Below are 50,181 nucleotides of genomic sequence, written 5' to 3'. Positions count from 1 at the left end.
ACCGCCGAAACCACGCAGACCCTCTCGAGCCAGGTCGCCGGCGTCTCCGAGCAGGCCTCCTCCAACATGCAGTCGGTCGCGACCGCGACCGAAGAGCTCTCGGCCTCGGTCGAGGAGATCGGCCGCCAGGTGCGCGATTCCAGCCGGATCGCGGAAGCTGCCGTGGTGCAGGCGAAGGAGACCGACGGCCGCATCGGCAAGCTGTCGCATGCCGCCCAGCAGATCGGCGAGGTGGTCAAGCTGATCACGGCGATCGCCGAGCAGACCAATCTTCTCGCGCTCAACGCCACCATCGAGGCCGCGCGTGCCGGCGACGCCGGCCGCGGCTTTGCGGTGGTTGCGAGCGAGGTGAAGTCGCTGGCGAGCCAGACCGCCAAGGCCACCGACGAGATCTCCTCGCACATCGCGGGCATGCAGGGCGCTACGGCCGAATCGGTCGCCGCGATCAAGGAGATCGGCGCCACCATCGGCCAGATCTCGTCGATCTCGACCTCGATCGCGAGCGCCGTCGAGCAGCAGGGCGCGGCCACGCAAGAGATCGCCCGCAGCGTCCAGACCGTCGCGCAGGGCACCCAGACCGCGGCCACCGACATCGGCCAGGTCAACCGCGGCGCCGCCGAGACCGGCTCGGCCTCTGAGGAGGTTCTGAACTCGGCCAAGTCGCTCTCATCCGAAAGCACTCGCCTGCGCGCCGAGCTCGACCGCTTCATGGGCAATATCCGCGCGGCGTAGAGACGGCAGAAGGAATTCGTAGGGTGGATTAGCGAAGCGTAATCCACCACCTTGATTTCACTGCCGCGAGTAAAGCGGTGGGTTACGGCTTCGCCTAACCCACCCTACAATCTCACTCCCTCCCGAACGCCCGCTTCAGCTCCACCTTCGCCTTTTCCAGCCGCGTGCGCTGGATCTTCGGCAGCGTCTTGCCGGCGCGGTTGATGTAGAAGGTCAGCATCGACAGCGCCGAGCGGTATGCGCCGGTCTTGCGGCGTGAGCTGTGCTCGGCCGATCGCTTCAGCGACGCCGCGATCTTCTTCGGGCTGGTCAGCTTGAACACGCCTTGCTTGAGATCGAGCGCGTCGCTCTCCCTCGTCACGCGCTGCGACCAGCGCTTCGGCGTCGCGCGCTTCGTGCCCCTGCGCGTGGTACGACGCCTCGCGCTGGCCTTTCGGCGCGCAGTCTTGTGCGTGCCGCTCTTTCGAGAATGTGTCGTCTTTCTGACATGAGCCATGCGTCAACTCCTTGCGGCTCCGTCGCAAACAGGCGGCAAGTGGGACTGTTCCTGTGGGAACCTGACATCGCCGCAAACGTTGTCGCAGCAGGCGGAATGCCGCACCCCCGATGATCGGATCGCCCCGTCCAGTCATGTGAACCGGGGCCGCTTCCTTTGTCAGATCCAACAACCCGATGGAATTGCAGCAAACCCCAACGCTGAACTACGGACCTGCCGTCCCTGCGGCGATCGCTTCCGATCGCATCGTCGAAACCAGCATTCCCTCGCGTCTCGACGCGCTGCCGTGGAGCGGCTTTCACACCCGCGTCGTGCTGGCGCTCGGCATCACCTGGATCCTGGATGGGCTTGAGGTCACGCTTGCCGGCGCGCTCTCCGGCGCGCTCAAGCAAAGTCCTACGCTGCAGTTCTCCAACCTCGATCTCGGCATCGCCAACTCCGCCTACCTCGCCGGCGCCGTGCTCGGAGCGCTCGGCTTCGGTTGGCTCACCGACCGCATCGGCCGCAAGAAGCTGTTCTTCATCACGCTCGCGCTCTATCTCTCGGCGACCGCCGCGACCGCGTTGTCCTGGGATATCGCGAGCTACGCGCTGTTTCGCTTCCTCACCGGCGCCGGCATCGGCGGCGAATACACTGCGATCAATTCCACCATCCAGGAACTGGTGCCGGCGCGCTATCGCGGCTGGACCGATCTCGTCATCAACGGCAGCTTCTGGATCGGCGCTGCGATGGGGGCTGTGGCGGCCATCGTCTTGCTCGATCCTGCATTGATGGGCCCTGATCTCGGTTGGCGCCTCGCCTATCTCATCGGCGCCGCTATCGGCCTCGTCGTGCTCTTGATGCGGATGTGGATTCCGGAGAGCCCGCGCTGGCTGATGATCCACGGCCGGCCGGACCAGGCCCACGCGATCGTCGACGACATCGAGCGCTCGGTGATCGGGCATGACCAGGATTCCGGACGCTTCACGAAGATCCGGCTGAAGATGCGCGATCACACGCCGATCCGCGAGGTCGTGCATACGCTGTTTTCCACCTATCGCCAGCGCGCGCTGGTCGGCCTCGTGCTGATGAGCGCGCAGGCGTTCTTCTACAACGCCATCTTCTTCACCTTCGCGCTGGTGCTGACCGATTTCTACGGCATCAGCGCCGATCATGTCGGCTGGTACCTGCTGCCCTTTGCCGCCGGTAATTTCCTCGGCCCGCTGCTGCTCGGCCGCCTGTTCGACACGCTCGGACGGCGCACCATGATCATGTTCACCTACGGCATCTCCGGGCTGCTGCTGGCGCTCTCGGGCTATCTGTTCACGATCGGCGCGCTCAGTGCGCAAGGACAGACCATCGCCTGGATGGTGATCTTCTTCTTTGCTTCGCCCGCCGCCAGCGCGGCCTATCTCACCGTCAGCGAGACCTTCCCGCTCGAGGTGCGCGCACTGGCGATCGCGGTGTTCTATGCGGTCGGCACCGGCATCGGCGGCGTGATCGGACCGGCATTGTTCGGCGTGCTGATCGATACGGGATCACGCACCAGCGTGTTCGCCGGCTATCTGCTGGGGGCCTTCCTGATGATCGCGGCCGCGATCGTGGCGTGGCGCTATGCCGTCTCCGCGGAACGAAAATCGCTCGAACAAATCGCGCGGCCGCTCGCCTTTATGGAGTAGACTGATGAAATCGGAACTTGCGGATATGGCATTGGACGAGAAGCGCACCATGCTCGACGACGACGCGCCCGATGTGGTGCCGGTGCCGCATGCGCTCGTCCCGCATCTCGACGAGACCGCGATCCTGCTCGACATCGACGGCACGCTGCTCGACCTGATGCCGACGCCGCGCGAGGTGTGGGTGCCGCCGGGCCTGTCGGAGACGCTCAACCGGCTGACAGAGCGCACCTCCGGAGCGCTGGCGCTGGTCAGCGGCCGCTCGCTCAACGACATCGACCTGATCTTCGCGCCCGACGTCTTCCGCGCGGTTGCAGGTCACGGCGCGGAGATGCGGCTGTCGGTGGACAGTGAAGCGGACGACGTGCACGCGCCACCGCTGGACAAGGAGCTGAAGCGGCGGCTTGCTGCGATCGCCAAGCTTTCGCCCGGCATTCTGCTCGAGGACAAGGGCTATTCGCTGGCGCTGCATTACCGCCTCGCGCCGCATGCGGAGAAGGCGATCTACGAATCCGTTTCGCTGATCCGCGCCGACCTGCCCAGCGCGCCCATCGAGGTGCTGCCGGGCAAGTTCGTCTGCGAGATCAAGCATTCGGGCTTCACCAAGGCGAGCGGCGTGCGCGAATTGATGAAACATGAACCTTTCAGGGGGCGCCGCCCGCTGTTCATCGGCGACGACGTCACGGATGAGACGGTGTTCGCGATCATGCCCGACATGGACGGGCTCGCCTTCTCGGTCGGCCGCCGCGCCATGGGCGTGAACGGACACTTTGATGCGCCCGCCGATGTGCGCATGTTCCTCGCGCGCTTGCTCGATCCAAGGTGAAACGAAGGCAGCGCCACGTCACAGACACAATGCTATCGGCAAGGCGTCATTGCGAGCCGCAATGCGTGCTGTGCGATGCGACCGCAAATGCTGTCTTTGCAGTGAAATTTCCGGGTTCCGCAGGCGAATCCAGTTCCAACGCGCATGCCCGATTTTGGTTTCAATCCGAAGAAATCATGACAGGAACCATATTGATGAACGGCAGTTAAACGGGGTGGAATGAACAGGAGGGGACGACCTGTGAACTTGGTTGTCGTTTCAAATCGCGTCGCCCGCGGCAAGCCCAACGAGCCCATGACGGGCGGCCTTGCTGCGGCATTGCTTCCCGTCGTCGAGCATTCTGGTGCCATCTGGGTGGGTTCCTCGGGCCGCGTGCGTGACGGCCACCAGAAGGAACCGTTTGCCGAGATCGAAGCACTGGGTTCGGGCGCGATCGCAACGCTGGATCTGCCGGCGGCGCATTACGGCGGCTATTACGAAGGTTTCGCCAATTCGGCGTTGTGGCCGGCCCTGCATTCGCGCAGCGATCTGATTCGCGTCTCGCGCGAGGATTATGTCAGCTATCGCGAGGTCAACGCCTTCATGGCGCGCGCCTTGATGCGCTTCCGCAAGGCCCGGACCGCGTTCTGGGTGCAGGACTACCATTTCCTGGCGCTCGGCGCGGAGCTGCGCGAACTCGGCGTCGACGATCCGATCGGCTTCTTCCTGCATACGCCCTGGCCGGTGGCCGCGGTGATGCAGGGCGTACCCAATCATCGTGAGCTGATCACGGCGATGCTGGCCTACGATCTGCTCGGCTTCCAGACCGAGGAGGACCGGCAGAATTTTCTCAGTTATGTCGGCGGCGAGCTTGGTCTCACCGTCGAAGACGGTGTCGTGATCTCGCAGCATGGTCGCACGCGCTGCGAAGTCTTCCCCATCGGTATCGATGCGGAAAAATTCGCAGCCTATGCGGCGAAGTCGGCATCGCATCCCGATGTGTCGCGACTGCGCCGCAGCCTCAATGGCGAGCGGCTCGCGATCGGCGTCGACCGGCTCGACTATTCCAAGGGTCTCGTCAACCGCATCAGCGCGTTCGACCGGCTCTGGACCGATCAGCCGCAGTTTTTGCGCAGCATCTCGCTGCTTCAGATCGCCAATCCCTCGCGCGGCGCGATCGAGGCCTATGGTAATCTCCAGAACGAGGTCGCGCGCCTCGTCACCGACGTCAACGGCCGCCACGGCGAGGTCGACTGGACGCCGATCCGCTATCTGAACAAGGGCTTCAGCCAGGCCGTGCTCGCGGGCCTCTACCGAACCGCGCAGGTCGGCGTGGTGACGCCGCTGCATGACGGCATGAATCTCGTCGCCAAGGAATATGTCGCCGCGCAAAACCCGTCCGATCCCGGCGTGCTGGTGCTGTCGAAATTCGCGGGTGCCGCCAACGAGCTCGACGCGGCGCTGCAGGTCAATCCGCACGACATCGACGGCATGGCGCGCGCGATCGCGATCGCGGCTGCGATGCCGCTCACCGAGCGCAAGTTGCGCTGGGACGCGATGATGAAGAAGCTGCGCGGCCACACCATCCAGCAATGGTCCACCGATTTCGTCGCTGAACTGGAAAAGTGCCGCACGCAGAAAGCCGCCGTCGCTCCGCTCGCCGCCCAGCCGCCGCAAGCGCTGCGCTGGCTGAAGTCGGCGATATCGGGTGTGCGGTTGATTTAGGATTCTCGAAACTTGCTCGATCCTACCCTCTCCCCTTGCGGGAGAGGGTGGCTCGCCGCGCTAGCGGCGAGACGGGTGAGGGGTCTTTCTCCACGCGTAACCCTCTAGCATTGAGTTTGCGGACAGAGACCCCTCATCCGGCGCCATAGCCGAAGCTTTCGCTTCGGCGTTCCTGAGAACGGCGGCCGAAGGCCGCCTATGCCACCTTCTCCCGCAAGGAGAGAAGGAAGAGCGCGCCTCAATAGCAATACGACACGCCGTCCAGGATCGCGCACTGCCGCTTGTTCGGCGCGTTGGGATCGTCCAGCGGCACCATGCCCTTGCCCTGGCCGACGAACACGCCGGGTCCGACATGGATCGAGCTCTTGTTGCCGATGATGACGCTCTGATGCGGCGTCGAGCTCGAGCGCGTCCCGTCCGGCCAGAGGATGGCATCGCCCGACAGCACCCCGCGCCGCCCGTCGTCGCAGCTGACATCGACGCCTTGCCGGGTGCAGACCTGGGCCAGCGCCGGCACGGCAAAGGTGGAGCCGAGGGCAGAAATCAGGCTCAGTGCGGCGATGGTGTTGCGGATGGTCATGGCGTCCCCGGTCGTGTTTGGTTGCCTCAGGTGAATCGTCGCGCCAAACCCGCCTCCGGTTCAGCCCACAAGGGGTTCCAAAGCCCCCGCAGACGCCTGATATTATTGTTTAAATACAACATCTTACGGAAAATTCACCCGATTTCCCCGCGATCCCTTGCAAAATCACCGGCGCCCCTTCAAGAGAGGGCGCTCCGGAGAGATGGCCGAGTGGCTTAAGGCGCACGCTTGGAAAGCGTGTGTGCGGGAAACCGTACCGTGGGTTCGAATCCCACTCTCTCCGCCACTTGCGCGATTTTGCACGCCAGACTGCGATTCAGGATACTTGAACCGCGCAGTTCCTCGCGCTCCCCGATGAGACCGGCAGTCGAAGGATCAGCTGCGCAACCCGATCTGATTGGTGGGTTCAATTCGCGGATGGGATTTGAACTTGTGACCTTCAGATAGAAAGTCTGAACGTCGCGCCTCATCCGCACCAGTTTGCACAGCAACAGCCCGACGACCGTTGCGAACGCGATCAAACCCGAACGAAAACGCAGCAAAAAAACAACGCGCGCGATCGATGTGCTGCCGTTCACCACGGTTTGGTTGCAGGTTCGGCTCCTGCCGGTGCGGCAGAGGCACTTAGTTGCTTTCCCTGCTGGGCAGCGGCTTCATATTTGTGCGGTCATGCCCTCAGGAGTTTATTCCGTGCCGCAAGCGATCTTATCCGCGCAGAGCCGACCTCTACGTTCGCCTGCCGAGTTGGCCTCCATCATCAGAACCGCCTATGAGCGCATCGCACGGGACCGGCACCGCAACTGCTGGATCTATGTGCGGCCCCTGGAAGAAGCGCTGGCCGAGGCCGATGCCCTTGTGCGGCGAGCGGAGCAGGGTGAAGTCCTGCCGCTCCTTGGCGTGCCATTCGGCGTCAAGGACAATATCGACGTCGAGGGCATGCCAACGACGGCAGCCTGTCTGTCATTCGAATATGTGGCTGCGCAATCGGCCAGATGCGTCGAGAGTTTGACGGCCGCAGGTGCGATCTGTCTTGGCAAGACCAACCTGGATCAGTTCGCAACCGGACTGTCCGGCACACGATCTCCCTATGGCGCCTGTTCCAGCGCAGCCAACGATCTGTATGTCTCCGGCGGTTCGAGTTCTGGTTCGGCTGCTGCCGTAGCATCCGGCCATGTTGCCTTCGCTCTCGGCACGGATACCGGCGGCTCGGGCCGGATTCCCGCAGGCTTCAATGGTATCATCGGGATCAAGCCAACCGTCGGCCTCGTCTCATCCCGGGGGCTTGTGCCGAACTGTCCGACGCTCGATTGTCCCTCGATTTTCTGCAATTCCATTGCCGAGGGTCGAATTCTGCTCGGGTTGATCGAAGGATTCGACGACAGCGATCCTTATAGCCGCCAACGGATTGCCTCGTCCTCCCCATCTCCTCGCAAATTCCGGTTCGGTCAGGTCTCCGTCGGTCATCTGAATTCATTCGGCATGCCGGAATGCAATGACCTTTACAGGCAGGCCTGCACGAGGCTTTCGGGACTGGGAGGCCAAGCCAGGCAAATTGACTTCACGCCCTTCGCCGAAGCCGGTGAAATGCTGTTCTCAGGGCCCTGGATTGCCGAACGTCATGCGGCGATCAGCAATCTCCTGGACATCGATCATGGAGACCTGCTTGACGTCATCCGCAACGTGCTGAGCGCAGCTGCCCGGTTTTCCGCAACAGATGCGTTCGCCGCGCAACATCGACTTTTGAAGCTGCGCCGCCAGATCCAATCGCTTTTCGAGGAGATCGATGTCCTGGTGGTCCCGACCGCGCCACGCCCCTTCACGATCTCGGAGATGATGGAAGATCCCATCACGCTCAACAACCGCCTCGGTTACTACTCCTATTTTGCCAACCTCGTGGACTTGTGCGCGGTGGCCGTTCCCAACGCAACGCTCGGCAACGGCATGCCGATGGGCATCACTTTGCTGGCGCCTGCGTGGCGTGATCATGCCCTTCTCGACCTTGCCGAGCGATGGCTGCCCGATGCGAAGGCCGGACTGTTCGATCTAAAAGTATATCCGAAGGCCGCGTCCTAGACGACTTCGAGATCGAGAGCGCGTAGATTGAGGATCACAATCAGACCCCGGTGATAACGGATGACGCCCCTTGCCTGCATGCGGGAAAGCTGCACCGTCACCCATTGGCGGGTTGAGCCGATCAGATTGGCGAGATCACCATGCGTGAAGGGGATCCCGATCACGATCTCGCGGCCCTGCTGCGAACCGTAGATCTTCGAGAGGAAGACCAACAGACGATGCAACCGCTCGGTCACCGAGCGGGTCCCCAGCATCTGCGCCATGGCCGAGTAGCACCGTGCCTTGAAGGCGAGCGCATCCAGCAGCGCGACCGCGATACTTGCCGATTGAAGCGCCAGCGCGCGCAGGGCCGGGCCGGGTAAGAACGTCACCTGGCTCCGCTCCACTGCAACCGAAGACCATACGTGGGCACCAGTACCGAACAGATCCGGGCCGCCGACGAAATTGCCGGCGAACCAGTAGGCCAGCGTCACCTCGCGTCCGGAAGGAGCCGCGTAGTAGCTGCGAATACGTCCCCCTTCGATCAGATAAATGCCGTTCTGCAGATCGCCCTGACGCCAGACATGCTTGCCTGCCTGCAGGACCTCCTCGCGGCCGATGGCGAGGACACGACGCCGGTCAGCCTCACACAACGGATCCAACAAGCTGGGCAGCGACCCGACCAGAGCATCCGATCCCGCCAGCATGATGCCGGCCGTATTCCCGAGACTTGCCGCCGACATCCGCTCGCTCCCTTGCCGCCGCAAGGGAAAATCATTCAAGAGCCATGCCAGACCTGTCGGCAGGCGCCTACGTCCTGACTTCCATTTGCTCGAAGGCCCTGCGGCCTTCCGAGCGGATCAGGTCAAGGCAATCCCGCTTGAGGGCGAGATAGGCAGCCTCCGCAACGATGGCGCTGGAGCGCGGTCGCGGCAGGCTCACCTGAAGATCCCTCAGGATGCGGCCTGGTCCCGCGCTCATGATCAGCACGCGGTCAGAGAGAAGGATCGCTTCATCGATGTCGTGTGTGACGAAGACGATCGTTGCGTTGATCCGCTCGCGGAGCTCGAGCAGATTGTCCTGCATGACCGCCCGGGTCTGCGCATCCAGCGCTCCGAATGGCTCGTCCATCAACAGCACGCGCGGCTGATTGGCGAGGGCACGGGCAATCGCAACCCGCTGCTGCATGCCTCCCGATAGCGTGTGCGGATATGCCGACGCAAACCTGGTCAGCCCGATCATCTCGATGAGGTCATCGGCAATCCGCAGCGCCTCCGCTTTCGGCTTGCCGAGGGCGCGCGGCCCGTGGGCGATGTTCCGGCGCACCGATTTCCACGGAAACAGATGGGGCTGCTGGAAGACCATCCCGATCTCGGGCCGTGGCGCGCGCATTGCTTCGCCGGCTATGAGCACCTGGCCTTCGAACGGCCGCTCGAGGCCGGCCATCGCATTCAGGAGCGTGGACTTGCCGCAGCCGGATGGACCGACGATCGAGACGAATTCTCCCTGGGCTACCGCCAGGGATACGCGATCGACCGCGACGACCTGTCCGCTCGGCGCATCGAAGACGATGCTCAAATCCTCAACCCGGATGATCGCCTGACGCGCCGGGGCGGACGGCGGGGACGTATCCACGAGCCTGAGCGGCTGGTCTGGACGAAGCAGGCTCGGGGTCATCGCCACCACACGGCACGTTCGGCAAGAATCGCGAAGGAACGGTCGGCGACGAAGGAAAGCAGCCCGAGAGCCGCCAACCCGCCCATGACCTGACCCGTTTGCATGTTCTGTTGCGCAATTTCGATACGGTAGACGATACCGGCGAACGCTCCCGCCAACTCGGCGGCGACCAGCGTGTAGAAGGAGATGCTCACCGCGGTCCGAAGACCGACCGTGATATAGGGCAGCGCGCCAAGAAGGACGATCTCCCACAGCATCTGCGGCTGCGGCGTGCCGAGCATCTGGGCGGCACGGATAAGTCCGCGGTCGACTTTCTGCACCCCGATGTGGGTCGCAAGCCATACCGTGAAGAACACGCCCCAAACGACCAGGAAAAGCTTGCCCGTCTCCGAGAGGCCAAACCAAAGGATGACGATCGGCACGAAGGCTATGGGAGGAATTGGACGAAGGATGTGAAACAAGGGTGAAAGCAAGCTGGACACCAGCCGGAACCGGCCAGTCAGGACGCCGAGCACGATGCCGCCCGCGGCCCCGATCGCAAATCCCGCGGCCACGCGCGAGAGGCTCGCCATCAGGTCGCCCAAAAACTGTCCGCTGCGGATCCATTCGAGAACGGCGACAGCGACGGTCGATGGCGGCGGAAACAGCACGGCGTTCACGATGCCGGAGCGCGCAACCAGTTCCCACACGCCTGTGAAGGCGGGCACGGAGAGGACGGCGACCAGTACGCTCAGCCGTGCGGTCGCGCTCGCACGGCTGCGTCCCCCGATGCTCACGGGCGCGCCTCCAGCGTGACGCGAGCCGGGTCGAGCGCCTTCAGCGGCGCCGTCACCAGGACTTTCGTGAAATCGGGCATGCTCGCTCCAGGGGGATGATTGCCGGTCTCGAGCCGCCAGGCGGCGTGGGTTTTCAGGGTCGTGAGAATCCTGTCGTCGAGACGCACATGGTAGACATAGTCCGGCCAGATCGAAGCCAATTCGTCGCGTTTCATACCGGTCGCTGCGGCGATGACGTCGATCGCATCATCCGGATTCGCCTTGAGCCAGCCCTCGGCTTCGATGAGGGACGCCAGGAACTTGCTGACGATCGCCGGGTTGGCCGCGAGATAAGACTGCGTCACGACAATATTGAAGGTCTCCGAGTAGAGACCTTTGGTATCAAGCGGGATCGCGCCTTCGCCAAGAGCCTTCTTCGCATTCGCGACGTGCGGCTCCCAGGTATCGAACGCGTCGATGCTGCCAGCCGCCATGGCGGGGAGCATCTCCTGAGGTCGCAGGTTGACGAGCGTCACGTCCTTCGAAGTCAGGCCCGCCGCTTTCAACAGAACCGAGGTGTAAACTTCGCTGCCGGTTCCGGCCGTAAAGGCGATCCGCTTTCCACGCAGATCGGCCTTCGTCTTGATCCCGGCAGAAGCTGCGGTCATGGTCTTGAGATCCGAATATTCCATCCCCGCCACGAAGGCGATCGGCTGTTGCGCCATCGCGGCCGCCGTGACCGGCGCCTCGGCGGTTGTAGCGATATCCGCCCCTCCCCCAAGCACCGTATCGAGGCACTGCTTCCCGCTGGTGAAATTGGAGACCGAGATGTCGAGCCCCTGCCTGGCGAAAATACCCTTCGCATTGGCGACAATCGCCAGTCCCGAGATCGGCCCGAGATTCTGGGCGAGCCGCGCCTTCAGCAATTCTCCGGCAGTCGCGCGCTGAGGCGTCGTAAACAGGATGGACGCAGTAAGCACGAACACGGCAGAGCGAAGAGCGGTTGTTGATCGCATGCCAAACCCCTGTGATGCCGGCGACCGGAGTGATCGACCGTGACACGAGGGTCGTCTCAAGACGGGAGATCGTGAAGCAATTAATCGACAAGGCCCGACGCTGTCCAATTTCTGCGCAAGCAGACCAGCTTCCGACTGTGACTGGGGCAATAAATTCATCAAGCTGCTCGCACCTTGGGCGCATCGTAGCCTACGGCAACGGCACTCTGCTGGCTTTCATCAAGCCCTGATCCCGATTCAATCAGAACCGATCGGGCTTTCGATGCCGTTGCGTGCGCGGCGAAACCAGGCCCACGTCTGCCGTGTCACTGCGATGTAGCCCGGGCCCCGGTAGACGATCTGATCGGCGACGATCTGGTTCAGTTTCGGCAGCGCATGGAACGGAATCGAAGGATAGGCATGGTGTTCGACATGATAGGGCATGTTCCATGCAAACCAGCGCACGAACATGGCGGTATAGGTGGTGCGGGTATTCTGGAAGGCGCTGCGCGTGCGATCGCAACCGGTGTGTTCGGCAAGGAGATACGGACGCAGAAACAATTGACCGACGATCACGGGGACGACCCAGACCCACAACAGGATCAAGGTGTGCAGCGCGATCGATGCCAGCAGCAGCGCGACGTAGCCTGCCAGATGGAGGCGCGCTTCCGTCACGACAATGTGGCGCTTGCTTTCCGGAATCCAGGGCGACGTGGCGTTTCCGGTCAACGCATGGCGAAGCATCAGCCGCACCCGGAAGGCAACCTGCCGCAAGCCGCTGTAGACGATCACCAGCTGCGCGTCCGAGGTCGGGATCGGGACCGACAGCAGTTCCGGATCCCTCATTGGATCCTGCGTATAGCGATGATGATCCCAGTGGAACAGGCAGTAATATTCGTAAGGCAAGCCGACCGCGAACGAAGAGAGTTGACCGAAGGTGAGATTAAGCGCGCGGCTGCGAAACGCCGTCTTGTGTGCGGTCTCGTGGACCACCATGAACAGGAATGCGACAAAGTAACCTTGGACGACAACCAGCGGCAACGCCCAGACGATCCCGTATCGCGACGAGACCAGCCAGATCAGCGCGCCCACAACGACGATGACGCCGTAGTGGCTGGCCGCGCGGACCAGGCCTTGCCAATCGGACCGCACCGACAACTCGCGCAGCATGGCCGGAGTCAGCGGCTTCTCTCCGGTGGCAGTGATGGCATTGCTCATGATCGTCGTCGCCTCGTTGCGGGATCACGCACTTGACCGTGCTCGTGCGGACGCTGGAATTCGTCAAGCACGGACCGATCTTAGGAGGCGACGCCGCAAATGCAGAAGCAATTAATTTCACGGGCGTCGGCGGCCGGCGTCCCGAGATTTGTGGCCTTCGCTTCACCGCATCGCCCCGGCGACGGATCGTTCGCTAGTGCCGTTATGGGCAGCGGTGCGCGAATACGAGTCGCGCGGCGTTTGGCCTAGGAAGACAAAAATGCTTCATCTGCCGGTGGGGATTGACTGACACTCTCCCTCCCGCCGTGGGCCTCATCCCACCAATTTCCACCCCCCATCCCCGGCCCGCTTCAGCGCGGGATCGCTCACCCTCACATGCTCCGCCAGAAAATCGATGAACGCGCGCACGCGGGCGGGTAGCGGCGCGGTGTGGCCGACATAGACGGCGTGGATGTCTTCGCGGTCGCCGGGATTGTAGCCCTGCAGCACCGGCACGAGGCGGCCGGCTTCGATGTCGGGGCCGATGTGGAAGAGGGCGAGGCGGGCGAGGCCGACGCCGCCGAGGCAGAGGCGCCGGGCGGCTTCGCCGTCGCTGGCGCGCGCCACCGGTGGCGGCACGGCTTCCTCGGTGCGGTCGCCGCGCCGGAATGGCCAGCCGCCGCGGATGCGCGGAAAGGTCCAGCCGATGCCGCGGTGATCGGCAAGATCCTCCGGCGTCTTCGGCGTGCCGAAGCGTGCCAGGTAGTTTGGGGTGCCGACGACCACCATGCGGCTGGTGCCGAGTTTGCGTGCGATCAGGCGCGAGGCCTTCAGAGGTCCGACACGGATGGCGACGTCGGCGCGTTCCTGCATCAGGTCGATCAGCGTATCGGTCAGCACGAGGTCGAGCGTGATTTCGGGATGCTGTTCGAGGAAGCGGGGGATCAGCGGCATCATGTGCAGCATGCCGAAGGGGATGTTGCTGTTCACGGTAAGGCGGCCGCGCGGCGCGGCGCCCGAGGCCGCTTCGCGCTCGGCTTCCTCCATCTCGCTGAGGATGCGCACAGCGCGGTCGTAAAAAGCCTGGCCTTCCTCCGTCAGCGTGAGCTTGCGTGTGGTGCGGTTGATCAGGCGCGAGCCGAGCCGTGCCTCCAGCCGCGAGATCAACTTGCTCACGCCCGACGGCGTCAGGCGCAGTTTTCGCGCAGCCTGGGTGAAGCCGCCGAGGTCGACGACGCGGACGAAGACCTCCATCTCGGCGGAGCGGTTGGTGTCGAAACGAGCCATGTTGAATTCACGTCATAAATGATTGGATTGCGGACATTCTAATGGTTTTGCCGCAGTGCAGCTATCTGCGTGGCTCGTCTCATCCATTGGAGCAACGCATGCCTCCCGCCGTCCTCGCGCTCACCGCCGGTGCCTTCGGCATCGGCACCACCGAATTCATCATCATGGGCCTCTTGCTCCAGGTCGCCGCCGACATGCACGTCTCTGTCCCGGTCGCGGGCCTGCTCATCTCGGGCTATGCGCTCGGCGTGTTCGTCGGTGCGCCGGTGCTGACCTTGGCCACGCGACGGCTGCCGCGCAAAACCGTGCTGCTGGCGCTGATGGCGATCTTCACGCTCGGCAATGCGGCCTGCGCGCTGGCGCCCACTTACGAATTGCTGATGGCGGCGCGCGTGCTGACATCGCTCGCCCACGGCACGTTCTTCGGCGTCGGCTCGGTCGTGGCCACCAGCCTCGTCGCCGAGGACAAGCGCGCCTCCGCCATCGCGACCATGTTCATCGGCCTCACGGTCGCAACGCTGCTGGGCGTGCCCTTCGGCGCCTGGTTCGGCCTGATGCTTGGCTGGCGCGCGGCGTTCTGGGCGGTGACTGTCATCGGCGTGATTGCCTTCGTGGTGGTTGCGGCGCTCGTCCCGGGCCACGTCGGCAATGGCGACAAGCCGATCTCGCTCGCCGAGGAGGTTGCGGTGCTCGGCCGTCCGCAGGTGCTGCTCGGCCTTGCCATGACCGTGTTCGGCTTCGCCGGCCTGTTCGTCGTCTTCACCTATATCCAGCCGATCCTGACGCGCTTCACCGGCTTTTCGGAGGCCACGGTGTCGCCGATCCTGCTGGTGTTCGGCGTCGGACTTGCGATCGGCAATGTCGCCGGCGGCAAGCTCGCCGACCGTGGCCTTGCGCGCGCCCTGATCGGCACGCTCGCCGCGCTCGCGCTCGTGCTGCTTGGGCTAGCCGCAGTGCTGTCGGTCAAGATCGCCAGCGTCGTACTGATCCTGCTGCTCGGCATCGCCGCCTTCGCGACCGTCGCGCCGCTCCAGCTTCGCGTGCTGGAAGCCGCGGGCCCCAGCGGCCGCACGCTCGCCTCCAGCCTCAACATCGCCGCGTTCAATCTCGGCAACGCGCTGGGCGCCTGGGCCGGCGGTGTCACCATCGATCGCGGGCTCGGCCTTTCCGCGTTGCCGCTGGTCGCCGCCGGTATCACCGCGCTCGGCTTCGTGCTCGCGCTGTGGAGCCTCCAGCTCGACCGCAGGCAGACCGTCGTCGCGGCGTGCCCGGCGGAATAGGAGAGCGATCATGGAATACCGCAATCTCGGCGCTTCCGGGCTCAAGGTCCCCGTTCTCAGCTTCGGCACCGGCACGTTCGGCGGCCAGGGTCCGCTGTTCTCGGCCTGGGGCCGCAGCGGCGCGGAGGAGGCCCGCAGGCTGATCGATATCTGTCTCGATGCCGGCGTCAATCTGTTCGACAGCGCCGATGTCTATTCGAACGGCGCCTCCGAGGAGATTCTCGGTGCCGCGATCAAGGGCCGCCGCGACAAGGTTCTGATCTCGACCAAGATGAGCCTGCCGATGGGAGAGGGCCCGCTCGATGCCGGCTCGTCGCGGCAGCGGCTGCTTGCCTCGATCGACGCGGCGCTGCGCCGGCTCGGCACTGATCATATCGACCTGCTTCAGCTCCACGCCTTCGATGCGTTCACGCCGATCGAGGAGGTGCTGTCCACGCTCGATATGCTCGTGCGCGCCGGCAAGCTGCGCTATGTCGGCGTCTCGAATTTCGCGGGCTGGCAGCTGATGAAGTCGCTCGCCGTTGCGGACCGGCATGGCTGGCCACGCTATGTCGCCCATCAGGTCTATTACTCGCTGCTCGGGCGCGACTATGAGTGGGAGCTGATGCCGCTCGCGCGCGATCAGGGCGTCGGCGCGCTGGTCTGGAGCCCGCTCGGCTGGGGCCGGCTCACCGGAAAGATCCGGCGCGACCAGCCGCTGCCGGAAGCGAGCCGCCTGCACGCCACCGCACAGTTCGGCCCGCCCGTGGACGATGCGCGCCTTTACGCCGTCGTGGACGTATTGGACGCGATCGCTGCGGAGACCGGCCATACCGTGCCGCAGGTCGCGATCGCCTGGTTGCTGTCGCGCCCCACGGTCTCCTCCGTGATCATCGGCGCCCGCGACGAGGCGCAGTTGCGCGACAATCTCGGCGCCGTCGGCTGGTCGCTGGGCGCGGATCAGATCAAGCGTCTCGACGAGGTCAGCGCGGTGATGCCGCCTTATCCCTATTACCCCTATCGCATCCAGGAGGGCTTTGCGCGGCTCAATCCACCACCGGTGTAGGGATGGGCCGGCGATCGCGGCTGACAGGGCGACATCATACGGCTGCAGCGTGCCGAGATTGCCGAGCGCGGTGCGCAAGCGGGTCGTCGCCTCCGCTGGCGTGATCTTCTCGATCCGCGGCGCCGGGCGTGACAGAGCGTCGCGACAACGCGCCATGCAGAAACGCACCTGTACACGGTCGCATGACCTCCATAACCTCCGCGGCGCAATTTTTTGGAGATGCGACGTGGCGAAGAAGGCGGCGACCAAGAAGAAAAGTACTGCAAAGAAAGTAACGAAGACCCCCAACAAGACGAGCACCGCCCGAAAGGGCACCGTCGCGAAAACCGCGAAGAAGACAGTCAGGAAGGCCGCACCGCGCAAATCGACCACCGCGCGCCGTCCCAAGGGATCGGTCTGGCAATGGTCTGCGGTCGAGACCGCGGCCGCGATCCGATCCGGCGCAATCTCCGCCGTCGAGACCGTCGAGGCGCATCTGGACCGGATGCGCGCCGTCAATCCCAGGCTGAATGCGGTCGTCGTCGATCTCGGCGCGGAGGCGCTGAAGGCGGCGCATGCGGCGGACAAGCAGCGCGCCAAGGGCGGCGAGCTCGGCCTCCTGCACGGCGTGCCCATCACCATCAAGGAGAACGTCGACTATGAGGGGCGGCCGAACTTCAACGGCGTGCCGGCGAACAAGGACCTCATCGCGCCGTCGGATTCGCCTGTCGTCCGCAACCTGAGGAAGGCGGGCGCCATCGTCATTGGTCTCACCAACACGCCGGAATTCTCCTTCCGCGGCTTCACCGACAATCCCTTGCACGGCCTGACGCTCAATCCCTGGGATCCCGATATCACCTGCGGCGGCTCGTCGGGTGGCGCGGGTTCGGCGGTTGCCGCCGGCATCGGCACCATCGCCCATGGCAACGATATCGGCGGCTCGCTGCGCTGGCCGGCGCATTGCAACGGCGTTGCCACCATCAAGCCGACGCAGGGCCGCATCCCCGCCTTCAACGGAAGCGCAACGGCCGAGCGGCCGATGCTGGCGCATCTGATGTCGGCGCAGGGGCCGCTCGCCCGCCATGTCGCCGATGTTCGCCTTGCGCTGGAGGCGATGAGCCAGCGTGACCCGCGCGATCCCTGGTGGGTGCCGGCGCCACTGGTGGGACCAAAGCCGAAGGGGCCGATCAAGGTCGCGCTGGCGAAGATCCCCGACGACATGGACGTCGATCCCCAGGTCGCTGCGGCGCTGCGGCAGGCCGCCGATCACCTGGAACGCGCGGGCTACCGCGTCACCGAGGTCGAGGTGCCCGACATCAACGGCGTCTGGCAGACCTGGTGCGACATCATCACCAACGAGACGGTGGTGATGCAGGAGGCCGGCATGCTGAAGGTCACGACCGAGGACTTCCACAAGGCCTGGGGCGGCATGAGGGCCAAGGCCAATGGGCTCGATCTCAAGGCCTGGATGCAGGCGACGGCCGCGCGCAACGGCCACATCCGTGCCTGGCAGTTGTTCTTCGAAGACTATCCGGTCGTGCTGGCACCGACCACGGTGCAGCCGACGCCGGGCCCACGCGAGGACACGGTCAGCGCCGAGCGCGTGCAGGAGATCTTCTGGGGCGAGATTCGCTTCATCTCCGCGATCAACGTGCTGGGCCTGCCCGGCGCGGTGGTGCCGGTCGCCGTCCACGCGGGCAAGCCGATCGGTGTGCAACTCATTGCCGGCCGCTATCGTGAGGACCTCGCGCTCGATGCCGCAGCCGCGATCGAGAAGCGTGCCGGTGTGATCGCCCATCGCCTTTGGGAGACGATGGCCTGATGCCATGCGCAAGGGCTCCGCGTCAGGCGCGGGGCCCGCAGAGGCCGGTCAGTTGGTCAGATGCGCGGAGGCGATCGCCTTCTGGAACAGTGCGTTGAGCGCATCGGTGATGCTCGAGTCGCTCGAGACCTCGTAGTAATAGCCCGACGTCGCGCAGACCTGCATCTTGGTCGCGATCGAGCTGCGCCATGGCGCGATGTAGGTGTTGTACCAGCTGTTGTTGGTGATCGCGAGATAGGTGGTGTAGAGCACGGCGATCTTGACGCCGCGCGCCTTGATGGTGTCGCAGATCGTCGTCGTCAGCGGCTCCTGGCATCGGCCCGACGAGGAGATCACGGTCTTGGTGCAGGTCGAGGGATAGTAATAGTCGGCCACACCGTCCGACACGAAGAACAGCCATTTCTGCGGCGAGGACGAGGAGCCGTCGCCGGGTGTCGGAATCGCGCCGTTCATCGACGACAGAATGCCGTCGAAATCCGTGCACATGTCGTTGTTGTAATTGGTGTAGGGAATCGTCATCAGGTCGACGGCGGAAACCGCCGTCTTCACCGAAGACAGACTCGATGTCAGCGCCGAGATCGTGGTCAGGCCGATCGAGGCGCAATCGCTGCCCATGGTGTAGACAGCCATCCGGTACTGGTTGCTGACGAGCTGGCTCGCAGTCGCCGTGTCCGTCAGCGATTGCGTCGCATCCCGCACCAGGTCGATCCGCATCTTGATCCCGAGGTTCTTCGCGATCGAATAATAGCTGTTGGTCTGCTTGGTCTTCTTCGAGCTCGACGTGTAGATGTCGTGGCAGGCGAAGGCGCAGCTGTCGGATGTCGCATTCTGTAACGCAGTCATGTCGGCCGTGGTGGCGCCGAGCCCCTGCGACGGCGAGTTGTCCAGCAGCACGTAGAAGTCGATATAGGACGGCAGCGAGGCCGCCGCGCTCGAACTTGCCGAGATCGCCATGGTCTTGTAACCGACGATTCCCATGAAATAGGTCGTCACGGACGATGACGCCGTTCCCGTGGCGGTGCGGGTGGTGACGCTGTCGGTCACGGTGATGGTCACCGAGCTCGTCGCCAGGCCGTACGCGGACATCTGTCCGGCGAAAGTGTTCAGGGCGTCGCTCTGTGCGGCCGACGCGCTCTTGGTGATCTCGCTCTTCGCGGTGGCGACCAGCACGGCGGTGTCGAGCGCAGCCATCAGTCTCGCGCGCGCCCGTGCGGCGAGGGAATAGTCGACGGCCGCGCCGACGAAGGACAGCAGCGGCACCAGCGCCAGCGCGAAGATGACGGCGATGTTGCCGCGCCGGTCGGAGACGAAGCGCGAGAGCAGGCCATGGGCATTCCCGGTGGCAGTGGGCAAGCAGCGCATCCTTGAATGAAAGCAATGCGCGGATGCTAGCATCGTGGAACTTACGCAACGGTTGACCGTGGTGTGAGCGTGCGTGTCTGCGGCGTTTCCGATCGTGTCGCCGGTGAGAGAAAATCCTCGAGAAAAATAGGCGATTTCGCGCACGGCGCGCGGCGCGCTTCCGTAGTAATCCGGGGTGCTTGACCTCTCGAAGGCTTGCCTTCAATTGCAAGGATGCCGCGCCAACCAAGAGTGCTTCAACCGGCAGTAAGCGAGGACGGCGTGGTAGACGATGCCGCGATCATCGTGCATCGCTTTCCGCGAGTCGTCATTGTTCGAAGAGATGCGCCTCATGGTCTGAAGCCGGTCGCATGGATGTCGACAAAGCATCGCCATCTGCAGTTGCGACGACATCGCGATGTCGATGGAGCGTGCGTGTTGGAGACGCTCACCCGATGCCATGGCCGATGCGACGCATCGGCGTTCTCACGAAGGGACGACCGGCGGCGACCTATGCCACCGTGTCCCGCAAGAACGAGAAGGAAGGTGTCGCGGTGGGCCATCGCCGGCTCGCCATTCGTTAATTCAATTTAACGCGAATTTTAGCCAATTCACCAACAACCGTTAGGGTTACTTCCTCTATCTCTACGCGAATTATTGTCCGCTTTACCACCCGCCTCTAACAGAGGGACGGCGGACAACGCACACGCCTCATATAGGCCAATAAGTGCGGCCCGCTCCACGCGGAGGTGGCACGATGCGCAACGAAACGATCGCTATTCACGCCGGCTACGAACCCGAAGCCACCACGCACGCGGTCGCCGTGCCGATCTACCAGACCGCGGCCTACTCTTTCGACAGCGCCGATCATGGCGCGGCCCTGTTCAATCTCGAAGCCGAGGGCTTCCGCTACAGCCGCATCGCCAATCCGACCAGCGCTGTGCTGGAGAAGCGCATCGCCGAGCTCGAGGGCGGTGTCGGCGCGCTCGCGGTCGCGACCGGCCAGGCCGCACTGCATTTTGCCTTCGTCAATGTCGCCGACCACGGTGGCAACATCGTTTCCGTGCCGCAGCTCTACGGCACCACGCACACGCTGCTCTCGCACATCCTGCCGCGCCAGGGCATCACCGGCCGCTTCGCCGAGAGCGACAAGCCCGATGCCATCGAGAAGCTGATCGACGAGAATACCCGCGCGGTGTTCGCCGAAACCATCGGTAATCCCGCCGGCAATGTCTGCGACATCGAGGCGCTGGCGAAAATCGCGCATGCGCATGGTGTGCCGCTCATCGTCGACAACACGGTCGCGACCCCGATCCTGCTCAAGCCGTTCGACTACGGCGCCGACATCGCCGTGCACTCGCTGACCAAGTTCCTGGGCGGTCACGGCACCACGCTCGGCGGTGCCATTGTCGATTCCGGAAATTTCCCGTGGGCGAAATACGCCGATCGCTTCCCCGCCTACAACAAGCCGGATGCCTCCTATCACGGCCTCGTCTATGCCGAGCGCTTCGGCCGCACCGCCTATATCGAGCGCGCGCGCAGCGTCTATCAGCGCACCATGGGCTCGGTGCTGTCGCCGTTCAACGCCTTCCTGCTGCTCCAGGGCATCGAGACCGTGGCGCTGCGCATGGAGCGCCATGTCGAGAACGCCCGCAAGGTCGCCGAATTCCTCCGCGATGATCCGCGCGTTGCCTGGGTGAACTACACAGGCTTCTCCGACAGCCCCTACTACCCGTTCGTCCAAAAGTATCTCGACGGCAACGCCTCGTCGCTGTTCACGTTCGGCATCAAGGGCGGCATGGAAGCCGGCAAGACCTTCTATGATGCGCTGAAGCTGATCACGCGCCTCGTCAATATCGGCGATGCCAAGTCGCTGGCCTGCCATCCGGCCTCGACCACGCACCGGCAGATGTCGGTGGAGCAGCAGCGCGCCGCCGGCGTGCTGCCGGAGACGATCCGCCTGTCGATCGGCATCGAGCATTCCTCTGATATCATCGAGGACATCGACCAGGCGCTGGAGAAAGCCTGTCCGTCGTCGCGCCTCCAGGCCGCGGAGTAGGCGGACGGTTCGATGACGATCTTGATCGACAGGGATCAAGGCATATCGAGCCCGGCACTGGTGCCGGCCGAGGGCGATCTGGCGCGCGATCATGCCGGCCCGGAGCTCACGATCGGACTGATCAACAACATGCCTGATCCGGCGCTGAAGGCGACCGAGCGGCAGTTCATGAAGCTGCTGCAGGCCGCCGCGGGCCCGCGCCGCATCCGCTTCCACTGCTTCTCGCTGCCGTCGGTCAAGCGGTCGCCGGAAGCGAAATGGCACGTCGAGAGCGAATATTCCGATCTCGCGGATCTCAAGCGCAGGCAATTCGACGGGCTGATCGTGACCGGCGCCGAGCCGGTCGCGCCCGAGCTGCATCAGGAACCATACTGGCGCGATCTCACCGATCTCATCGACTGGGCCAGGACCAACACGCGCTCGACGATCTGGTCATGCCTTGCCGCGCACGCGGCGGTGCTGCATCTCGACGGTATCGAACGGCGCCGCCTACCGGCCAAGTGTCACGGCATCTTCGACTGCGAAGCGGTGGCGGATGATTCCCTCACGCGCGCGGCGCCTGCCCCGCTCAAGGTCTCGCATTCGCGCCTGAACGAGATCGCCGAGAGCGACCTCGTGCAGGCCGGCTACCAAGTGCTGACCCGCTCGGCCGACGCCGGGGTCGACGTCTTCGTGCGCCAATATGCCAGCCGCTTCGTGTTCTTCCAGGGGCATCCGGAATATGACGCGCTGTCGCTTCAGCGCGAATATCTGCGCGACGTGGGCCGCTACCTCGCGCGCGAGCGCGAGAATTACCCGCACGTGCCCGTGAGCTATTTTGACGCAGTCACCGAAGAGAAGCTGGCTCGCTTCGAGAAGCGGGCGAGGCAGGAGCGTCATCCGGCGCTGACCAACGACCTGCCGGCGCTGAATTTACGCGCCGATATCGCCGCTGGCAGCGCGGCGGCGGCGCTATTCCGCAACTGGCTGCAATATCTCGGCGCGGAAGCCGACGCCTCGGTCCTGGCGCGCTAGTCCAAAGGGCGTTGGTTCCGCGTTAGGATTACCAAAGCGTTAGGCTTGCCTCAGCCGGCGCGCGAATGTTTCAGTAGAGAAATACGGAATCACAGGAAGCGCTGTCGTGTGGTCGGCACTCCAGGGACGCGTGAGTAATCGGCTGGCCCGGCATTTTCGTGCCGCGCCGCACCGGCTGCCTGCGCATGCGCCGATGGTGAGCTTCACCTTCGACGATGCGCCCGACAGCGCCGCCGGCGAGGGCGCCTCGCTGCTCGAGGCGCATGGCGGCCGCGGCACGTACTACATCGCCGGCAGCCTGATCGATCAGCCGTCGGATCACTGGCATGGGCTGTCGCGCGACGCGATCGTCCGGCTTCACCGTGCCGGCCACGAGATTGCCTGCCACACCTTCTCGCATCAGAGCTCGGCGAATCTCGACGAGGCCGCCATGGCCGGCGAGATCGAGCGGAACCGCAGCCATTTCCGCGGCATCGATTCGTCGATCACGCTGGAGAATTTCGCCTACCCCTATGGGATCGCCTCGGTCTGGCGCAAGCCGCAGCTGGCGAAGGCGTTCCGCTCCGCGCGCGGCATTCTTCCCGGTGTCAACCGCGACGTCATCGACCTCCAGTTCCTGCGCGCCTCGCCGCTGGTCGATTGCGAGATCGATCCGGCAGGCGTCGATCGCTATTTCGACGAGGCGGTCGCAAGCGGCGGCTGGCTCATCTTCTACAGTCACGACGTCGCCAGCGCGCCGAGCCCCTATGGCTGCACGCCGCATTTGATGCGCCACGCGCTGGAGGCGGCCGGAAAGCGCAACATGCCGATCGTGACCGTCGCAGAGGCGCTGCGACGAATCGGGGCGTAGCTGCTTTTCCTTCTCCGCGTGCGGGAGATGAGGGGTTCTATCCTTGACCACAGATATCGTAGGGTGGGCAAAGCGAAGCGTGCCCACGGCTTCTGTTGCAGTGTCGGATCGATGGTGGGCACGGCGCAAGTGCGCCTTTGCCCACCCTACGATTCCGTGCTCGCGGTGCCAGCCCCCGTCTTGCAAGGGGAGAGGGGCAAGATGGACTTGCCACGGCCGCTCCGCCATGCGACTGGCCTTGTGACGAATCCCGCGGCCTCGCTCCGATACACCCATGAACGCTCCATCCACCGCTCCGCTGCCCGCGCCGGCCAACGGCCGCGATGCGCTGTCGGTGCTGCATTCGGTGTTCGGTCTGCCGGGGTTTCGCGGGGCGCAGGGCGACATCATCCGGCACGTCACCGACGGCGGCAATTGCCTCGTGTTGATGCCGACCGGCGGCGGCAAGTCGCTGTGTTACCAGCTGCCGTCCTTGCTGCGCGAAGGCTGCGGCATCGTGGTCTCGCCGTTGATCGCGCTGATGCGCGACCAGGTCGCGGGCCTGCTGGAGGCCGGCGTCAACGCCGCCGCGCTCAACTCGTCGCTGTCGCCGCAGGAAGCCTCCGACGTTGAGCGCCGCCTGATCGCAGGCGATCTCGACCTGCTCTATGTCGCGCCGGAACGGCTGGTCACGCCGCGCTGCCTGTCGCTGCTGGCGCAGGCGAAAGTGGCGCTGTTCGCGATCGACGAGGCGCATTGCGTCTCGCAATGGGGCCACGACTTCCGCCCCGAATATGTCGGCCTCTCCATCATCGCCGAGCGCTTTCCCGACGTGCCGCGTATCGCGCTCACCGCGACCGCCGACGAGCTGACGCGCAAGGAGATCGTCGATCGGCTGCAGCTTGCCGGTTCCCCGCAATTCGTCTCCAGCTTCGATCGCCCCAACATCCGCTACGAGATCGTCGACAAGCGCAACGCGGTGTCGCAGCTCAAGGAATTCATCCGCGAGCGTCATGCGGGCGATGCCGGCGTGGTCTATTGCCTGTCGCGCAACCGGGTCGAGGAGGTCGCCGCCGCGCTCGACGAGGCCGGCATTGCCGCGCTGCCCTATCATGCGGGCCTCGACAGCAGCGTGCGCTCGCGCAACCAGGATCGCTTCCTCAACGAGGACGGCATCGTCATCGTCGCGACCATCGCCTTCGGCATGGGCATCGACAAGCCCGACGTGCGCTTCGTCGCCCATCTCGACCTGCCCAAGAGCATCGAGGCCTATTACCAGGAGACGGGACGCGCCGGGCGCGACGGCAAGCCGTCGGCGGCCTGGATGGCCTACGGCCTCTCCGACATCGTGCAGCAGCGCCGCATGATCGACGAGTCGGCCGGGTCCGAGGATTTCAAGCGGGTCTCGATCCGCAAACTCGATGCGCTGGTTGGCCTCGCCGAGACTGCGCATTGCCGACGCAAGCGGCTGCTCGGCTATTTCGGCGAGACCGTGCAGGGCGAGAGCTGCGGCAATTGCGACAATTGCCTGACGCCGCCAAAGATGCGCGACGGCAAGGTGCTGGCGCAAAAGCTGCTGTCCTGCGCCTATCGCACCGGGCAACGCTTCGGCGCGATGCACCTGATCGATGTGCTGATCGGGCGCCTGACCGAGAAGGTGACGCAGTTCGGCCATGACAAGCTGTCGGTGTTCGCTATCGGGCGCGAGCTCAACGAGAAGCAGTGGCGCACAGTGCTGCGGCAGCTGGTGGCGATGGGCCATTTGCAGAGCGACAGCGAGGCCTATGGCGCGCTGAAGCTGACGGAGTCCGCGCGCGGCGTGCTGCGCGGAGAAACGGAAGTCTGGCTGCGCGAGGAGGCACCCGGCAGCCGCATCCGGTCAAGCCGTGCGAAATCCCGGCGCGGCGATCTTGCGCCGGCCGCAAACGCGCCGCAGGGCGATGTCGATCCCGAATTGCGTGCGCGCTTGCGATCCTGGCGCTCGGACGTCGCACGCGAGCGCGGTGTACCGGCCTATGTAGTGCTGCACGATGCCACCATCGACGGCATCGTGCGGGCCTGGCCGACCACGCTGGACGAGCTGCGCAACGTGCCGGGCATCGGCGACAAGAAGCTCGAGCATTACGGCGACGAGCTGCTGCAGATCATCAGGACGCGGTAAGGGCGCCCCGATCTCTCCACATCGTCATCCCGGACAAGCGCGCCTAAAGCGCGCGCAGATCCGGGATCCATAGCCACAGGCCGTGGGAAAAGGCACGCTGGTTGGCCCAGTGAGTCGCAACAATTGGCAGTCGGGTAATGGGTCCTGGCTTTCGCCAGGACGACATTGGGGGGAGGCGAGACCCAGCTCAGCCGTTCCGGAAAGCGTAGCCGTAGCCATTCAGCGCCGGCGCGCCGCCGAGATGGGCGTAGAGAATCTTCGCGCCCTTCTCGAAATAGCCCTTCTTGGTCAGGTCGATCAGGCCCTGCATCGATTTGCCTTCATAGACGGGGTCGGTGATCATGGCTTCGAGACGCGCGGTGAGGCGGATCGCCTCCTTGGTCTCTTCGGACGGCACGCCATAGGCGGGATAGGCATAGTCCTCGATCAGCACGACGTCATCAGCGACGATGTCCTTGCCGAGCTCGACGAGTTTTGCGGTGTTCTGCGCGATCGAGAGCACCTGGGCCTTGGTCTGTGCCGGCGTGAACGAGCCATCGATGCCGATCACCTTGCGGGCACGGCCGTCGGCGGCGAAGCCCACCAGCATGCCGGCATGGGTGGAGCCCGTGACGGTGCAGACGATGATGTAGTCGAACTTGAAGCCGAGCTCGGCTTCCTGCTTGCGTACCTCCTCGGCAAAGCCGACATAGCCGAGCCCGCCATATTTATGCACGGAAGCGCCGGCGGGAATCGCGTAGGGCTTGCCGCCCGCCGCCTTCACTTCCTCGATCGCCTGCTCCCAGCTCTTGCGGATGCCGATGTCGAAACCGTCGTCGACGAGGCGCACGTCGGCGCCCATGATGCGCGAGAGCATGATGTTGCCGACGCGGTCATAGACGGCGTCCTCGTGCGGCACCCAGGCTTCCTGCACCAGGCGGCACTTCATGCCGATCTTGGCGGCGACGGCGGCGATCATGCGGGTGTGGTTGGACTGCACGCCGCCGATCGACACCAGCGTGTCCGCATTGGAGGCGATCGCATCCGGAATGATGTATTCGAGCTTGCGCAGCTTGTTGCCGCCATAGGCGAGGCCGGAATTGCAGTCCTCGCGCTTGGCATAGATCTCGACATTGCCGCCGAGATGCTTCGACAGCCGCTCCAGCTTCTCGATCGGTGTCGGTCCGAAGGTCAGCGGGTAGCGCGCGAATTTTTCCAGCATGGTCAGGTCATCCCGATTGGCGTTGATCTGGCATCTGGCTAGCATTGCCGTGGGAAAATGTGCTCTCAAATATTGCGTTGATATTGCGTGCCTTCTTGCATCAATGGCGCCAATAGATACTATTTCTTCCGAGATCATCTTTATTTTCGGAAGCTTCTTCCATGGCCGCCAGACTGGATCGAACCGACCTTAAGATCTTGAGATTGCTGCAAAATAACGGTCGGCTCAGCAATGCCGAGCTGGCCGAAACGGTCGCGATCAGCCCCGCCACCTGCCATCGCCGCACCCAGCGCCTGTTCGCGGACGGGTTCATCGCCACTGTGCGCGCCATGGTCGCCCCGAAGAAGGTGGCCAAGGGTACGCTGGTCATGGTCGGCGTCGTGCTCGACCGCTCGACGCCGGAGAGCTTCGCCATCTTCGAGCAGGCCATCGCCAGGCTGAAATTCGTGCTCGACTGCCACCTCGTCGCCGGCGACTTCGACTACTTCCTCAAGATCCGGGTCGGCGACATGGAGGACTTCAACCGCATCCATGGCGAGCAGCTCATCGCGCTGCCCGGCGTGCGCCAGACCCGCACCTTCTTCGTGATGAAGGAGGTCGTCGACAACGCGCCGCTGGAGTTTTGAGCGAGAAGCGTTTTCCAGCGAAGCGGAAACCGGTTCGCGCCAGAAAACGCGTCAAAACAAAATCCGGACCTATTGATGCGCGATCCGCGTCATGAGAGATTCACGCGATGCAGACATTCCCCTTCCGTCAGCACAATCCGGCCGGGCCATCTTATCGGCGCGGCTGGGTCGACGAGGCCGTCGCCGCGATCGAGGCCGACCAGTGCCGCACGGCCGACACGCATCTGATCCGGCTGATCGTGCCGGCATTATCCGGCATCGACATCTATCTGAAGGACGAATCCACGCATCCGACCGGCAGCCTGAAGCATCGCCTGGCGCGTTCGCTGTTCCTCTATGCGCTCTGCAACGGCCACATCCGCGAAGGCACGCCCGTCGTCGAGGCGTCATCAGGATCGACAGCGGTGTCCGAGGCCTATTTCGCGCAGATGATCGGCGTGCCCTTCTATGCCGTGATGCCGCGGACGACCTCGGCGGAGAAGATCGCCGCGATCGAGCATTATGGCGGCAATTGCCATCTGATCGACGACGGGCGCGCTCTCTATGCTGAGGCCGCGGCGCTCGCCGCCCGGCTGAACGGCCATTACATGGACCAGTTCACCTTCGCCGAGCGCGCCACCGACTGGCGCGGCAACAACAACATCGCTGAATCGATCTTCACTCAATTGGCGGGCGAGCCGCGGCCGATCCCGGACTGGATCGTGATGGGTGCCGGCACCGGCGGCACCTCGGCCACCATCGGACGCTATTTGCGCTATCGCCAGTATCCGACGCGGCTTTGCGTCGCCGATGTCGAGCATTCCGCCTTCTTCGACTGCTTCCGCTCGCAGGACCGTTCCCGCGTTTGCGACCGCCCGTCGCTGATCGAGGGTGTCGGCCGTCCCCGCTGCGAGCCGTCCTTCGTGCCGGGCGTCGTCGACCGCATGATGAAGATCCCGGATGCGGCGACGATCGCGGCGATGAACGTGCTGTCGCGCCGGCTGCGGCGCGTGGTCGGCGGCTCCACCGGCACCAATTTTTTGGCGCTGTGCCGGCTTGCATCGGAGATGCGCAAGACGAATGTGACGGGATCGCTGGTGACGCTGATCTGCGATTCCGGCGAGCGCTACCGGCAAACCTATTACGAGCCGGAATGGTTGAAGGCGCGCGGTCTCGATCCCGCGCCGTTCGAGGCGGCGCTGTCGTCGTTCCTTGAGACAGGTGAGCCCTTGAGGCTCGACGTCGACGACGTCGTCAATCCGCAGAGCGCATAGGCCAAAGGCCCCGTAGCTGCAATCTTCGTGCGATTTACGAAATGGCACGGCCCGTCACGGCAACTTCACTTGCCTTGCGCAGGCATGCAGGTGACGGTTGCCTCTTCTCAACGAGGAGATCCCGCCGTGCGCCTCCCCATTCTCGATCCCAAGGATCTGACCGCTGAACAGAAGCCGCTCTATGACGACATGCAGGCCGGCATCAAGGACCACTTCAAGGGCTTTGTGAACATGCGCGACGACGGCGCGCTGCTCGGGCCCTGGAATCCCTGGATCCGCGAGCCGCGCTTCGGCAAGCCGGTGTGGGAGCTGGTCAAGGCGATCGCGTCGAACCCGCTGCTGCCCGCTGCCGTACGCGAGGTCGCGATCCTCGTCACCGGCTCGCATTTCCGCTCCGGCTACGAGCTGTATGCCCATGTGCTGGTGGCCGAGCAGCGCGGCCTTTCCGACGAGAAGCTCGCGACCATCGTCGCCGGCCAGCGGCCAGTCGATCTCACCAAGCAGGAGGCGGTCGCTTATGACATGGCTTCGGCGCTGGTGAGCGGCGGCGTGCTGCCGGAGCTGACCTATCGCGCGGCGGTGAAGGAGTTCGGCGAGCACGGCGCGGCCGAGCTGTCCTATCTCGTCGGCGTCTACTGCATGGTCTCGGTCACGCTCAACACATTCGACGTGCCGGTGCCGGAATAGACGCAGCTTCCGTCGGTCACTCCGCCGCCTTGCCTGCAGGCGGCGGGGGCGCCCAGGCGATGCAGCGATTGCGGCCTTCGCTCTTGGCCTGGTAGAGCGCATGATCGGCCGCGCCCATCAGCGCGTCGATGCCGGACATGCTGGCGGTGGCCTCGGCGATGCCGATGCTCACGGTGAGGCCGAACTGGATCTTGTCGGCAAAAACCTGCGTGCTCATCACGCGCTTGCGGATGCGCTCGGCGACCGTCCTTGCCTTGGACAGGCTGGTCTCGGGCAGCAGCACGGCGAATTCCTCGCCGCCGAGACGGCCGACGATGTCCGACTTGCGCTTGCCGTCGAGGCAGGCGGCCGCGACCGCCTTGATCGCGGCGTCGCCCACGGCGTGGCCGTAACGATCGTTGACCGACTTGAAGTGGTCGATGTCGAGCATCAGCACCGAGACGGAGCGGTAGTAGCGCTGGAAGCGGCTCCATTCCGCATCGAGGCTCTCGAGGAAGTGGCGGCGGTTGTAGAGCCCGGTGAGCGGATCGGTGGTGGCGAGCGTCTCCAGCATCGCGGCCTTTTGCGTCAGATCGGTGATGTCGACATAGGTCAGCATGCGCCCGCCATTCGACATCGTGGTGCAATGGGCCCTGATGCGGCGGCCATCCGGCGTCTGCAGGTCGCGCACGTGATCGCCGGCCTTGACCTCCTCGACGCGCCGCGCCGGAAATTTCGCGAGCTCGCTGCCGGGAAGATTGGGCGCGCTGGCGCGATGCAGGCGCCGCACCAGCGACGAATAGGCCGGCCGGCTCGCCGCCTCGTCTTCGCTGACCTCCCAGAACCGCCGCATTCGCCGGTTCATGAAGGTCGCGTGCAGGTCGGCATCGAGAAGGAGCACGCCGTCCTGAACATTCTCCAGCGCATCCCGCAGCAGCTTCAACTCGTCGGAGGCGCGCACGATGTCGGTGACGGGCGTATAGGTCAGCATGCGGCCGCCGTCGGGCAGCGGCGTGACCTGGACGCGCACGACATCGCCATTGGTCCGGCGCAGGTCGATCGGGGTCGGATCGCCGGCCTCGATCACGCGAACGCGCTCCGCCACCAGGGCATCGAGCTCGGGGTCCGGCACCTCATAGGCGCCGGTGTCGCGTCCGTGGTGAAGCAGCGTGAGAATGGATGGATTGCTGTCGGCGACTTCGTCGGGCAGGCGCCACATCTGGCGAAACGACCGGTTGATCAGGCGCGCCCTGAGGTGAGAGTCGAGCAGCACGATGCCGGTCGGCACATGATCGAGCGCGGCGCGCAGCGCCAGCATCTGGCCGCGCATCAATGCGTCGGACGAGCGTTCCCGCTCCTCGCCCGCCGCCCGCTCGCTGCCCGGCTGCTCGAAGGCGACCCCGACCTGGCGGTCGGATCGCCAGACCACGCGGCAGGCCAGAATCTCGCGGCCCGGGAGCCTGAGCTGGAACCGCTCGGGCACGCCGAGGCCGCTCTCCATCTCGAGCGTCGCGGCCTCCTCGGTCAGCCGGCGTACGATGCAATCGATCGACGACTGGCCGAAATTGAAGAAGATCTTCCCAGCAAGGAACGTCCGTTCCGAAACCAAGCGGGACATTCGCAGTCTCCGACGCGTAACGACGTGAAAAGTCGGCGTAGTGTCGCGCAAGGTTCCTTGCGTCGGGGTAACGCAAGCGATGTTTTGGGATGAAGATTAACGATCGGTTGACGGGCAACACGGAAGGCTGTTCCGGCCGGTCGCTAGCGGCCGCCATGCTTTGTCGTAAATCCCGCTACGACCCCGGTCAGTTACGCACCGCATAAAGCGGCGTGCGCAGCGTTAGCTGGTAGGCCGGCTTCGGCGTCCACGCGATCTGCGCGGTGATGCCGAACAGGCGGTTGTCGTTGTCGTCCATGCGGTCGAGGTCGAGGCGCAGGGTCGGCTGGGTGAAGGACTCCGCTATCGTTCGGCCTGCGAACTGCGCGCCGCCGAACGACTGGATGCCGAGCCGCCCGGTGAACTTCCAGTTGTTCGGCCATTGATAGTAGCCGCCGGCATAAAGGATCGTGTTCGGCCGGATACTGGCGAGCGGGCTGGCAATGGTGGTGTAGGTATATTGCATGCCGGCCAGCCAGCCCCGCGTCTCGTCCTCGTCGAGCGCGTAGTCGAATTCCAGGATGTTGTTGAAGGAATTCGTCATGCCCTGCTCGTTCGGCACCGACTGCGTCAGCGTCGATTGCAGCGTGATGGTCGGGATCTTGCCGCCATTCTGCTGGTAGAGGTCGGCTTGCACGCCGATGTTCCAGCTGGTGATATCGAAGGACGACCAGCCGCTGCCGATGTTCACGGTCGAGCCCGACACGCCGCCATAGAGCGAGACGCGATCGGTGACGTCGACGGTCAGCGGCAGGTCGACGGCGATGGCTTTGGCCGCCGGCAAGCCGTTCAGCAGCGTCGTGCCGCGTCGTACCGCCAGGGCTTCGAAGGCCGCCGACAGCGAGGTGGTGCCGAAGCCGAGTCCGAGCGTGCCCGCCGGGATCGCCGCATACATGGTGCGCAGGTCGAGATAGATGTTCGGCACAGCCGGCTTTGCGGGCTTGTCCTCCTCATCGTCGGCCGCGAAGGCGGCGCCTGCCGGGATCGCCAGACAAAGCAGTCCCGTCGCGGCAGCGCGCAAAACCGGACGACGGGATTGGCTGCGATGGGGCACGTGACGATCCGACGCGTGGCGATTTGATGGCAAAACCGTTGCTAGATGGAACGTGATCGCTCGTGCGGTCAAGCGCTATCCGCAGACGATGGACGGCATGGATGTGCGGAGTTACCTTGCCGTGATCGCACTGACACACTCGCCCGCCACAGTGCAGGCGGACTATGGAGGACGACAGAAATGAACACGTCACGCCGCATCCTGCTCACTGGTCTGGCGGGGCTCGCTGTTGCTCCGGCCGCTGTTGCCGCCGCGGTGCCGTCGGCCGAACCCGGCGACGTGACGGTCGCCGAAGAGCGCTTCGCGCGCACCATCGCAGCCGCGCATTCGCCCGATATTACCTGCGCGCGACAGGCCGAACGCTACGCGGACGCGCACTGGCCGGAATATGTCGTGGCAGCCAGGGCGGTGCTCGGCGCGCGCGCTTGATTCACGCCTTTACTTCTCCACCGCCCGCCTGACCTGCTCGCCGATCTGCGACAGCACGAGCTGCGCCTGTGGCAGGATCGCACCCATGGCGTGGAAATTGTGAACCATGCCGTCGTGGCAGACATGCTCGACGGCGACACCCGCGGTGAGAAGCTTGCGCGCATAGGCATTGCCCTCGTCGCGCATCGGATCGAACTCGGCGGTGTGGATGATCGCGGTCGGAAGGCCCGCGAGCTTGCTCGCGCGCAGCGGCGAGATGCGCGGATCGGCGGCATCGAAGCCCTCGGGCAGATAGTCGGCGAGGTCGGCTTCGATCGTGATGCGGTCGATCAGGTGTCCTTCCGCGAATTCCTGGCGCGATGGCGAGGTCTCCTCGAAATCCAGCACCGGGCAGATCAGGCATTGCGCCACGATGGAGAGGCCGGCGTTCTGCAAAGCCTCCTGGCACACGATCGCCGCCAATGTGGCGCCGGCGGAATCGCCGCCGACCACCAGCCGCCCGGCATCGATGCCGAGCGAGGGCGCCTCGCGCGCGACCCATTCGGTCGCAGCGATCGCATCGTCCACGGCAGCGGGAAACTTGTGCTCGGGCGCGAGCCGGTAATCGACCGAGACCAGGCGGCATCCGGTCGCATGCGCCAGCGCTGCGGCGATGCGGTCATGCGTCGCGATGCTGCCGGCGACGAGGCCGCCGCCATGGAAGAACACGAAGCCCGGCGCGGATTCGCCGGCAGACGCGGGTGAATAGAGCCGGTAGGGAAGCTCGCCGCCGGGGCCCGGCAGCATGCCGTCGGCCGCGGTCACGTCAGGCGCATCAGTGCGTGCGAACTGCATCAGCTTTGCCAGCGATTGCCGCCGTGCCTCGACGCTGGGCCGGCTTCGGGCTTGCGGCCCGGCCGCAGCCATCATGGTCAACAAACGCTTTGCGAGCGGATCGAGCGGCATGCTGCTTCCTTCTCTCCCTTACGGGAAGGCGTGGCCTACCTCATGGGAAAGGGTAACCTACCTCTTCTGCGCAGGGAATCGTTTAGAAGTTCCGCCAATAGTGGCGCTATAGTGCGGCATCGTGCCAAGGGAGGCCGGTCATGGCCGAGATCAAGAAGCCCATCGAATATTCACCGAGCTGGACCTTCTTCGAGGGCAAATGGCATGACGGCAATGTGCCGATCATGGGGCCGCGCACACATGCGGCCTGGCTCGGCTCGGTCGTGTTCGACGGCGCCCGTGCGTTCGAGGGCGTCGCGCCCGATCTCGACCGTCATTGTGCGCGCACCAATCAATCCGCGATCAGCTTTGGCCTGAAGCCGGTGGTCGATGCCGGCACCTGGCTCGCGCTCGCAAACGAAGGCATCGCGCGTTTCGCGGCGAATGCCGAGCTCTATATCCGCCCGATGTACTGGGCGCAGAGCGGGCTCGGCGGCGGCGTGCTGTTCGATCCCGACTCCACCAACTGGTGTCTGAGCATCTACGAGGCGCCGATACCGAAACCGGTCGGCAACGCGATCACGCTGTCGCCGTTCCGCAGGCCCACCGCCGAATGCGCGCCGGTCGAAGCGAAGGCGGCCTGCCTCTACCCGAACAATTCGCGCGCACTCGCCGAAGCGGCCTCACGCGGTTTCCAGAACGCGCTGATGCTCGACATGCTCGGCAATGTCGCCGAGTTCGGTAATTCCAACGTGTTCATGGCCAAGGACGGCGTGGTGTTCACGCCGGTCCCCAACGGCACCTTCCTCAACGGTATCACGCGCCAGCGCGTCATCAGCCTGCTTCGCGGCGACGGCGTCACGGTGGTCGAGAAGACGCTGCGCTATGCCGACTTCCTGTCTGCCGACGAGATTTTCTCATCCGGAAATTTCGCCAAGGTCGCGCCGGTGATCCGCATCGACGATCGCGAGCTGAAGCCGGGCCCGTTTTACACCAAGGCGCGCAAGCTCTATTGGGACTTCGCGCATGCGGTGAAGCTGGCGGCGTAGGCACGCGCTGTTTCCGCAAGCTCCGTCATTGCGAGCGCTTTCGCGCCACTTGCTCCGCGGTCATCGCCCGGCTTGACCGGGCGATCCAGTATCCCAGAGACGGCTGTGATTCCACGATAAGCCGCGGTGTACTGGATGCCCCGGTCAAGCCGGGGCATGACAGCTACTTTTAGCCCCGCCTCCGAAACCGGCTGAACTGAAACGCCTGCGTCGATTGCCACGGCGTGTGGTGCGTCTCGCTCCGCGCCTCGACCAGTTCAAACTCCGGTCCGAGCTCAGCCGCGAGGCTGGCGCTGTCATGGCGCTGCACCGGCAGGCCGCTGCATTTCTCCGGACCGTCGGGCGCAAACGTCGCGATGATGACTTGCCCGCCGGCGCCGACCGCCGCCCGCAGGCGCTCGACGTAGGCCGCTCTGTCGTCGGGATCAGTCAGGAAGTGAAACGCCGCGCGATCGTGCCAGACATCGTAAGTCCTGGTCGGCCGCCATGTCGTGGCGTCGGCGACGATCCACTCGACCGTCGAAGCGGCCTGGCCGATGCGCTTCTTCGCAACGTCGAGCGCGTTGGCGGAGAGGTCGAGCACGGCAAGATGGCGATATCCGTCCTGCAGCAGCGCATCGACCAGCCGCGATGCGCCGCCGCCGATATCGATGATGGCCGCGTCATGATCGGAGTTGGCTGCGCGAATCATCGCGAGCGAGATCGCCGGGCTGTCCTGATACCAGCTGACCTCGGCCTCGCCCTTGGTGGCGTAGACGTTGTCCCAGTGCGTGGTGCGGTCGGACATGGTGTGCTCCGGCCTTGGCCGGGGGCGGCAGCGCGCAAGCGGCGCTGCCGGGATCAACTGGCAATTCGCGCGTCCGCCGCTTGCGGACGCGCCGGCACGAACGAAGGACCTACTCGTCCTTCTTCGACATCCGCTCGAGGCGCTCCTGCATTTCCTTCATCTGCTGGCGCAGATCGTCGATGTTGCTGTCCTTGGGCGCCTCGGCATTCGCATCGGGCTCCGGCTCGGGGCTCGACGCCGGGCGGGGCGCGGCGAACGGCTTGAACATCGAGAAGGTCTGTTGGAACAGCTCCATGTTGCGGCGGACCTGTTCCTCTAGCGGCGCAAACGGCGTGCCGGACAGCGTGTTGGCGATCTGCTTGCGGAACTTCTCCTGCTCCTGGGTCAGCGTCGCGATCGACTGCTCCAGATATTTCGGCACCACCATCTGCATGCTGTCGCCGTAGAAGCGGATCAGCTGGCGCAGGAAGGTGGTCGGGAGCAGGTTCTGGCCGGCCTTGTTCTCCTGCTCGAAGATGATCTGGGCCAGCACGGAGCGGGTGATGTCGTCGCCGGTCTTGGCGTCGTAGACCAGGAAATCTTCGCCGTCCTTGACCATGGCGGCGAGGTCTTCCAGCGTCACGTAGGTACTCGTTCCGGTGTTATAGAGCCGGCGGTTCGCGTATTTCTTGATGGTGGTGGGTTGGTCTGATTTCGCCATGGGCTCTCACTTGCAAAAACGCTGAGAACGGGAACCCGGCGGGCTATGCCGCAGGGCGGGAAGAGTACGCAACGCAACAAAATAAGCATTTTCAAAGGGGTCACGCTACCGTTTTGTGCGCCACGGTTAATCGGGCAGCAAAAACGTGCTTGCGAAAGCGCCAAGAACGCTATTTTGAATGCGCTGCGGCATGAATTCGGCCCCCCGCCGATTGACATGCCTCAACGACGTTAACAGGATGGCTGACGAGACTGGCGAGCGTTTTTCCAGCCCCGCCTGCCCCTTCACAAGAACCTCAAGCCCCAGGAGATGCCCCATGTCAGACGATGTCGTCATCGTCAGCGCCGCCCGCACCCCGGTCGGAAGCTTCAACGGAGCGTTCGCGACCCTTCCCGCCCATGACCTCGGCGCCGTCGCCATCAAGGCCGCGCTGGAGCGCGGTGGCATCGAGCCCGGTCGGGTCTCGGAAGTCATCATGGGCCAGATTCTGACCGCGGCCCAGGGTCAGAACCCGGCCCGCCAAGCCTCGATCATAGCCGGCATTCCCGTGGAGAGCCCCGCCTGGGGCGTGAACCAGCTTTGCGGCTCGGGCCTGCGCACGGTCGCGCTCGGCTACCAGGCGCTGCTCAACGGCGATTCCGAGATCGTGGTCGCCGGCGGCCAGGAATCCATGAGCATGGCTCCGCACGCCCAGCACCTGCGCGGCGGCGTCAAGATGGGCGGCCTCGAACTGGTCGACACCATGATCAAGGACGGCCTGTGGGATGCCTTCAACGGCTACCACATGGGCAACACCGCCGAGAACGTCGCGCGCCAGTGGCAGATCACCCGCGCCCAGCAGGACGAGTTCGCGGTCGCCTCGCAGCAGAAGGCGGAGGCCGCGCAGAAGGCCGGCAAGTTCAACGACGAGATCGTTCCCGTCACCATCAAGACCCGCAAGGGCGACGTGGTCGTCAGCGCCGACGAATATCCGCGCCATGGCGCCACGCTCGACGCGATGGCCAAGCTCAAGCCGGCCTTCGAGAAGGACGGCACGGTCACCGCGGGCTCGGCCTCGGGCATCAATGACGGCGCTGCCGCCGTGGTGCTGATGACGGCCAAGCAGGCCGCCAAGGAAGGCAAGAAGCCGCTCGCGCGCATCGTGTCCTGGGCGCAGGCCGGCGTTGATCCGAAGATCATGGGCTCGGGCCCGATCCCGGCCTCGCGTCTCGCGCTGAAGAGAGCCGGCTGGAACGTCGGCGATCTCGATCTGATCGAGGCCAACGAGGCCTTCGCGGCGCAGGCCTGCGCCGTCAACAAGGACCTCGGCTGGGACACCTCGAAGGTCAACGTCAACGGCGGCGCGATCGCGATCGGCCATCCGGTCGGCGCCTCCGGCGCGCGCGTGCTGGTGACGCTGCTGCATGAGATGCAGAAGCGCGATTCGAAGAAGGGCCTTGCCACGCTGTGCATCGGCGGCGGCATGGGTATCGCGATGTGTCTGGCGCGCGACTGAAGGTCGCTGACGTCAAGCTGACGCGTGCGCCGCACACCTGATTGAGTGCGTTGCACGCGACTAAAAAGGCAGCGGTTGCAAATCAAATATTCTTCGCAACCGCGCAGGCCTCGACTAAAGAGAAACGCCCGGCTCAGCCGGGCGTTTTGTTCTTGATGTCCGTCAAACGTCCCGCATAATCCGTAGCTAAAAACGATCACTCAAAAGCGTCCGAAGAGTCCAAGGAAGAGTCCAAGGGAAGGAATACGATATGGCACGTGTTGCACTGGTGACGGGTGGTACGCGGGGCATCGGAGCTGCGATCAGCAAGGCGCTGAAGGCGGCCGGCTACAAGGTCGCGGCAAGCTATGCCGGCAACGATGCGGCGGCGGAGAAGTTCAAGGCCGAGACCGGCATCGCCGTCTACAAATGGGACGTCAGCAATTTCGACGCCTGCGCCGAGGGCGTGAAGAAGGTCGAGGCCGAGGTCGGCCCGGTCGACGTGCTCGTCAACAATGCCGGCATCACCAAGGACGGCGCCTTCCACAAGATGAGCCTCGAGCAATGGAACGCCGTGATCGGCACCAATCTCGGCTCGCTGTTCAACATGTCGCGCCAGGTGATCGAAGGCATGCGCGGACGCAAGTTCGGCCGCATCATCAACATCTCCTCGATCAACGGCCAGAAGGGCCAGTTCGGCCAGGTGAACTATTCCGCGGCCAAGGCCGGCGAGATCGGCTTCACCAAGGCCTTGGCGCTGGAGAACGCCAAGGGCGGCGTCACAGTGAATGCGATCTGCCCGGGCTACATCAACACCGAGATGGTGCAGGCGGTGCCGAAGGACGTGCTGGAAAAGGCCATCCTGCCGCTGATCCCGATCGGCCGCCTCGGCGAGCCCGAGGAGATCGCGCGCGCGGTCGTGTTCCTCGCCGCGGATGAGGCAGGCGCCATCACCGGCTCGACGCTGACGGTCAACGGCGGCCAGTACATGGTGTGATGCGATCGCATCACGTTCGATCATATAGGTGACTTCGTCATGCCCGGGCTTGTCCCGGGCATCATGCCCTGTCATTCCGGGGCGCCGCGACAGCGGCGAACCCGGAATCTCGAGGTTCCGGGTCTGGCGCTATGCGCCATCCCGGAACGACGAGGCCTCCTGCAATGACTCCCCGCACCGCGACGCTGATCGGATTGACCGCGATCCTGATGTGGTCGCTGCTCTCGGTGATGACGGTGGCGACCGGAAAGATTCCGGCGTTCCAGCTCGCCGCGATGACGTTTGCGATCGGCGGTCTCGTCGGCCTGCTGACCTGGATCGGCCGCGGCGATGCCGCCAAAAGCCTGCGTCAGCCGCTGGTGGTGTGGGTCGTCGGCGTCGGCGGATTGTTCGGCTATCACGCGCTGTATTTCCTCGCGCTGCGCTTCGCGCCGCCGGCCGAAGCCGGCCTGTTGAACTATCTCTGGCCACTCCTGATCGTGCTGTTCTCGTCGTTCCTGCCGGGCGAGCGGCTGGCCGTGCATCATGTCATCGGCGCCGTGCTCGGCCTCATTGGCACGGTGCTGCTGTTCGCCGGCAACACCAGCGGTTTTGCGCCCGGAGCCGTGCCGGGATTGATCGCGGCCTTCATCGCGGCGTTCGTCTGGGCGACCTATTCGGTGCTGTCGCGCCGGTTGAAAGCGGTGCCGACCGATGCGGTCGCGGGCTTCTGTCTCGCCACATCGGTGCTCGCCGCACTGATGCATGGCCTACTTGAAACCACCGTGTGGCCGGAGACCACGCTGCAATGGCTTTCCGTGATCGCGCTCGGCATCGGGCCCGTGGGCGCCGCGTTCTACGCCTGGGATATCGGCATGAAGCGCGGCGACATCCGCGTGCTCGGCGCCGCCTCCTACGCGACGCCGCTGCTCTCGACCGGCTTCCTCATCGCCGCCGGCTTTGCCAAAGCCAGCACAAACATCGCCATTGCCGCAATCCTGATCGCCGGCGGCGGCCTGATCGCGGCGAAGGACATGGTGCTGAGGAAACGGTGATCGTCATTCCGGGCGCACGAAGTGCGAGCCCGGAATCCATTTATTCGCGTCAACGGTGGCGAGATGGATTCTCAGATGCGCAATTGCGCATCATAGTTCGCCGCTTGCGCGGCGCCCCGGAATGACGGTGGGGAGCTACGGCTCCCAGCCCTGCGGTGCGAGCTCGAACTTCGCGAACTCGAACGCCGGTGCCACGGTGCAGCCGACCAGTGTCCACTCGCCCGTGGTCTCCGCCATCTGCCAGGCATTGGCCGGCACGATTCCCTGCGGCCGCTCGCCGCCGATGAGATCGGTGCCGAGCCGCACCTCGTGCTGCGAGCAGCCCTCATGGGCGATGCGCAGCGTCAAGGGACTGCCGGCGTAGTAGTGCCAGGTCTCGACCGCGTCGATGCGATGCCAGTGCGAGCGTTCGCCGCGCGCGAGCAGGAAATAGATCAATGTCGAGCGCGAACGCCCGTTGGCGTCCGTGGTCTGGTCGCGAAACGTCTCGCGATAGTGCCCGCCTTCGGGATGCGGGCGAAGTTCGAGGCGTGCGATGATCTCGGCTGCGGTCGGCATCGATCCTCGTCAGGACTTGTTCTTCAGGACTTGTTCTTGCGCTCGCGGAGCTCGCCGAACACGGTGGCGCCGTCTGCGCCCTTCATATGGAGCCTGGCTGCAATCGAGGGCTCATCGGCGCGCAGGAACACGTTCGCCCGCTTCTCGTCACCGAGCAGCGAGGGAATGGTCGGCTTGTTCTCGGCCCGGAGCCTTGCGACCTCCGCCGCGCGCGCCTGCAGCGCCGCATTGTCGGGATCGATGGTGAGCGCGAACTTGACGTTGGATGCGGTGTATTCGTGGCCGCAATAGAGCTTGAAGTCGTCGGGCAGGGCGCGCAGCTTCAACAGCGAATCCCACATCATCGGATAGGTGCCTTCGAACACGCGGCCACAGCCGATCGAGAACAGCGTGTCGGCGGCGAACACCGTCTTCTCATTGTCGAACACGTAGGAGATGTGGTCGAGCGTGTGGCCCGGCGTCTCCACCACGCGCGCCAGCAGATTGCCGATCTTGACCACGTCGGCATTGGCGACGCGCAGGTCGACGTTCGCGATCTCAGTCGTCTTGTCGTGCGGCGCGACGACGCGGCAGTTGTATTTCTGCTTGAGTTCGGCAACCCCGCCAACATGATCGCCATGGTGATGGGTGATCAGGATGTCGGTGAGCTGCCAGCCCTCGCGCTCGAGCGCCTTCAGGATCGGGCCGGCCTCCGGCGCGTCGATCGACGCCGTCGCCTTGGTTTCCAGATCGTGGATCAGATAACCGAAATTGTCGTTTAAACAGGTGAAAGTACGAATTTCGGCGGCCATGACCTCTCCATCGCGCTCAGCCCCGCCAGACAAATATGGCGTTAACGTTGCCCAGGCAATGCAATATTCCGCGCGCAGGCGTGCCCTCGCGCATGTTACATTGCGGTCATGACCATCGACGTCGTCGACCTCCGCGAGTTCTATTCCCGCCGCCTCGGGATCGTGGCGCGGCAAATGATCAATCGCGGCATCCGGGAGCGCTGGCCGGGCGCCGAGGGCCATCGCGTGCTCGGTATCGGCTATCCCACGCCCTATCTGGGGTTGTTCCGCGAAGACGCCGAGCGCTGCATCGCCTTCATGCCGGCGGCCCAGGGTGTCCTGAAATGGCCGACGGGCCGGCCGGCGCTGGCCTCGCTGGTCGATGAATTCTCGCTGCCGCTTCCCGACGCCGCGGTCGACCGCATCCTGCTGATCCATGCGCTGGAGATGTCGGACGATCCGGCCGCGCTGCTGCGCGAGGTGTGGCGGGTGCTGTCGGGTTCGGGCCGCGTCATCGCGGTGATCCCGAATCGGCGCGGCGTATGGACTCGCACCGACAGCACGCCGTTCGGTCACGGCCGGCCGTATTCGCGCTCGCAGATCACCGATCTGTTGCGCCAGACCTGGTTCACGCCGACGGCCTGGGGCGAGGCGCTGTTCATGCCGCCCTATGCCGGCGGCTGGGTGCTGAAATCCGCGCAGATGTGGGAGCGTGCCGGGGCGGCGCTGTCGCTGCCCTTTGCCGGCGTGCACATCGTCGAAGCCACCAAGCAGGTCTATCGCGCGATCCCCGCCAAGCGTGAACGGGCGCGGCTGATTCCCTCGCTGGCCAAGCCCGTGCTGGTGCCGTCCTCGACGACGGTGACGCGCAGCTGAAACAAATCGTCCCGGCGAGGCCGGGACGATCGAGATCAGAAAATCAGAAGAGGCTTACTCGCCCGAGGCGACTTCGTCGCTGGACGCGGCGGGAGCCGCCTCGCGATCGGGACGCGGCCCATGCGGCCGGCGCCGCCGGCGCGGATAGCGCTCGCCGCCACCACCGCCTTCGAAGCCGCCCTGGCCGCCATTCACCTGCGGCTGTGCGCCGGTGATGAAGGAGGGCAGGCGGTCGACGCTGCCGGCATCGGCGATGACGGGCTGCGGCTGGTTCGCGGGTTGCGGCTGCGGCTGATATTGCGGCTGCGGACGGTGGTCACGTTCGCGATGCTCGCGCGGCTGCTGATTGTCGCGCTGATAGGGCTGCTGGTCGCGCTGCTGGTGATCACGCTGGTGATGATCGCGCTGGCCCTCGCGGTCGCGCATGAAGGGCTGCTGCTGCGGCGGCTGCGGAACGAAGCCCGGCTCCTGGCCGAACGCCGAGAAATTCTCGCCGTCGTCCTCGCTGTCGTCGCCGCTGGTGTTGCTGATGGGCTCGTCGCCGCGCGGCTGCTGGTTCTGGCGGAACTGCTCCTGGGCGGCCGCGATCAGGCGGAAATAATGCTCGGCGTGCTGGTAGTAGTTCTCGGCCGCAACGGGGTCGCCGGAGGAGCGCGCATCGCGCGCGAGCTGGAGATATTTTTCAGCGATATGCGAAGCCGTGCCGCGGATCTTGATGTCGGGCCCATTGGACTCGTAGACCCGGGTCATCGGGTTCTGGCCGCGCCGGTTATTGTTGTTGTTATTGTTGTTGCGGTTGCGCATCCGCTGCTTGTTCTGACCGTTTCTCATGTCCTGCCTTTAATTCCAGCCCTAAAGGTTGCACGCATTACTGATTGCAAGAGAGTGACCTGATGACAGCGGTTCACAGTGCTCGCACGCACCGCGCGCGAGAGCGGATTGAACCCTGCCAATGTTCGTCGACCGTCGCGTTCAACAAAGACGCGTTCCCCACCCGCCAGCATTCATTGCCAGCGAACCCATTCATATCGCCTGCCGAAACAAGCCCAGCTTTCTTGCGTAAGTGTTCAAGCGCAATATCAGGCTTTCGTTCACTTTGCGGTCGGAGAGCAGCGCAGCTCCACTGGCCATCGCGCTCAACAGGACCTGCGGCTTGGAACCTTTAAATCAGTAAAGCTCTCGCCCGAGAGCCCGGCTTTCGCCCGTAGGTCTACGGGGCCGGCACCGATGTGTTGACCGGAACGTAGTCGTTCCCAAGGGATATTCCAAGAGCTTTTTACAGACCAATCCGGCTTTTATGGGGGCATTTTTCGGGCCGAAACGGCCCGTGGGATGCCCGCCAAATCGGCCTTGGGCGGCCTGTCAACCACCAACGCGGCAGCGGCCATCAAGGTTTCAATGTTCCGGGCCTGGCCCTGTCCGGCCTCGACGACCAGCGCGCCGCCCGGGGCGAGGCGCTCGGCCGCCTGCGGGATCAGGACCCGGTAGGCGTCATATCCGTCGTTGCCGCCATCGAGCGCCAGATGCGGATCGTGCTCGCGCACTTCGATGCTCAATTTCGGAATTTCGGCGGAGGGAATATAGGGCGGGTTCGACACGATGAGATCGAACGGACCCGAGAGCGCCGCCAGATAGGAGCAGGCGACGAAGGCAGAACGGTTGCCAAGGCCGAGGGCTGCGGCATTGCCCCGCGCGGTACCGAGCGCGGTGAGGCTGAGATCGGTGCCGACACCGAAGGCATCGGGAATCTCGTGCAGCAGCGCGAGCAGGATCGCGCCCGAACCGGTGCCGATGTCGGCGATGCGGGGCCGGTGAATCTTCTGCTCGCGACAAAGCTCGAGCGCACGCTCGACCACCGTTTCGGTGTCGGGACGCGGGACCAGGGTCGCCTCCGAAAGGCGAAACGGCAGGCCCCAGAATTCGCGCGTGCCGAGAATGCGCGCCACCGGCTCGCCCGCGATCCGGCGCTCTGCATATTGCGCGAGTTGCGACGCCTCGGCGCTCGAGAGGGCGCGCGCGCCCTGCGCAATGAGGCCGGTGAGATCGAGGCCGAGCACGGCACTGATCAGGATGCGGGCGTCGAGCTCGGCCTCGTCGAGCTGTGCCGATCTCAATTGCGCCGCCAGCGCGCGGCGTGCGCTCTCGATCGATTGTCCGGTGAAGGCGTTGCTCACGCGGCGCGTCACGCCGCCACGCCTTGCGCGGCGAGCTGCGCGGCCTGGTGCTCGGTGGTCAACGCGTCGATCAGTTCGCCCAGCGCTTCGCCGGCGATCACCTGCGGCAGCTTGTAGAGCGTCAGATTGATGCGGTGGTCGGTGACGCGCCCTTGCGGGAAATTGTAGGTGCGGATGCGCTCGGAGCGATCGCCGGAGCCGACCTTCTCCTTGCGCTCGGCCGAGCGAGCGGCATCGACGCGCTGGCGCTCGGCGTCGTAGATGCGCGAGCGCAGGATGTTCATGGCCGAGGCGCGGTTCTTGTGCTGCGAGCGGCTGTCCTGCATCATCACCACGATGCCGGTCGGGATGTGGGTGATGCGGATCGCCGATTCGGTCTTGTTGACGTGCTGGCCGCCCGCTCCTTGCGCGCGCATGGTCTCGATGCGCAGATCGTCGTTCTTGATCTCGACGTCGACGTCCTCGACCTCCGGCAGCACGGCCACCGTCGCCGCCGAGGTATGGATGCGTCCTTGCGTCTCGGTGTCGGGCACGCGCTGCACGCGGTGCACGCCGGATTCGAATTTCAGCTTCGAGAACGCGCCGCGGCCCTGCACCTCCGCGATGATTTCCTTGTAGCCGCCGACCGTACCTTCGCTCGCCGAGATCACCTCGACCTTCCAGCCCTGCAAGCTGGCGAAACGCTCGTACATCCGGAACAAATCGCCGGCGAACAACGAGGCCTCGTCGCCGCCGGTGCCGGCGCGGATTTCCAGCACCACGTTGCGGTCGTCCATGGCGTCCTTGGGCAGAAGCGCGACGCGGATCTTCTGGACCAGCTCCTCGATTTTCGGCGTCAGCTCGTCACGTTCGGCCTCCGCCATGCCGCGCATCTCCGCGTCCGTCGCGGGATCGGCGATCAGCGCCTCGGTATCGGCGAGCTCCTTGACGGCGGACCGATAGGTCTTGACCGCCTCGATCAGCGGCGTGATCTCGGCGAGCTCGCGCGTGATCTGGACGTAGCGCTCGGAAGTGAGCTGTCCGAGCGATTCGGCCTCGAGCGAAGCATGATGCGCGAGCAGAACGTCCAGTTTGGCTTCGGGGAGTGACGACATCGGTTCAGTCTCAAAAGGGCGGAAGGAGGCGAGGGCGGCGGGAAGCGGGCGACAGGCCCGCTACAACGCAAGGCCCTCGGCCTCGGCAAATTCCGTCAGCTTCTGCCGGATCGAGACGCTGCCCGCGGGCGCGTCGAGGAGCGGGCCGAGCACCGCTTCGGCCTTCTTGGCATCGAGATCGAGCACCATCGCCTTGACCGGGCCGAGCGCGGTCGCCGAAAGCGACAGCGAGCGATAGCCCAGCGCGATCAGCGCCAGCGCGCCGATCGGCTTGGAGGCCATCTCGCCGCAGAGCGAGAGCGATTTCTGCGCGTCTTGCGCCTTGCGCGCGATGTCGCGCAGCGCGCGCAGGATCGGCGCCGACATGGTGTCGAAGCGCTCGGACACCTTGGCATTGCCGCGGTCGACCGCGAACAGGAACTGGAACAGATCGTTGGAGCCGACCGAGATGAAGTCGACCTTCTTCAAGAGCTCGTCGAGCTGGTAGAGCAGGGCGGGCACCTCGACCATGGTGCCGATGTCGATTCGTTCAGGCAGCGTGTGGCCGTGCTGGCGCAGATATGTCAGCTCGCGCTCGACCAGCGCCTTCGCCGAATCGAATTCGGCGACCTCCGAGATCATCGGGAACATGATGCGCAGCGCGCGGCCGCCGCCGGCGCGCAAGAGCGCGCGGATCTGGCCGCGCAACAGGCCGGGTCGGTCCAGCCCGAGCCGGATCGCGCGCCAGCCAAGCGCGGGATTCTCCTCGATCACCGCTTCCATGTAGGGCAGCGCCTTGTCGCCGCCGATGTCGAGAGTGCGGAAGGTGACGGGCTTGGTGCCTGCGGCATCCAGCACGGTGCGATAGAGTGCGAGCTGGTCGCTGGTGCGCGGCAGGCTCTGTCCCACCATGAACTGCAGCTCGGTGCGGAACAGGCCGATGCCGGCGCTGCCGGTGTCCTCGATATGCGGCAGGTCGATCGCGAGACCTGCGTTGATCATCAGCTCGACCTTCTGGCCGTCCCTGGTGACGCAGGGGCGGTCGCGCAGCGCCAGGTACTGTGCCTGGCGGCGGGCGCGGAAGCGCACGCGCTCGGCGAAGGCGGCCTCGATCTCCTGCGACGGACGCACATAGATCGAGCCGGAGGTGCCGTCGACGATGATGGCATCGCCGGGATCGGCGATGCCGGGTGCGTTCGGCACTTCGCCGACGGCGGGAATTCCGAGCGCGCGCGCCACGATCGAGACGTGGGAATTGGCGGTGCCTTCCTCCAGCACGATGCCGCGCAGGCGCTTGCGGTCGTAGTCGAGCAGCGCCGCCGGGCCCATCGCGCGGGCGATGACGATGGCATTGTCGGGCAATTGCTCACGCGACGGCGCATGGTCCTGGCCGACCAGCTGCCGCATCAGGCGATAGCCGAGATCCTCGAGGTCGTGCAGGCGGTCGCGCAAGTAAGGATCGGTCGAGCGCAGCATGCGCGCGCGGGTGTCGGACTGCACGCGCTCGACGGCGGCTTCCGCGGTGAGGCCGGTGGCGACCGCCTCGTGCAGCTTGTGCGACCAGCCCTGGTCGTTGGCGAACATGCGGTAGGCTTCCAGCACCTCGCGATGCTCGCCGCCCTCGGCGACGTCGCCGCGCTCCAGCATGCGGTCGAGATCGGCGCGCAGCTTGGCGAGCGCGGTATCCAGCCGCTTGATTTCCTTCGGCAGGTCCTCGGCGATGTAGTCCTTGATGACGACGCGCGGCTCGTGCAGCACGACATGGCCGAGCGCGATGCCTTCCGACAGGATCGCGCCGACCTTCTGCGCCGAATGGCGCGCGGCGGGCTCGAGGCCGGGCTGGGCCAGCGCGGACAATTCGCCGGAGGCGATCAGCTCGGCCAGCACCATGGCGGTGGTCTGCAGCGCCTCGAGCTCCTCCTCGACATAGTTGCGCTTGGCGCGGTTCTGCACCACCAGCACGCCGAGCGTGTTGCCGGCGCGCAGGATCGGCACGCCGAGGAAGGAGTGGTAGATTTCTTCGCCGGTCTCGGGACGGAACGAGAAGGCCGGATGGCTCTGCGCGTCGCTTAAGTTGAGCGGGGTCGCCTCGCTGGCGACGAGGCCGACCAGGCCCTCATGGGCGCTGAGCACGGTATGGTGCACAGCCTCGCGGTTGAGACCTTCGGTGGCGTAGAGCTCGAGCGTGTTGTCGACGCGCAGCACGTAGACCGAGCACACCTCGGCCACCATGTTGGCGGCGATCAGCACCACGATCTTGTCCAGCCGCTCCTGGGCCGAGACCTGCTCCGCCATGGTTTCGCGGAGCCGTCTCAACAAGACGCGGGGACCTCCCGACGCGCTCCGCATGTACCGTCAATCTCCTCCGTCTGCCGGGGCCGAAGGGGCCCGCGGCGGCTCGCCCGAAGTCCAGAAAAACAACAAATTTGCTCGTCCGGCGCCGGCCCCGGCGGTTGCCGGAGCCGAATCAGCACCGCCTGAACTGGGGCACAGTTTCCGGCAGCCCACCCTGTCCGCGTATAGCGAATTAGGGCTTGTTTTGCCAAGCAAAACGCCTGCCAAACGCGAAGGTGTGTACACCTTCGCGTTTGCTGCGACCGCTAAGAGAAAATTAGCCCCTGCATGGTCCGGAAAAGTGCGAAGCGGTTTTCCGGAAAGACCATGCTCAAACGACAATCTGAAGCGCGACGGGTCGCGCTTCAGGCCTGATCGAGGCCGTAGAGCGTATGCAGGGTGCGCACCGCCAGCTCGGTATAGGCGGTGTCGATCAAAACCGAGAATTTGATCTCGGAGGTTGTAATGGCCCGGATGTTGATATTCCGTCCCGCGAGGGCCGAGAACGCCTGGGCGGCGACGCCGGCGTGGCTGCGCATGCCGCTGCCGATCACCGAGATTTTTGCGACGTCGGTAGCGGTATCGAGCCGGGCATAGCCGATCTCGGCCTTGGCGGCGGTAATCGTGTCCTTGGCGCGGGTGTAGTCGGCCGCCGGGACCGTGAAGGTGAGGTCGGTGGTCTTTCCGTCCTCGGAGACGTTCTGCACGATCATGTCGACGTTGATGTTGGCGTCCGCCAGCGGGCCGAAGATCGAGGCCGCAACGCCCGGCTTGTCCTGGATCTGGCGCACCGAAATCTGGGCCTCGTCCTTCGAAAAGGCGATACCGGTAACGACGTGGTTTTCCATGATCTCCTCCTCGCCGCAGATCAGGGTGCCGGGCGGCTGGTTGGCATGCGGGTCGATATCCTCGGGCTTGTCGAAGCTCGAGCGGACGAAGATCGGCATGTTGTGGACCATGCCGAGTTCCACCGAGCGGACCTGGAGCACTTTGGCGCCCTGTGAGGCCAGTTCCAGCATGTCCTCGAACGCGATCTTGTCGAGCCTCTTGGCCTTCGGCACGATTCGCGGGTCGGTGGTGTAGACGCCATCGACGTCGGTGTAGATGTCGCAGCGGTCCGCCTTGACGGCTGCGGCGACCGCCACGGCCGAAGTATCCGAGCCGCCGCGGCCGAGCGTGGTGATGCGGCCCGTTTCGGCGTTGATGCCCTGGAAGCCGGCGATGACGGCGACCTCCTTGCGCTCCTGGAAGCGCTTGATGATCTCGCTGCCGTCGATGTCCTCGATCCGGGCCGAGGCATGGGCGTCGCTGGTCTTGATCGGGATCTGCCAGCCCTGCCAGGAGCGGGCCTGGATGCCCATGCCCTGCAGCACGATGGCGAGGAGGCCTGACGTGACCTGCTCGCCCGAGGCGACGACGGCGTCGTATTCGCGCGCGTCGTGCATCGGCGAGGCCTCGGTGCACCAGGCCACCAGCTCGTTGGTCTTGCCCGACATCGCCGAGACGACCACGGCCACTTCATGGCCGGCGTCGACCTCACGCTTCACATGGCGTGCGACGTTGCGGATACGTTCGATGTTGGCGACGGATGTGCCGCCGAATTTCATCACGAGGCGGCTCATGACGACGCGTGCATTCCCTCATAAGGATCAGTATGGTGACCCGCACCGGACGGGTGCCTGCGGACACCGACCGCGCGTATACAGAGCGGCGGGGCCGGGGGCAAGCGGGTTCCTGCGGGGGCAGGGTCGGGGGAGTGGGTTAACCAGATCATGGCGCGCTATATCGACGAGATCCTGCAGCCGGGCGAGCGGGTGCTGTATTCGACCAATGCGCACTGGATCTTCCATCTCCCTGCGATTGTGGCCTGGATCGTGGCGCTGGTCCTGTTCCTCCTGTCCCGACAGGTCACCGCCGATGGGCTCGTCTTGCTTTGCCTCGTCGCTGCGGGCCTCGTGGCTCTGGCGGCCTTGTATTGGACCTTCAAGGGCTGGTTCCATCGCTTCACCACCGAGACCGACGTCACCAATCTGAGGGTCGTGCACAAGACCGGATTCATCAAGCGTCGCACCTTCGAGATGGCGCTGGACAAGGTCGAGAGCGTCGATGTCAACCAGACGATTCTTGGACGGATTCTCAACTACGGCGACGTGACCATCAACGGCGTCGGCGAAGGTCGCGAAACCATCCGGACCATCGCCTCGCCGCTCGCTTTCCGTAGTTCGATCACCACGCGGTAGGACCGCGCGTACCCATGAGCATGCAGCAAAATACTTCCCTCTCCGCCCAGCCGGGCTCGACCGTCGACGCCGCCGAGATCGCGAAATTCTCAAAACTCTCGGCGGAGTGGTGGGACCCCAAGGGCAAGATGGCGCCGCTGCACCGGATCAACCCGTTGCGGCTCGGCTATATCCGCGACGCCGCCTGCCGCAAGTTCGAGCGCAACGTTCGCAGCCTCAACTGCCTTGGGTCCTTGCGCGTGCTCGACATCGGCTGCGGCGCCGGCCTGCTCTGCGAGCCGCTGTCGCGGCTCGGCGCGCAAGTCATCGGTGTCGATCCCTCGCAGAGCAACATCGCCGCCGCCAAACTCCATGCCGACAAGAGCCACCTTGCGATCGACTATCGCTGCACCACGGTGGAGGAGATCGATCCGCGCGAGCGCTTCGACATCGTGCTGGCGATGGAGGTGGTCGAGCACGTCGTCGACGTCGGCATGTTCCTGAAGCGCTGCGCGTCGATGCTGAAGCCGAACGGCCTGATGGTGGTCTCGACGCTGAACCGGAACTGGAAGAGCTTTGCGCTCGCCATCGTCGGCGCCGAATACGTCCTGCGCTGGCTGCCGCGCGGCACGCACGAATGGAACAAGTTCGTCACCCCCGACGAGCTCACCAAGTATCTGCTCGACAACCGCCTCGTCATCACTGAACAGACCGGCGTCGTCTACTCACCCTTCGCCGACAAATGGGCCCTCTCGTCGGACATGGACGTGAACTACATGGTGGTCGCGGAAGGCATGGTGTGACGTTGAGCGCGTAAGGAGCACGCTGCGGACGCACAAA

Annotated in this window: 46 protein-coding genes and 1 tRNA gene; 25 read left to right on the top strand and 22 right to left on the bottom strand. The window is 64.7% G+C overall.

What is annotated here, in order from left to right; translation table 11 throughout:
* Positions 1-732, top strand: a 732-nt coding sequence (locus XH79_RS04290) for a methyl-accepting chemotaxis protein (protein ID WP_271580817.1), incomplete at its 5' end; no start/stop codon positions are given.
* A gap of 112 nt (positions 733-844) precedes the next feature.
* On the opposite strand, the gene XH79_RS04285 is transcribed toward XH79_RS04290, so the two are convergent.
* On the bottom strand, positions 845-1,228 hold the full coding sequence (locus XH79_RS04285) for a DUF3175 domain-containing protein (protein WP_271580816.1): 384 nt from the start codon (positions 1,226-1,228) through the stop codon (positions 845-847).
* A gap of 176 nt (positions 1,229-1,404) precedes the next feature.
* Between XH79_RS04285 and XH79_RS04280 the strand changes: the two genes are divergently transcribed.
* The 3 genes from XH79_RS04280 to XH79_RS04270 all read left to right on the top strand — a co-directional run bounded on the left by XH79_RS04280 (position 1,405) and on the right by XH79_RS04270 (position 5,413).
* Complete coding sequence (locus XH79_RS04280) at positions 1,405-2,886, top strand: MFS transporter (protein WP_271580815.1); 1,482 nt, start codon at positions 1,405-1,407, stop codon at positions 2,884-2,886.
* A 4-nt stretch (positions 2,887-2,890) separates the two neighbouring features.
* Positions 2,891-3,709, top strand: coding sequence for a trehalose-phosphatase (gene otsB / locus XH79_RS04275; RefSeq protein WP_212347301.1), 819 nt, complete (start codon positions 2,891-2,893; stop codon positions 3,707-3,709).
* A 240-nt stretch (positions 3,710-3,949) separates the two neighbouring features.
* Positions 3,950-5,413: a trehalose-6-phosphate synthase gene (locus XH79_RS04270; protein ID WP_271580814.1), complete on the top strand. Its 1,464-nt coding sequence runs from the start codon at positions 3,950-3,952 to the stop codon at positions 5,411-5,413.
* Positions 5,414-5,651: 238 nt separating this feature from the next.
* On the opposite strand, the gene XH79_RS04265 is transcribed toward XH79_RS04270, so the two are convergent.
* Positions 5,652-5,993: a hypothetical protein gene (locus XH79_RS04265; protein WP_271580813.1), complete on the bottom strand. Its 342-nt coding sequence runs from the start codon at positions 5,991-5,993 to the stop codon at positions 5,652-5,654.
* Positions 5,994-6,189: 196 nt separating this feature from the next.
* Between XH79_RS04265 and XH79_RS04260 the strand changes: the two genes are divergently transcribed.
* Positions 6,190-6,279, top strand: a tRNA-Ser gene (locus XH79_RS04260).
* Positions 6,280-6,473: 194 nt separating this feature from the next.
* Positions 6,474-8,066: an allophanate hydrolase gene (gene atzF / locus XH79_RS04255; RefSeq protein ID WP_271580812.1), complete on the top strand. Its 1,593-nt coding sequence runs from the start codon at positions 6,474-6,476 to the stop codon at positions 8,064-8,066.
* Here the strand turns inward: atzF and XH79_RS04250 are convergent.
* From XH79_RS04250 to XH79_RS04225, 6 genes are all read right to left on the bottom strand, one after another.
* Complete coding sequence (locus tag XH79_RS04250) at positions 8,063-8,788, bottom strand: Crp/Fnr family transcriptional regulator (RefSeq protein WP_271580811.1); 726 nt, start codon at positions 8,786-8,788, stop codon at positions 8,063-8,065. The two genes, atzF and XH79_RS04250, sit on opposite strands and share 4 nt — an antisense overlap.
* A 67-nt stretch (positions 8,789-8,855) precedes the next feature.
* On the bottom strand, positions 8,856-9,731 hold the full coding sequence (locus XH79_RS04245; RefSeq protein WP_212347311.1) for an ABC transporter ATP-binding protein: 876 nt from the start codon (positions 9,729-9,731) through the stop codon (positions 8,856-8,858).
* Positions 9,719-10,498 (bottom strand): ABC transporter permease, encoded by a 780-nt coding sequence (locus tag XH79_RS04240; protein ID WP_271580810.1) that lies wholly within the window; start codon positions 10,496-10,498, stop codon positions 9,719-9,721. Before XH79_RS04240 ends, XH79_RS04245 begins: the two co-directional genes overlap by 13 nt.
* Entirely contained in the window at positions 10,495-11,403 is a 909-nt protein-coding gene (locus tag XH79_RS04235) for an NrtA/SsuA/CpmA family ABC transporter substrate-binding protein (RefSeq protein WP_271580809.1), read from the bottom strand. Before XH79_RS04235 ends, XH79_RS04240 begins: the two co-directional genes overlap by 4 nt.
* A gap of 327 nt (positions 11,404-11,730) precedes the next feature.
* Positions 11,731-12,690, bottom strand: a complete 960-nt coding sequence (locus XH79_RS04230) for a fatty acid desaturase (RefSeq protein ID WP_271580808.1) — start codon at positions 12,688-12,690, stop codon at positions 11,731-11,733.
* 312 nt (positions 12,691-13,002) lie between these two features.
* Positions 13,003-13,956: a LysR family transcriptional regulator gene (locus XH79_RS04225; RefSeq protein ID WP_271580807.1), complete on the bottom strand. Its 954-nt coding sequence runs from the start codon at positions 13,954-13,956 to the stop codon at positions 13,003-13,005.
* Positions 13,957-14,054: 98 nt separating this feature from the next.
* On the opposite strand from XH79_RS04225, the gene XH79_RS04220 reads away from it, so the two are divergent.
* From XH79_RS04220 to XH79_RS04210, 3 genes are all read left to right on the top strand, one after another.
* Positions 14,055-15,236, top strand: coding sequence for an MFS transporter (locus XH79_RS04220; protein WP_271580806.1), 1,182 nt, complete (start codon positions 14,055-14,057; stop codon positions 15,234-15,236).
* A gap of 10 nt (positions 15,237-15,246) precedes the next feature.
* A complete protein-coding gene (locus XH79_RS04215; RefSeq protein WP_271580805.1) occupies positions 15,247-16,281 on the top strand; it encodes an aldo/keto reductase in 1,035 nt (344 codons plus the stop codon).
* A 226-nt stretch (positions 16,282-16,507) separates the two neighbouring features.
* Positions 16,508-18,082 carry an amidase family protein gene (locus XH79_RS04210; RefSeq protein WP_212347322.1) on the top strand — a complete coding sequence of 525 codons (1,575 nt, stop codon included), beginning with the start codon at positions 16,508-16,510 and terminating at the stop codon, positions 18,080-18,082.
* Positions 18,083-18,130: 48 nt separating this feature from the next.
* On the opposite strand, the gene XH79_RS04205 is transcribed toward XH79_RS04210, so the two are convergent.
* Positions 18,131-19,444 (bottom strand): TadE/TadG family type IV pilus assembly protein, encoded by a 1,314-nt coding sequence (locus XH79_RS04205; protein ID WP_271580804.1) that lies wholly within the window; start codon positions 19,442-19,444, stop codon positions 18,131-18,133.
* A 434-nt stretch (positions 19,445-19,878) separates the two neighbouring features.
* On the opposite strand from XH79_RS04205, the gene XH79_RS04200 reads away from it, so the two are divergent.
* From XH79_RS04200 to recQ, 5 genes are all read left to right on the top strand, one after another.
* Positions 19,879-20,007, top strand: coding sequence for a hypothetical protein (locus tag XH79_RS04200; RefSeq protein WP_271580803.1), 129 nt, complete (start codon positions 19,879-19,881; stop codon positions 20,005-20,007).
* 173 nt (positions 20,008-20,180) lie between these two features.
* Complete coding sequence (locus tag XH79_RS04195) at positions 20,181-21,482, top strand: O-acetylhomoserine aminocarboxypropyltransferase/cysteine synthase family protein (RefSeq protein WP_212347326.1); 1,302 nt, start codon at positions 20,181-20,183, stop codon at positions 21,480-21,482.
* A gap of 12 nt (positions 21,483-21,494) precedes the next feature.
* A complete protein-coding gene (metA, locus tag XH79_RS04190) occupies positions 21,495-22,496 on the top strand; it encodes a homoserine O-succinyltransferase MetA (protein ID WP_271580802.1) in 1,002 nt (333 codons plus the stop codon).
* Positions 22,497-22,602: 106 nt separating this feature from the next.
* On the top strand, positions 22,603-23,346 hold the full coding sequence (locus tag XH79_RS04185) for a polysaccharide deacetylase family protein (protein ID WP_333938783.1): 744 nt from the start codon (positions 22,603-22,605) through the stop codon (positions 23,344-23,346).
* Between the two features lie 274 nt (positions 23,347-23,620).
* Positions 23,621-25,486: a DNA helicase RecQ gene (gene recQ / locus XH79_RS04180; RefSeq protein WP_212347332.1), complete on the top strand. Its 1,866-nt coding sequence runs from the start codon at positions 23,621-23,623 to the stop codon at positions 25,484-25,486.
* 187 nt (positions 25,487-25,673) lie between these two features.
* Here recQ and XH79_RS04175 read toward each other — a convergent pair whose 3' ends face one another.
* Positions 25,674-26,687, bottom strand: coding sequence for a 1-aminocyclopropane-1-carboxylate deaminase (locus tag XH79_RS04175; protein WP_271580800.1), 1,014 nt, complete (start codon positions 26,685-26,687; stop codon positions 25,674-25,676).
* 161 nt (positions 26,688-26,848) lie between these two features.
* On the opposite strand from XH79_RS04175, the gene XH79_RS04170 reads away from it, so the two are divergent.
* From XH79_RS04170 to XH79_RS04160, 3 genes are all read left to right on the top strand, one after another.
* A complete protein-coding gene (locus tag XH79_RS04170; RefSeq protein ID WP_212347337.1) occupies positions 26,849-27,313 on the top strand; it encodes an Lrp/AsnC family transcriptional regulator in 465 nt (154 codons plus the stop codon).
* Between the two features lie 107 nt (positions 27,314-27,420).
* On the top strand, positions 27,421-28,566 hold the full coding sequence (locus XH79_RS04165) for a PLP-dependent cysteine synthase family protein (RefSeq protein WP_271580799.1): 1,146 nt from the start codon (positions 27,421-27,423) through the stop codon (positions 28,564-28,566).
* Between the two features lie 126 nt (positions 28,567-28,692).
* On the top strand, positions 28,693-29,253 hold the full coding sequence (locus XH79_RS04160; protein WP_026312077.1) for a carboxymuconolactone decarboxylase family protein: 561 nt from the start codon (positions 28,693-28,695) through the stop codon (positions 29,251-29,253).
* A 16-nt stretch (positions 29,254-29,269) separates the two neighbouring features.
* Here the strand turns inward: XH79_RS04160 and XH79_RS04155 are convergent, their stop codons facing one another.
* Positions 29,270-30,850, bottom strand: a complete 1,581-nt coding sequence (locus XH79_RS04155; protein WP_271580798.1) for a sensor domain-containing diguanylate cyclase — start codon at positions 30,848-30,850, stop codon at positions 29,270-29,272.
* Between the two features lie 187 nt (positions 30,851-31,037).
* Positions 31,038-31,910, bottom strand: coding sequence for a hypothetical protein (locus tag XH79_RS04150; protein ID WP_212347565.1), 873 nt, complete (start codon positions 31,908-31,910; stop codon positions 31,038-31,040).
* A gap of 213 nt (positions 31,911-32,123) precedes the next feature.
* Here XH79_RS04150 and XH79_RS04145 point away from each other — a divergent pair, with 213 nt between their 5' ends.
* Positions 32,124-32,372: a hypothetical protein gene (locus tag XH79_RS04145; RefSeq protein WP_212347350.1), complete on the top strand. Its 249-nt coding sequence runs from the start codon at positions 32,124-32,126 to the stop codon at positions 32,370-32,372.
* Positions 32,373-32,381: 9 nt separating this feature from the next.
* On the opposite strand, the gene XH79_RS04140 is transcribed toward XH79_RS04145, so the two are convergent.
* Positions 32,382-33,317 (bottom strand): alpha/beta hydrolase, encoded by a 936-nt coding sequence (locus XH79_RS04140; protein ID WP_212347353.1) that lies wholly within the window; start codon positions 33,315-33,317, stop codon positions 32,382-32,384.
* Between the two features lie 140 nt (positions 33,318-33,457).
* Between XH79_RS04140 and XH79_RS04135 the strand changes: the two genes are divergently transcribed.
* Complete coding sequence (locus tag XH79_RS04135; protein WP_212347356.1) at positions 33,458-34,345, top strand: branched-chain amino acid aminotransferase; 888 nt, start codon at positions 33,458-33,460, stop codon at positions 34,343-34,345.
* 169 nt (positions 34,346-34,514) lie between these two features.
* On the opposite strand, the gene XH79_RS04130 is transcribed toward XH79_RS04135, so the two are convergent.
* Positions 34,515-35,132, bottom strand: coding sequence for a class I SAM-dependent methyltransferase (locus XH79_RS04130; protein ID WP_271580797.1), 618 nt, complete (start codon positions 35,130-35,132; stop codon positions 34,515-34,517).
* 109 nt (positions 35,133-35,241) lie between these two features.
* Positions 35,242-35,832: a polyhydroxyalkanoate synthesis repressor PhaR gene (phaR, locus tag XH79_RS04125; protein ID WP_271580796.1), complete on the bottom strand. Its 591-nt coding sequence runs from the start codon at positions 35,830-35,832 to the stop codon at positions 35,242-35,244.
* 316 nt (positions 35,833-36,148) lie between these two features.
* On the opposite strand from phaR, the gene XH79_RS04120 reads away from it, so the two are divergent.
* The 3 genes from XH79_RS04120 to yddG all read left to right on the top strand — a co-directional run bounded on the left by XH79_RS04120 (position 36,149) and on the right by yddG (position 39,337).
* Entirely contained in the window at positions 36,149-37,327 is a 1,179-nt protein-coding gene (locus tag XH79_RS04120) for an acetyl-CoA C-acetyltransferase (protein WP_212347364.1), read from the top strand.
* 250 nt (positions 37,328-37,577) lie between these two features.
* On the top strand, positions 37,578-38,303 hold the full coding sequence (gene phbB, locus XH79_RS04115; RefSeq protein WP_195801800.1) for an acetoacetyl-CoA reductase: 726 nt from the start codon (positions 37,578-37,580) through the stop codon (positions 38,301-38,303).
* 164 nt (positions 38,304-38,467) lie between these two features.
* Positions 38,468-39,337 carry an aromatic amino acid exporter YddG gene (gene yddG / locus XH79_RS04110; RefSeq protein ID WP_271580795.1) on the top strand — a complete coding sequence of 290 codons (870 nt, stop codon included), beginning with the start codon at positions 38,468-38,470 and terminating at the stop codon, positions 39,335-39,337.
* A 135-nt stretch (positions 39,338-39,472) separates the two neighbouring features.
* Here yddG and XH79_RS04105 read toward each other — a convergent pair whose 3' ends face one another.
* Both XH79_RS04105 and gloB read right to left on the bottom strand, forming a co-directional pair.
* On the bottom strand, positions 39,473-39,895 hold the full coding sequence (locus tag XH79_RS04105) for a cupin domain-containing protein (protein ID WP_271580794.1): 423 nt from the start codon (positions 39,893-39,895) through the stop codon (positions 39,473-39,475).
* 23 nt (positions 39,896-39,918) lie between these two features.
* Positions 39,919-40,686 (bottom strand): hydroxyacylglutathione hydrolase, encoded by a 768-nt coding sequence (gloB, locus tag XH79_RS04100; RefSeq protein WP_271580793.1) that lies wholly within the window; start codon positions 40,684-40,686, stop codon positions 39,919-39,921.
* A gap of 108 nt (positions 40,687-40,794) precedes the next feature.
* On the opposite strand from gloB, the gene XH79_RS04095 reads away from it, so the two are divergent.
* Positions 40,795-41,541, top strand: a complete 747-nt coding sequence (locus XH79_RS04095) for a methyltransferase domain-containing protein (RefSeq protein ID WP_212347377.1) — start codon at positions 40,795-40,797, stop codon at positions 41,539-41,541.
* Between the two features lie 54 nt (positions 41,542-41,595).
* On the opposite strand, the gene XH79_RS04090 is transcribed toward XH79_RS04095, so the two are convergent.
* From XH79_RS04090 to XH79_RS04070, 5 genes are all read right to left on the bottom strand, one after another.
* Positions 41,596-42,372 (bottom strand): DUF4167 domain-containing protein, encoded by a 777-nt coding sequence (locus XH79_RS04090; RefSeq protein WP_271580792.1) that lies wholly within the window; start codon positions 42,370-42,372, stop codon positions 41,596-41,598.
* 464 nt (positions 42,373-42,836) lie between these two features.
* Positions 42,837-43,727 (bottom strand): peptide chain release factor N(5)-glutamine methyltransferase, encoded by an 891-nt coding sequence (prmC, locus tag XH79_RS04085; protein WP_271580791.1) that lies wholly within the window; start codon positions 43,725-43,727, stop codon positions 42,837-42,839.
* Complete coding sequence (prfA, locus tag XH79_RS04080) at positions 43,724-44,809, bottom strand: peptide chain release factor 1 (protein WP_271580790.1); 1,086 nt, start codon at positions 44,807-44,809, stop codon at positions 43,724-43,726. The genes prmC and prfA overlap by 4 nt, the downstream gene beginning before the upstream one ends.
* 60 nt (positions 44,810-44,869) lie before the next feature.
* A complete protein-coding gene (ptsP, locus tag XH79_RS04075) occupies positions 44,870-47,137 on the bottom strand; it encodes a phosphoenolpyruvate--protein phosphotransferase (RefSeq protein WP_271580789.1) in 2,268 nt (755 codons plus the stop codon).
* Positions 47,138-47,487: 350 nt separating this feature from the next.
* Entirely contained in the window at positions 47,488-48,744 is a 1,257-nt protein-coding gene (locus XH79_RS04070; protein ID WP_212347392.1) for an aspartate kinase, read from the bottom strand.
* A gap of 150 nt (positions 48,745-48,894) precedes the next feature.
* Here XH79_RS04070 and XH79_RS04065 point away from each other — a divergent pair, with 150 nt between their 5' ends.
* Complete coding sequence (locus XH79_RS04065; protein ID WP_212347395.1) at positions 48,895-49,362, top strand: PH domain-containing protein; 468 nt, start codon at positions 48,895-48,897, stop codon at positions 49,360-49,362.
* A gap of 14 nt (positions 49,363-49,376) precedes the next feature.
* The gene (gene ubiG / locus XH79_RS04060) at positions 49,377-50,144 is read left to right on the top strand and encodes a bifunctional 2-polyprenyl-6-hydroxyphenol methylase/3-demethylubiquinol 3-O-methyltransferase UbiG (RefSeq protein ID WP_211413381.1); all 768 of its coding nucleotides are present in this window, start codon (positions 49,377-49,379) and stop codon (positions 50,142-50,144) included.
* The last annotated feature ends 37 nt before the right edge of the window (positions 50,145-50,181 follow it).

This window comes from Bradyrhizobium sp. CCBAU 45389 (assembly GCF_028128625.1).
GTDB lineage: Bacteria > Pseudomonadota > Alphaproteobacteria > Rhizobiales > Xanthobacteraceae > Bradyrhizobium > Bradyrhizobium liaoningense_B.
This window is presented reverse-complemented; position numbering and strand designations above follow the sequence as displayed.

Coding starts and splice junctions, on each gene's coding strand:
- XH79_RS04120 (WP_212347364.1), top strand. CDS start 36,149: ATGTCAGACGATGTCGTCATCGTCAGCGCCGCCCGCACCCCGGTCGGA.
- XH79_RS04280 (WP_271580815.1), top strand. CDS start 1,405: ATGGAATTGCAGCAAACCCCAACGCTGAACTACGGACCTGCCGTCCCT.
- XH79_RS04155 (WP_271580798.1), bottom strand. CDS start 30,850: ATGTCCCGCTTGGTTTCGGAACGGACGTTCCTTGCTGGGAAGATCTTC.
- ubiG (WP_211413381.1), top strand. CDS start 49,377: ATGAGCATGCAGCAAAATACTTCCCTCTCCGCCCAGCCGGGCTCGACC.
- otsB (WP_212347301.1), top strand. CDS start 2,891: ATGAAATCGGAACTTGCGGATATGGCATTGGACGAGAAGCGCACCATG.
- phaR (WP_271580796.1), bottom strand. CDS start 35,832: ATGGCGAAATCAGACCAACCCACCACCATCAAGAAATACGCGAACCGC.
- XH79_RS04215 (WP_271580805.1), top strand. CDS start 15,247: ATGGAATACCGCAATCTCGGCGCTTCCGGGCTCAAGGTCCCCGTTCTC.
- recQ (WP_212347332.1), top strand. CDS start 23,621: ATGAACGCTCCATCCACCGCTCCGCTGCCCGCGCCGGCCAACGGCCGC.
- prfA (WP_271580790.1), bottom strand. CDS start 44,809: ATGTCGTCACTCCCCGAAGCCAAACTGGACGTTCTGCTCGCGCATCAT.
- XH79_RS04170 (WP_212347337.1), top strand. CDS start 26,849: ATGGCCGCCAGACTGGATCGAACCGACCTTAAGATCTTGAGATTGCTG.
- XH79_RS04175 (WP_271580800.1), bottom strand. CDS start 26,687: ATGCTGGAAAAATTCGCGCGCTACCCGCTGACCTTCGGACCGACACCG.
- metA (WP_271580802.1), top strand. CDS start 21,495: ATGACGATCTTGATCGACAGGGATCAAGGCATATCGAGCCCGGCACTG.
- XH79_RS04205 (WP_271580804.1), bottom strand. CDS start 19,444: ATGCGCTGCTTGCCCACTGCCACCGGGAATGCCCATGGCCTGCTCTCG.
- phbB (WP_195801800.1), top strand. CDS start 37,578: ATGGCACGTGTTGCACTGGTGACGGGTGGTACGCGGGGCATCGGAGCT.
- gloB (WP_271580793.1), bottom strand. CDS start 40,686: ATGGCCGCCGAAATTCGTACTTTCACCTGTTTAAACGACAATTTCGGT.
- XH79_RS04165 (WP_271580799.1), top strand. CDS start 27,421: ATGCAGACATTCCCCTTCCGTCAGCACAATCCGGCCGGGCCATCTTAT.
- ptsP (WP_271580789.1), bottom strand. CDS start 47,137: ATGCGGAGCGCGTCGGGAGGTCCCCGCGTCTTGTTGAGACGGCTCCGC.
- XH79_RS04265 (WP_271580813.1), bottom strand. CDS start 5,993: ATGACCATCCGCAACACCATCGCCGCACTGAGCCTGATTTCTGCCCTC.
- XH79_RS04145 (WP_212347350.1), top strand. CDS start 32,124: ATGAACACGTCACGCCGCATCCTGCTCACTGGTCTGGCGGGGCTCGCT.
- XH79_RS04200 (WP_271580803.1), top strand. CDS start 19,879: ATGCCATGGCCGATGCGACGCATCGGCGTTCTCACGAAGGGACGACCG.
- XH79_RS04130 (WP_271580797.1), bottom strand. CDS start 35,132: ATGTCCGACCGCACCACGCACTGGGACAACGTCTACGCCACCAAGGGC.
- XH79_RS04095 (WP_212347377.1), top strand. CDS start 40,795: ATGACCATCGACGTCGTCGACCTCCGCGAGTTCTATTCCCGCCGCCTC.
- XH79_RS04090 (WP_271580792.1), bottom strand. CDS start 42,372: ATGAGAAACGGTCAGAACAAGCAGCGGATGCGCAACCGCAACAACAAT.
- yddG (WP_271580795.1), top strand. CDS start 38,468: ATGACTCCCCGCACCGCGACGCTGATCGGATTGACCGCGATCCTGATG.
- XH79_RS04225 (WP_271580807.1), bottom strand. CDS start 13,956: ATGGCTCGTTTCGACACCAACCGCTCCGCCGAGATGGAGGTCTTCGTC.
- XH79_RS04285 (WP_271580816.1), bottom strand. CDS start 1,228: ATGGCTCATGTCAGAAAGACGACACATTCTCGAAAGAGCGGCACGCAC.
- XH79_RS04140 (WP_212347353.1), bottom strand. CDS start 33,317: ATGCCGCTCGATCCGCTCGCAAAGCGTTTGTTGACCATGATGGCTGCG.
- XH79_RS04230 (WP_271580808.1), bottom strand. CDS start 12,690: ATGAGCAATGCCATCACTGCCACCGGAGAGAAGCCGCTGACTCCGGCC.
- XH79_RS04220 (WP_271580806.1), top strand. CDS start 14,055: ATGCCTCCCGCCGTCCTCGCGCTCACCGCCGGTGCCTTCGGCATCGGC.
- XH79_RS04135 (WP_212347356.1), top strand. CDS start 33,458: ATGGCCGAGATCAAGAAGCCCATCGAATATTCACCGAGCTGGACCTTC.
- XH79_RS04070 (WP_212347392.1), bottom strand. CDS start 48,744: ATGAGCCGCCTCGTGATGAAATTCGGCGGCACATCCGTCGCCAACATC.
- XH79_RS04105 (WP_271580794.1), bottom strand. CDS start 39,895: ATGCCGACCGCAGCCGAGATCATCGCACGCCTCGAACTTCGCCCGCAT.
- XH79_RS04250 (WP_271580811.1), bottom strand. CDS start 8,788: ATGTCGGCGGCAAGTCTCGGGAATACGGCCGGCATCATGCTGGCGGGA.
- XH79_RS04065 (WP_212347395.1), top strand. CDS start 48,895: ATGGCGCGCTATATCGACGAGATCCTGCAGCCGGGCGAGCGGGTGCTG.
- XH79_RS04195 (WP_212347326.1), top strand. CDS start 20,181: ATGCGCAACGAAACGATCGCTATTCACGCCGGCTACGAACCCGAAGCC.